This window comes from Pseudomonas sp. CG7 (assembly GCF_023701885.1).
GTDB lineage: Bacteria > Pseudomonadota > Gammaproteobacteria > Pseudomonadales > Pseudomonadaceae > Aquipseudomonas > Aquipseudomonas zanjanensis.
In genome coordinates this window covers 1-54938 of the sequence record NZ_JABAEE010000046.1, presented here as the reverse complement: position 1 = coordinate 54938, position 54938 = coordinate 1, and the positions used below count along the sequence as shown (strand labels likewise).

Genomic DNA, 54938 nt, shown 5'->3' with positions numbered 1-54938 from the left:
ACCCTTGTGGGAGCGAGCTTGCTCGCGATAGCAATGTGTCAGCGACAGATGCGTGTCTGACCTGACGCCATCGCGAGTAAGCTCGCTCCCACAGGATCAGAGTCGCTCCCACCGGTTCTGCCATATGGTTATGCGTTTTTAGTATTTAAATTACTTTTCTTATACCTTTAAAGTCATTCCCCTGCGTACCTGCCGACCAATCGGCGCGCCGCACGACACAAACCAACACGGTAACGCCGTGAGTTTTGATCGATTGCGCGCCCATTCAAGCGCGCCGTGCGTGGGAGTGATGTATGCCAGTCGTCTCTTTTTCTCCAGATTCAAATGCCGCGAACATCGCGCCGCAGTCGTTCGACATCCGTCCATTCCCCGATGCCGTAGGCGCCGAGATCGTTGGCCTGGACTTGTCCAGCCCCATCAACGACCAGGATTTCGCCCGCATCCACCGCGCCCACTTGGACTATCACGTCGTGGTGTTTCGCGACCAACGCATCACACCCGAACAGCACATTGCTTTCAGCCGTCGTTTTGGCGCGCTGCAGATCCATGTGCTCAAGCAATTCCTGCTGGCCGGGCATCCGGAAATCCTCATCGTTTCCAACATCATCGAAAACGGCCAATCCATCGGCCTGGGGGATGCCGGCAAGTTCTGGCATTCAGACCTTTCCTATAAAGAACTGCCCAGCCTCGGCTCGATGCTTCATGCCCAGGAGCTGCCAAGCGAAGGCGGCGATACGCTGTTCGCTGACATGCACAAGGCCTGGGACGGGTTGCCGGAAGCGCTGCGTAAAGCGGTGGAGGGCCGTTCGGCGGCGCACTCCTACACGGCGCGCTACAGCGAGACCAAATTCGAAGGCAACTGGCGCCCGACGCTCACGCCTGAGCAACTGGCCCAGGTCGCCGAAGTCGTGCATCCCATCGTCCGCACCCATCCGGAAACCGGGCGCAAGGCGCTGTTCGTCAGCGAAGGCTTCACCACCCGCATCGTCGGCCTGCCGGAAGATGAAAGCAAAGCCATCCTGACGGATCTGTATGCCCACAGCGTGCTGCCGCAGAACATCTATCGCCATCAATGGCAGCCCCACGACTTGGTGTTCTGGGACCACCGCTCGCTGATTCACCTGGCCGCCGGTTGCCCGAGTCATCTGCGCCGCAAGCTGTACCGCACCACCATCCCGGGCGACGCCCCTTTCTGATCGGCTGCGCCTCGCGCAAAAAGCCCGGAGAATCGCCATGTCCACACGCATTGCTTTTGCCCCGCTGGCCGCCGCCATCGGCCTGGGGTTCAGTTTGCTGGCCGGCAGCCTCGTCGCGCCCGCCAGCGCCCACGCCGAGGGGGAGATTCGCATCGCCGAACAGTTCGGCATCGTTTACCTGTTGCTGAACGTGGTCCGCGACCAGCAATTTATCGAGAAGCATGGCAAGGAGGAGGGCATCGACATCAAGGTCGACTGGACCCAGCTATCAGGCGGCGCGGCGGTCAACGATGCGTTGCTGTCGGGTTCCATCGACATTGCCGGGGCTGGCGTCGGACCGCTGCTGACGGTCTGGGACCGCACCCGTGGCAAGCAGAACGTCAAGGCTGTGGCCTCCCTGGGCAACTTTCCCTATTACCTGTTGAGCAACAACCCGAACGTCAAGACCATCGCCGACTTCACCGAGAAGGACCGCATCGCGGTCCCCGCGGTGGGGGTGTCGGTGCAGTCGCGGTTCCTGCAATTCGCCGCCGCCAAGCAGTGGGGCGACAAGGACTTCAATCGCCTCGACAAGTACACCCTGGCCGTCCCGCACCCGGACGCCACGGCCGCGTTGATTGCCGGCGGCACCGAGTTGACCGGGCATTTTTCCAACCCGCCGTTCCAGGACCAGGCCCTGCAAAATCCCAACGTCCACGTCGTACTCAATTCCTATGACGTGCTCGGGCCGAATTCACCCACGGTGCTGTTCGCCACCGAGAAATTCCGCGATCAAAACCCGAAGACCTACAAGGCCTTCGTCGAGGCGCTGACTGAAGCGGCCGAGTTCGCCCAGAAGGACAAAGGCGCGGCGGCGGACATCTACCTGCGGGTGACCAAGGCCAAGATCGACCGGGCGACCTTGCTGAAGATCATCGACAACCCGCAGATCGAATTCACCGACACCCCGAAAAACACCTACCCGCTGGCGGAGTTCCTCTACCGCGTCGGCGCCATCAAGCACAAACCAGCGTCGTGGGAAGATTATTTCTTCCAGGACGCCAAGCCATTGCAGGGGAGCTGATCGTCATGAACGCGCCATTGCAAGGCCACGCGGCCAGCAACGCCACCTCCGCTGACACTGCGCTGCTGTCAGTGGACAACGTCAGCCTGGAATACCGCACCCCGCAGCGTGTGGTGCGGGCCACCCATCAAGTGAGTTTCGAGGTCGATCCGGCGGACCGCTTTGTATTGCTCGGCCCGTCCGGGTGCGGCAAGTCCACGCTGCTCAAGGCCATTGGTGGGTTTATCGCACCGTGCGAAGGCGAAATTCGCCTGCAAGGCCAAACCGTCAACGCGCCAGGCCCGGATCGCATCGTGGTGTTCCAGGAGTTCGACCAATTGCCGCCGTGGAAAACCGTCAAGCAGAACGTGATGATCGCGCTGTTGGCGTCGGGCACGCTCAAGCGTCGCGAGGCCGAGGAGCGGGCGCTGCATTACCTCGACAAGGTCGGCCTGGCGGCGTTTGCCGATGCCTACCCCCACACCTTGTCCGGTGGCATGAAGGCCCGCGTCGCCATTGCCCGGGCGCTGGCGATGCAACCAAAAATCCTCTTGATGGACGAACCTTTCGCCGCACTCGATGCCCTGACCCGGCGCAAGATGCAGGAGGAATTGCTGCTGCTCTGGGAGGAGGTGCGTTTCACGTTGCTGTTTGTCACCCACTCCATTGAAGAGGCATTGGTGGTGGGCAATCGTATTTTGCTGTTGTCGCCGCACCCGGGACGGGTGAGGGCGGAAATCCACAGCCATCAATACGACCTGCACAGCCTCGGCGGCGTGGGTTTCCAGCACACGGCGCGACGGATTCATTCGTTGCTGTTCGAGCAAGGCCAGTTGCCGGACGCCGAGCGTGAGCTGGATTTCACCGACATCCGTATCGCCTACTGACCCTGTAGGAGCTGTCGAGTGCAACGAGGCTGCGATCTTTTGATCTTTCGTCCGAGACTCAAGCGTCAGGGGGAAGATCGCAGCCTCGCTTCGCTCGGCAGCTCCTACGGGGCGGTGCCAGGATCTGAAAAGAGAGTGTTTATGAGCCAATTATCGCCTGTGCGCGAAGAATACGAAGTCGACCTGCAACCCCTGACCCACGTGCCGCTGGAGCGGGAGTTGCCCCTGGGCCAGCGCCTCTGGCAACAGGGTTGGCTGCGTAAAGCGCTGATCCTGATTGTGCTGGCGGTTCTGTGGGAAGGAGTAGCCCGCTATCAAAATAACGACCTGCTGCTGCCGAGCTTTTTGCAGACCACCAGCGCTTTGTACGACGGAATGCTGAGTGGCGAGCTGTTGGGCAAAGTGTGGATTTCCCTGGTGGTGCTGCTCAAGGGTTATTTGCTGGGCATCCTCCTGGCGTTTGGCCTGACTACCCTGGCGGTGTCGACCCAGTTGGGCCGCGACCTGCTCAGGACCTTGACCTCGATGTTCAACCCGCTGCCCGCCATTGCCTTGTTGCCGTTGGCGCTGCTGTGGTTCGGCCTGGGGCAGAACAGCCTGATTTTCGTGCTGGTGCATTCGGTGCTGTGGGCGCTGGCGTTGAACATGTATGCGGGGTTTCTTGGCGTGTCGGAAACGCTGCGCATGGCTGGGCGCAACTACGGGCTCAAGGGCCTGCGCTTTGTCTTGTTCATCCTGATCCCGGCGGCGCTGCCGTCGATCCTCGCCGGGCTGAAAATCGGCTGGGCGTTCGCCTGGCGCACCCTGATCGCCGCCGAGCTGGTATTTGGCGCCACCAGCGGCAAGGGCGGTTTGGGCTGGTACATCTTCCAGAACCGCAACGAGTTGTATACCGACAAGGTGTTTGCCGGGTTGGCGGTGGTGATCCTCATCGGGTTGCTGGTGGAGAACCTGGTGTTCGACAGTTTGGAGCGGGTGACGGTGAAGCGTTGGGGGATGCAGCGGTGAGCCAGTGATACACCCTTGTGGCGAGGGAGCTTGCTCCCGCTCGGCTGCGCAGCAGTCGCAAAATCCGGCGATGCGGTGTGCCTGAAGGAATGCCGGGGGCCTGCTTCGCAGGCCAGCGGGAGCAAGCTCCCTCGCCACGGGGGTTGGGTTGCCTGGGCTGACGCCTTCGCGAGCAAGCTCGCTCCCACAGTTGATCGGTGTTGATCTCGATATTGAGTTCGACACAAAACCCTGTGGGAGCGAGCTTGCTCGCGATGGCAATCCTCAATTCACCACAGGTATGTCAGCCCGCCGCTTGAACCTCCAGCCGATCCATCGCCCGCTCCACCAACAAATGCACCCCCTCGGCCATCCGACTGATCGCCAGGATCACGCTGCGGCGCGAACCGTCGACATCATCAGCCAGGTCGGCGGCGATGGCGCTGATGGACAGCAGGTCTTCGGAAGCATTGGCCAGCAGGGTTTCGGTGTCGATATCAGGGGCGACCATGAAGAGTTGGGCGGTTTGGGTTTTGCCCGAGGTTTCATCGGTCGGTTTGGGGTTGAGGTAGTAATCGAGGGCGCGTTGGGCTGCTTCGTCGAGTGTGCTGGAGCTGGGTGAAGTGGGCTTCGTTTCTGCTGTTGTCATTGGGGAACTCCTAAACGACCAGTAAGGAGCCTTTGCTACGCAGCGAATCCAACTGAGATCGCTGAATGGCATGGGCTGTTTCGCCCTAAACAGATATTTCGGACTTGCACGTCCGTGTCACCCTTTTTTCAGTGACAAACCCAGACTAGCGGTGAGCCTAAAGGCGGACAAGTTCACCAACATCGCCGCAACTCGAAGGAAATCTCCTAGGACGTTGCTGTACGCAAGCAGCACACCGCTCCGCTGGGCTGCACCCTGTAGGAGCTGACGAGTGCAACGAGGCTGCGATCTTTTGATCTTTCGCTTGGGACTCAAGTGTCTAGGGAAAGATCGCAGCCTCGTTGCACTCGACAGCTCCTACACAGCTCCTACACAGCTCCTACGCTCCAGAGGGCGATGTGACATTTCGCTAAATCCCCACGCCACAATTAGCCCAGTAAAGCCCCTCCCATTTCCTTTAGACTGGCCGCCCTCAAGCAAGCCTTTAGGACATGGAATGCCAACCCCTCACCGCACCCTTCGCAAAGCCCTGGTCGTTTGGTTGTACGCGGCGGCCCTGATGCACCTGCTCGCCGGCGTCACGCTGACCTGGGCTGGTCACTCTGGCTTGCTCGATCACTATCTGAACACCATCGAACAAGCGTTCTGGGGCACCAATGCCGTGCCCGCGACGGCCCACGCGCAACAAGTCTGGTGGCTGGCCTTGTTCGGCGCCACGTTGCAAAGCTACGCGCTGTACATGCTCGCCCTCGTCCACATCGGCAATCGATTGAAGCGCGCCATGCCCTGGGGTTGGCTGATCGCCGGCATCCTGCTGTGGGCACCCCAGGACATGTGGATTTCCGCCCAGGCACAGGTCTGGTCGCACCTGTGGTTCGACAGCTTCGCACTGCTCGTTTTATTGCCGCCGCTGTTCTGGCTCTATCGCCACGACCGCCATACCTCCCTGACTGACAACGCGCCGAGTGATTCCAACCATGGCTGATTTTTCATTGCTGGACTGGGCCATCACCCTGCTGATTGCCCAAGCGATCCTCGGTGCGCTGGATACCCTGTATCACCACGAACTCACCGTCGCCTTGCCCTATCGCCACAGTGCTCGGCTGGAGCTCTCTATCCACGCCCTGCGCTCGTGCTTTTACGGGCTCCTGTTCCTGGGCATGGCGCATCTGGCCTGCGAGGGAACGTGGGCGATTGTCATCGCGCTGCTGTTCGCCCTGGAGATTTGCCTGACGCTGTGGGACTTCGTGGTCGAGGACCGCAGCCGCAAGCTGCCGGCCATCGAGCGCATCATGCACACGGTGCTGGCGGTCAACGGCGGGGCCTTCTTCGCGTTGTACGGCGTGCAATTGGCCCAGTGGGCGAGTTTGCCCACGGGCCTGAGCGCGATCGACCTCGGTTGGCGCGGCTGGCTGCTGACCTTGTTCGCCATCGGCGTCACGGCCTCGGGGATTCGCGACGGCTTGGCGGCCTTGCGTATGCAACGCGCGGGCAAGCCCGCCAACCCGTTTGCCGGCGGCGCCTACAAGCGCGTGCTGGTCACGGGGGGCACCGGGTTTATCGGCGAGACCCTGGTCAATCAATTGCTCGACGCCGGGCACACGGTCAGCGTGCTGGCTCGCGATCCGTTGAAGGCGGCCTATCTGTTTGACGGCCGCGCCCGCTGCCTGCGTTCGCTGGGCAAGCTGGGCCATGACGAAATGTTCGATGTGGTGATCAACCTGGCGGGTGCCCCGGTGGCTGGGCCGCGTTGGAGTCCCAAGCGCGAGGCGCAACGCATTGCCAGCCGGGTCAACACCACCGAAGCCTTGATGGCCTGGTTGAAAAACGCCCGGCACAAACCGGCATTGTGGATACAGGCCTCAGCCGTGGGTTTTTACGGCGTGCGTGACGCCAGCGAAAGTCTCGATGAAAGCGCCGCCCAGGGCGATGGCTTCATGGCTGAACTCTGTGTGCGTTGGGAAGCTTCAGCCCGGCCTGCCACTGAGTTGGGCGTGCGGCAGGTGGTGATGCGCCTGGGCGTGGTGTTCGGTCCGGGCGGTGCGTTGCTGCCGTTGCTGATTCCGTTTCGCCTGGGGTTCGGCGGGCGCATGGGCGACGGCAAACAGATCATGAGCTGGGTGCACCGCGACGATGTCATCCAAGTGATCGCCCGAGCCTTCGATGATGAAAGCCTGTGCGGCACCTACAACCTGGTGGCACCCGAGGCGGTCAGCCAGGCGTTGTTTGCCGAAAGTGTCGGCAAGGTGCTCAAGCGGCCAGTGTGGTTTCACATTCCCGCTGCGCCGGTGCGCGCCTTGGCAGGTGAGATGGCCCAGTTGTTTTTCGACGGCCAGCGGGTGGTGCCCAATCGTCTCGTCGAGGCCGGCTATACGTTCCGTTACCAGACGCTCGACGCCGCCCTGCGCGACTTGGCCTGAGGAGCGCCCATGAGTAAGCCCCGGATGTACCTGCTAGCCGGCAACGGCAGCGCGGCCGATTGGTGGGACGACGCGTTGCCGCATTTTCAACACCACGACGTGGTGTCGCTGGAGCTGCCTGGTTTTGGCAGCAATCCTCAGGCTCCCTGTGAAGACCTGGCGGCCTACGCGCAGGCATTGCTGGCGGCAACGGACAAGGGCAGCGCGATCATGGCGGTCGGAGTCAACGCCTTGCTGGTGCTGCACGCCTTGCAACGGCAACCGGGGCACTTTTGCCGCAGCGTGTTGCTGGCGCCGGTGGGCGCGTTTTTGTGGCAGCGGCGACTGCCGGCATTGATGTCGCCACTGCCGATTCGCAAGACCATTCATTGGCTGCTGGCGAACAAGCCGACGCTGTTTGCCCACAAGTTCTCCAGCCAGGCCTGGACGCCTGCGCAGTACCAACGCATGGGCGCCGGCTACGCTCGTTGCCGAGCCTTTGTGCCGCACTGGGATCTGGTGCGTGCCGACACCGCGTTGCCATTGCTGGAGTGGATTACCGACCCGGTCGAACTGGTGTGGGGCGATCAGGACAAGGTATTGGGCATCGCGCAGGCGGCGGCCTGGTCGGCCATTCTGGCCCGTGCCGACCTGACCATCAGCCTGAAGCCCGGTTGGGGCCACTACCCATGGATCGACTCGCCCGCTGAATTCACGGCATGGCTGGAGTCTGGCGAGCGTGGTTTTGTCGCGCATACCAAAGGCGGCCGCTTGCGTCTCGCGGCGCTGGCGGGGCAGCCGGTGCCGGCGGCGCTGTCGCTCAACCATTGCGATGATCCGCGCCTGCAGGGTTTTTTGGACGGCCAGCCGGACGCTACCTGGGCGGTGCGCTCCTCCAGTTACGGTGAAGACCAGGCCGATGCGGCCAATGCGGGCTTGAGCACCACGTACCTGCGCGAACCGACGCACAACGTGCCAGCGCGGATTGCCGAGTTGAGTGCGGCGGGTGTCGAGGAAGTGGTGGTGCAGCGCTTCATCACGCCACGGCTGTCCGGGATCGCGTTCGTGCGTCACCTGTCCGTTGAACTGGAATGGGTCGAGGGGCACCTGGAGTCGTTGGCCGATGGCCAAGTGAGCCCCGAGCGGGCGGTTATTTCCCGTCTCGGCGCGGCATGGAACAGCGGCACGTTCAAGCCATCCCTCGGCCTGACCGCCGAGGCGCTATGGCGCTTTCTCCAAGACGTATTGCGGGTCTTTCACTACGTGCCCGGCGACGTCGAATGGGCCTGGGACGGCACCCAACTGTGGTTGCTGCAATACCGGCCGATCAGCGACTACGGCTGGCGCCGCCACCTGACCGCCGCCAACATCGCCGAGATCCTGCCGCCCCGACCCAGTGTGTTGGTGGAGTACGCCCAGCGCCGCGCGGCGGCGAGCATTCCGGCGATCATGGCGCGTTGGGATTCGCGGGTGCTGCAGGACAACGAGCCCTTCACGGCAGTGTTTGGCGGCGCTTCGTACATCAACAATGACCTGTTTCTCGCCCGGCTGGCCGACTGGGGCATCAGCGCCAGCAGCTACGCCGGCGAAGTCGGTGGGGCCACCCCTCACCTGCCTTGGCGGCCACTGCGCCTGCTGCGTTCGCTGCCGTTGTTCCTGCGCATGCAACGCATCGCCCGGGGGCATTTGCTGACGCTGGAAAACGGCTTGCGACGTTTTGACCGAGAGCTGCGCGAACTGACCGAACAAGGCGCCGACGGCCAGCAACTGGCCGACTGGTTTACCCGTTTCTACGTGTTCGTGGTGCAAGGCAACCTGTGCATCGCCAGCGCCTTGGCCAGCAGTGGCGGTGACTGGCTGGGACGGCCACCGACCGCCTATGACAACCTTGAACACAGCCCCCATCGGCTGCCGTGGGAGACCGACCCAGCGACGCCACGCCCGGCACCGACCGAGCTGCCGTTGCAGGCCTTCCCACAATGGCCGTTGGCGATTCGCCTGGCCCATGGCGCCGGCCTGCCGGGGCTGCGCGGTTATTACTTGCAAGTGCGCGAATGGTATCGCGACAACCTGATGCGGATTTTCTTTCGCTTGCATCACGCCATGCCGGCGGTGGACCGGGCGTATTGGTTCACCCCGCACCCGGACATTCGTAGCCGTGACGGCAGCTTCTGGCAGGACGGCCGTGAAGGCACCGAGCAGGCGAGTGGTTTCTTGATTTCCCCGGGGCAGGCTCAAGGTATTTTGGGCGAGGATATCCTGTTGGAGGACACCCTGGACCCTGGTCGCCACGCCCACTATCAAAGCGCCCGTGCGGTGATCGCGCGCATGGGTGGCCGCCTGTCCCACGGCTCGACGCTGCTGCGTGAATTGCGCAAGCCTTCGGCGGTATTGCCTCAGGTGGATGTGGCTTGGTTGGGGCGCGAGGTGGTGTATTGCGATGGGGTGTTGAGGTTGGTGGAGTAGGCAGCGCGATGATCCGTCGATCACAGAACCTGTGGCGAGGGAGCTTGCTCCCGCTGGGTTGCGCAGCAACCCCAAGCAATTTGAATGCGATCTGCCTGATACACCGAGGCGTTAGGGTTTGGGACTGCTGCGCAGTCCAGCGGGAGCAAGCTCCCTCGCCACAAGGAGTGCGTTCAACTCTGGAGCTGTTCTCAATCCCCAGAAACGAAAAAACCGGCCGAAGCCGGTGTTTTCACCCCAACGGCCAGAGAACTTAATCTCTGCGTACGGGGTTGAGCAGTGAGCGAATCCTAAGTTGAAGAAATCGCGAGGTCAACACCACCGTTGCCACAGAGAATTCCCCCTTCTTCACCGCTACTCCCTTGACGCCCCCCACCGCTGTCGTAGACTCCGCCCATCCGTCAGGGAGTAACGGTCATGCGACGTTTGAGCAGTTGGGTTGTGGGATTGGCCTTCATCACGTGCGAGGTTCAGGCGCAGACGCCGGCTTCCGACGATCCGTTGCTGGAGAGCAACGTCTCGACCAGTGCGTCGGCCAGCGAGGCGCGTGGCGTGCTTCGAGCACGGGACCAGGCAGTGTTGGCCAGCGAGTTGGCCGGGCGGATTGTCGAGTTGCCGTTCAGCGAGGGCGAGTCGTTCAAGAAGGGTGACACCCTGGCGCGTTTCGATTGTTCGGCCTATCAGGCCCAGCTCAATGCGGCCCAGGCGGCCAGCCGTGGTGCCGGTGAAGAACTGGCCCATAACCGGCAGTTGGCGGCGTTGAAATCCGTTGGGCGTTTCGAGGTGTCGCGGGCCGAGGCGCGGCTCAGCGAGGCCCAGGCGCAATCCCAGGTGTACCAGGTGCAGGTCAAGCGTTGCAGCGTGATCGCGCCGTTCGATGGACAGGTGGTGGCGCGCAAGGTCCAGCGTTATGAAAGCGTCGCGGCCGGCGCGCCATTGCTGGATGTGGTCGATAACCGCACCCTGGAGATTCACCTGCTGGTGCCTTCACGCTGGATGGACCGGCTCAAGCCCGGCCAACCCTTTACCTTCGTCCCCGATGAAACCGGCAAGCCGTTGCAAGCGACGGTCAAGCGCCTGGGCGCGCGCATCGACGAGGGCAGCCAGACGCTGCTGCTGGTGGCGAACGTGCCGGATGCCAGCGGCCTGCTGTCCGGCATGAGCGGCACGGCGCGTTTCTCGGAGTCGAAGTGAACGCGCCAGTGACGGGCAGTACCGAGCAGGTGTTCGCCCGCTTCCTCGATCTGGAGCGCCAGACGAGGGCTGCGCGTACACCGGAGCAGCTGAGTTACAGCCTGGTCAACGACGGCCAGGCGCTGTTCGGCTTTCGCCACGCCGCGTTGTTGATCGCCGGCAAGGTCCAGGCCGTGACCGGCGTCACTACCGTGGAGCCGAATGCGCCGTTCGTGGCGTTTGTCGAGCAGGCGGTGGCGCAGTTGTTCAAACAGGGCCTGTTGAACCAGGCCCGGGTGATCGCCGCCGATGGGGTGAGCGAATCCATCCGGGCAGACTGGCGCAGCCTGTCGGCCGGGCAAGTGTTCTGGCTGCCGTTGATCGATCATCAGGGCCAGGTGTTCGGCGGTTTGTGGTTGGCCCGCGACCTGCCATGGACGCCGCCGGAGCAAGTGCTGCTGTCGCAACTGGGCGACACCTACAGCCATGCGTGGTTGGCGTTGCAACCGCGCAAGCCATGGCGCCTGCGCTGGACACGGAAGCGCCAGGTGGCGCTGGTGGCGCTGTTGCTGCTGGGCTTGCTGATCCCGGTGCGCCAGTCCGTTTTGGCCCCGGCCGAAGTGGTACCGCTGGGCGGGCAAGTGGTGGCGGCGCCGTTGGATGGGGTGATCGCCGAGTTCCTGGTCAAGCCCAACCAGAGCGTCAAGAACGGCGACCTGTTGTTGCGTTTCGAAAGTACCAGTCTCAAGGCCCAGGCCGATGTGGCCGAGCGGGCGTTGGGCGTGGCCGAGGCCGAACTCAAGGCCAATTCCCAGCGCTCGTTTGCCGACGCTGAATCCAGTTCCAAGATTGACCTGCTGGCTGCCCGCGTCGAGCAGAAGCGCGCCGAGCGCAACTACGCACTTGAACTGCTCAAGCGCAGCGAAGTGCGCGCCGAGCGGGATGGCATCGCGGTGTTTGCCGACGCTGAGCGCTGGCTCGGCAAGCCCGTGCAGACCGGTGAGCGGCTGATGGAAATCGCCGATCCAAACCAGGCCGAGTTACGCATTGAATTGGCGGTGGGTGACGCGATTGCCCTTGAGCCCGGTGCGCAAGTTGCGTTGTTTCTCGACAGCGACCCGTTGCAGCGGCACCTGGCCCGGCTCGAGCGTTCGGCCTATGAAGCGCAGCCTACCGCCGCCGGCCAACTGGCGTATCGATTGGATGCGCGTTTCGATGCCACGGCGCCGCGCATTGGCCTGCGAGGCACGGCGAAGGTCTTCGGCGACCGTGCCCCGCTGGCGGTGTACCTGCTGCGGCGGCCGCTGGCCGGCCTGCGCCAGAGCGTAGGCCTGTAGCATGGACTTGCCGAGCCTGCGGCCGGACCCGCAACTGTCCCCGGCGGCCTCAGACCCGGACGGTTCTCCGCAGTGGACCTTGGCCGATCCGGTGCGCGGGCGCTATTTCAAACTGGGCGCGGCGGCGATGCGCATGTTGCGGCACTGGTCCCTGGGCGATCCGGAACAGGTACTGCAGGCCGCGAACCGCGAGCCGGGCCTACCGCTCAACGGGGAATCGCTGGAGCAGTTGCTGGGCTTCTTGCGTGGTCATGACCTGATCAGCGCGATGGACCCGCAACAGCGTGACAGTTATCTGTTCAAGACCGCCGCGCAACGCCAGAGCGTGTGGCAGATCCTGCTGCACCAATACCTGTTTTTTCGCATTCCGCTGTGGCGCCCGGACGCCTTTCTCAATCGGGCCTGGCCCTGGTTGGCGCGGTTCGGCCCCGGGAGCCTGCGCTATGGCCTGCCGCTGACCCTGGGTCTTGGCATCTTCCTGGTGTCGCGGGACTGGCAGCGATTCGTCGCGACGTTTCCACACCTGTTCAGCCTGGGCGGTGCGCTGGCGTTCGGGGCGGCGTTGCTCTTCGCCAAGCTGTGCCACGAGTTCGGCCACGCCTTCATGGCCAAGCGCGCCGGTTGCCGGGTGCAGAGCATGGGCGTGGCGTTCATGGTGCTGTTGCCGATGTTCTATACCGACGTCAGCGACGCCTGGCGGATCAGGGATCGCCGCGCACGGTTGCTGATCGGTGCCGGTGGGGTGCTGGCCGAATTGCTGCTGGCGTGCATCGCGCTGCTGGCCTGGTCGCTGTTGCCCGACGGGCCGGCACGTACCGCGGCGTTCATGTTGGCCAGCGCCACCTGGATCACCACGTTGATCATCAACCTGAACCCCTTCATGCGCTTCGACGGGTATTTCCTGCTCAGTGATTTCTGGGCGGTGGATAACCTTCAGGGGCGGGCGTTTGCCCTGTGTCGCTGGCGCCTGCGCGAAGCCTTGTTCGGGTATGGCGCGGCGGCGCCGGAACCCTGGTCGCCGAAGATGCGTCGGCGTTTGCTGGTGTGGGGTTATGGCTCGTGGCTGTGGCGGGCATTGTTGTTTTTCGGGATTGCCTTGGCGGTCTATCACCTGTTCTTCAAGGTGCTGGGCATTTTTCTAATGATGGTGGAATTGGTGTGGTTCATTTTCATGCCCATCGTGAATGAGTGGCGGCAATGGTGGAGTCGTCGTGAGCAAGCCCACGGCGGGCGGATGCTCCTGAGTGGCCTGGTGTTGCTGGCACTCCTGCTGGTGTTGCTGCTCCCCTGGCGCAGCGCGGTGGAAGTGCCGGCCATGCTCGAGGCCGGGCGCGCCAGTGCCTTGCATGCGCCGGTGGCGGCGCGGGTCAAACAGGTGAATGTGCACGACGGCCAGACCGTGGCCCAGGGCGATGTGCTGATTGAGTTGGAGTCGCCGGACATGGCGTCGCGCCTGGCCATCGTGCGCCGGGAAATCGAGATCCAGCAGTTGCAGATGCGCCGTCAGGCCGGGCGCAGCGAAACCGCCGCCGATGCCGGCATCGTCGAACAGCAACTGGCCGAAGCGGTGGCCGAGTACCGCGGCCTGGTGGCCCAGCGCGAACGGCTGTTGTTGCGTGCGCCCCATGCCGGTCAGGTGCGCGATGTGTTGCCGCAACTGTCGATAGGGCGCTGGTTGTCACCCACACAGGCACTGGCGCGGGTGGTGCAGACCGATTCGCGGTTGCGCGGCTACCTCACCGAAGCCGAGCTTTGGCGGGTCGGGCCGGGTGCCACGGGCCGGTTCATCGCTGACGATCCGATGCACACATCGATGGCCGTGCGGTTGAATGAAATCGACACCAACGGCGTGGCCTGGGTCGAACAGCAAGCGTTGACGTCCGACCATCACGGGCCGATTGCGGTGCGCCGCGACTCGCAACAACGGGCCGAGCCGGTCCAGGCCCAGTACGGCGTGCGCCTGAGTACGGTGGACGCCACGTCCGCTCCGGTGCAGCCGCTGCGTGGCGTGGCGGTGTTGCAGGGCGAGGGCGAGTCGGTGTTGGGAGCGGCCTGGCGGCGGTTGGCGGCGTTGGGTGTCAGGGAAAGCGGGTTCTAGGCCTAGGGGGCAAGCATGGATTCGGTGGCGGCAGAGGGGTTGGTGGTGCGTCCATCGCGGATCAGCGATGGTCCGTTCCTGCAGGGCCTGTACCAGGCGGCGCGGCCGGACCTGCAATGGATCGACGGCGAACATGAACAGGTACAGCAGGTGATTGCCCAGCAGTTCCAGGTGCAGGAGCAAGGGTTGGGCGAGAACTTCCCCAACGCCATGCATTACGTCGTGGAAAAACTCGGCACTGCGATTGGCGCCTTGAGTACGGATTTCGGCCCCAATGAGATTCGCGTGCTGTACCTGGCCTTCATCCCCCAGGCCCGTGGCCAGGGCTATGGCCGGGCGGTGTTGCAAGGGGTGCAGAAAGCCGCGCAACAGATCCGCTGCCCGGTGGCGACCGTGGTCTGGGCCAGCAACCCCCACGCCCGTCGGCACTACCTGGCGCTGGGCTTCGAAGTGCAAGAGCGCAACCCGGCGGCGGAGCGGTTGGTCTGGTATCCGAAAGGCAACTGAATGACGCCGTACCCCTGTGGGAGCCAGCTTGCTCGCGAAGGCGATCTTCCATCCATCCGGAACCCGTGGCGAGGGAGCTTGCTCCCGCTGGCCTGCGAAGCAGGCCCTCTGTCTTTCTCCAGTCGGACAGTTTTGTCAGGTTTTGCGACTGCTTCGCAGCCGAGCGGGAGCAAGCTCCCTCGCCACAGGTTCCGGGTCGTCTGGGCTGACGCCATCGCGAGCAAGCTCGCTACCACAGTTTGAAATGAGTCCAGTCAGTTAAACGCGATGTAGAAATACCCCAGCGTCGGATCCCGCCCCATGGGCGGTATCCGTGATACGAACACCCCCTCGATCTTGCCCAGTTCCGGCACTTCCAGAGCGCAGAGTCCGTCGACGAATTCAGTACCTTCCAGGCTGTTGAATTCCACGCTGAACGGCATCCGCGCGGTGTTCGGCATCTTTGCCCGTGGGCTTTCTTCAAGGGTTTCGAAGCGCACCGGCAGGCAGCTGCCGTCGGGGAGGGTCAGGCTGCCGGTCTGGCCCAGCAGCGGTTGGAAATGGCGGCTATGAACCTGTTGCAGCATGTCGACACTCCAAAAGGCCGGAGGACCGCAGCCCTCCGGCGGCTCATCAGTTACGGGACGGGAAGTAGCCTTGAAGGGCGATGCTGAAGTTGATGGCCAGGAACGGGTTCATGACCGTCATCGGCGTGTTGCCGCCGGTGGGGGCGACCGTGCCGTTGACCGTGGTGGTCACGCCTTGCAGCGGCACTGGCGAAGCGCCTATCTGGTCGGAATAGATCGCCGCCGAGCCCGGCCCGGTGCCCGAGGTGCCGATGAACGAGTTGGTTGCCGTGGGCGTATTCACCGGGTTGCTGGCCGGGTTGGCCAACTGCAGGGTAGTGGAAGCGGTAATGCCGGGGAGGGCATGGGTGTGGTTGGGCAGGTTGTTGAGCGTTGCCGTGACGTTTTCGGTGCCGGATATCTCTCCGATGACCCGCGGGGTCAGGCCCAGGCCACTGCCTTGGCCCATGGGCAGGCGACCTTGCAGGTTGGGTAGCATGAAGGTGGTCTGGCCGTTGCCTCCGTAGGTCACGCCGATCAGGGCGAACAAGGTCTGGTACTGGGAAAGGGCAAGCGTCTGCCCGTTGCACAGCGCCCAATCCCTGGGTGCAAAGTTAAAGGCGAACGACTGGATAGTGCCGATGAATACTTCCATAGATTCCTCATCCTTCAGGTGATTGGTTCTTGCAGTGCCCGGACGTGAAGGACAAGAGTGCGATCAGCCCGACTCCTTGTTTCCCTGGCCTGGTCACGCACGGCTGAGCGTAGACCGGGATGTTTGATTTTGCCGAGCGAAGCGGGCGGAAAAATGTCGCGACACGGCTTAATCGATTCAGGTTCCCGAGCGTCGCTACCGTCCATCTTCTTTTATGGCTTGGGATGAATCTGATATCAAAGTACTACTAGGCGAAGATTGTTTCCTCGGCTACGCTTCGGCTACAAAAGGACTACAAACAAAGGTGAATGGATTGCCGCAGTTTCACTTCATTTCCGGTTTGCCGCGCTCAGGCTCGACCCTGCTCTCTGCCATTTTGTTGCAGAACCCGCGCTTTCATGCCGGCATGACCAGTCCCGTCGGCACGCTGTTCAACAGCGTCCTGCAGCAATGCAGCGCCGGCAGCGAGTTCGGCTCGGTGATCGACACCGACCTGCGCCGCCGCCTCTTGCGCGGCCTCTTCGATTCCTACTACGCCGACAAAGCCGACAAGCCGGTCATCTTCGACACCAACCGCCAATGGTGTGCCCGCCTGCCAGCCCTGCAGGACCTGTACCCCCAAGCCAAGACCATCGCCTGTGTGCGCAACGTCGCTTGGGTGCTCGACAGCCTGGAGCGGCTCTACCGTGCCAACCCGTTCGAGAACACCAAGCTGTTCAATGACGATGACGAGCGCAACACCGTCTACAGCCGCTGTGAAACCCTGGCCCAGCGCAACCGCCTGGTGGGGTTCGCCTGGACGGCGCTCAAAGAGGCCTATTACGGCGAGAACGCCGAGTCGCTGCTGATCGTCGACTACGACTTGTTGAGCCAGGCCCCGGAGCGGGTGATGCGCCTGGTGTACGAGTTCATCGGCGAGCCCTGGTTCGAACACGATTTCAATCACTTGACCTACGACGCACCGGCCTTCGACCAGGCCTTGGGCGTGGCCGGCCTGCATAAGGTCAAGCCCAAGGTCGCGCCGCAAGCCCGGCGGACCTTGTTGCCGCCGGACCTGTTTGAAAAGTATGCCGAGTTGTCGTTCTGGCGCGATGGGTCTGCAAGCGCCGCCAATGTCATTCGTATGAAAACCGACGCCGCCGTCAGCTGACTGCGGTTTTTTTCATTTGCGTTTCAGAAAGTTCGAGTCCAGGTGATCGTCATGTGGTGGAGCAAAGGCAAATCGCGGGTAACCGAGGGCACACAGGCCCTGGCATCGCCAATGATCATGTCCCTGGAACCGCGAATGCTGTTCGACGGCGCGGGGGCGGCCACCGTGGCCGATGCCGCGCAGCCGGACGCGCAGCCCACTGCCGAGGCGGCCAAGACGCCAACGGCGGACCAGGCGACCGATACCCATGCGCCCCAGGGCCAGGTCGATGCCACCCAGGCTGCCGTGCCGGGCAAATCCGTGGTGTTTGTCGATTCCCGGGTCAAGGATTCCGCCAGCCTGCTCGAAGGCGTGGCGCCCGGTACCCAGGTCGTACAGCTGGATGCCACGAAGGACGGCTTGCAGCAGATTGCCGATTACCTGGACACCCACCAGGGCGTCAGCTCGGTGCAGATCATCGCCCACGGCAACGCCGGTGATTTGTGGCTGGGCAACAGCTACCTGTCGGCGGATAACGTCCAGGCCCGTAGCGAAGTGCTGGCGCAGATCGGCCAGGACATGAACGCCGGTGGCGATATCCTGATCTATGGCTGCTACACCGCCGAAGGCGAGCGTGGTTTGAGCCTGGTGGATTCATTGGCGCAGTTGACCGGCCGCGATGTGGCGGCGTCCAACGACCGCACCGGCCTGGGTGGCGACTGGGACCTGGAAATCGCCACCGGCACCATCGAAAGCGCCAACGTGCTCTCGGCCAATGCCATGAGCGAGTACCAGTGGGGCCTGGCTACCTGGACCGCCACCAACAACCTCAATAGCGGCGTGGGCTCCCTGCGCGCCGCCCTGACGTCCGCGCAGAACGGCGACATTGTCACGTTCAATACCAGCATGACCGTCGCCCTGACCCAGGTGCTGGTGGTCAACAGGAACGTCACCATCGATGGTGACCTGAACAATGACAACGTCGCCGACGTGACCCTCGACGGCCAGAACCGCACCCAGATCATGCAAGTGACGTCCGGCACCACGGCCACCCTCGATGGCCTGGTGATCACCCGGGGCATGGTGGCAGGCAACGGTGGTAATGGCGGCGACGATGCGCTGGTGTCCCAGGGCGGCGGCATCTACAACGCCGGCACCTTGACCCTGCGCAACGTTACGGTCACCGCGAACGCCGCTTCAGGCGGCGGTGGCGGCGGCGGTGTGACGCCGCAGTACGCCGGTGGCGGCGGCGGTGGCGGTGGTGCGGTCGGTAGCGGTATCGGCGGCAAGGGCGGCGACACGCTCAACTCCACGGGCTCCAATGGCTCGGCCGGGCAGGGCGGCGCGGGCGGCGGTTTCTTCAACATTGGCGGGCGTGGCGGTTCCACCACGGGTGGCGCGGGTGGTGCGGCGTATCCGGGCTACAGCACCGGTTCGGCCGGCGGCACGGCCTCCAGCGGTGGCTTGTCCATCGGCGGTGGCGGCGGTGGTGACGGGTATGACAACTTCGGCGGCGACGGCGGCGGTGCGGTCGGTGGTATCTATAACGACACCGGCGCGACCCTGCGGATCATCGGCAACTCGACCATTTCCAACACCGTCGGCGCCGGCGGTGGCGGTGGTGGCGGCGGGGCGGGCGGTAGCTATCTCCAGGCAGGTGGTGCGGGCGGTGTCGGTGTCGGTGCCATCTGGAACAAGGGCTCGATCCTGATCACTGCCGCCAACTTCGCCGCCCTGGCCGGCAACGTCGGCGGCAGCGGCGTGGGTGGGACGAGTGCGGGCACCGCCGGTGTTTCGCCAGCGTCGGTGGCCAACGTCTACGGCGATGGCGGCACCATCAACCCCAACTATGTGCCGGACGAGACGCCGCCCACCGCGACCGTCGTGGTGGCCAATACCAACCTGAACTCCGGTGGCACGTCGACGGTGACCATCACCTTCTCCGACGCCGTGACCGGCCTCACCGCGGCGGACCTGACGGTGCAGAACGGCACCGTCGGCACCTTGACCAGTGGCGACGGCGGCATCACCTGGACCGGTACGTTGACCGCGGCCAGCAACATCGCCGACACCACCAACATCATCACCCTGAACAATACCGGCGTGGCCGACCTGGCCGGCAATGCCGGGGTGGGCACCACCGATTCGAACAATTACATCGTCAACGACACCGTGGCGCCTACGGCGTCCATCGTGGTGAGTGACACGGCCCTCAGGATTGGCGAGACCTCGACGGTCACCATCACGTTCTCCGAGGCCGTCTCCGGCTTCACCACGGCCGACCTGACCGTCGCCAACGGCTCGATCAGCGGCCTGAGCACCAGTGACGGCGGCATCACCTGGACGGCCACGCTGACACCGGATGCGACTGTCACCGATACCTCCAATCTCATTGTCCTGAACAACACGGGCGTGGCCGACCTCAATGGCAACGCCGGCGTGGGGACGACCAACTCCAACAACTACGCCATTGACACGCAACGCCCGACGGCCACCATCGTAGTGACCGATACCGCGCTGAGGATCGGTGAAACCTCCGTAGTCACGATCACCTTCAGCGAGGCCGTCACGGGTTTCACCCTGGCGGACATGACCGTGGCCAACGGCTCCTTGAGCGGTCTGAGCAGCGGTGACGGCGGTATCACCTGGACCTCGACGCTCACCCCGAGCGCCAGCATCAGCGATGCCACCAACCTGGTCATCCTGGCCAATACCGGTGTGGCGGACGCGGCCGGGAACGCCGGCAGCGGCACCACCAGTTCCAACAACTACGCCGTCGACACACAGCGCCCAACCGCCAGTATCGTCGTGAGCGACACCTCCCTGAGCGTCGGCGAAACCTCGCTGGTGACCATTACTTTCAACGAAGCGGTGACCGGCTTTACCACCGCCGACCTGACGGTCGCCAACGGCACGGTCACCGGCCTGAGCAGCGGCGACGGCGGCATTACCTGGACCGGGACGCTCACGCCAAGCGCCAGCACCAGCGACACCAGCAACCTCATCACCCTGGATAACACCGGCGTGAGCGACGCGGCGGGCAATGCTGGCAGCGGCACCACCGACTCCAACAACTACGCCGTCGACACCGCGCGTCCGACCGCCACCGTCGTGGTCGCCGACACGGCCATCGCCGTGGGCGAAACCTCGGTGGTGACCATCACCTTCAGCGAGGCGGTGACCGGTTTCACCCTGGCGGACCTGAGTGTCACCAACGGCAGCCTGAGCGGCCTGAGCACCAGCGACAACATTACCTACACCGCGACTTTTACGCCGAGCGCGGGCGTCAGCGATGCCTCCAACCTGATCACCCTCAATAACACGGGGGTGGTGGACGGCGCGGGCAATACCGGCAGCGGCACCACCGACTCCAACAACTACGCCGTCGATACCCAGCGTCCGACCGCTACCATCGTGGTGGCCGACACGGCGCTGAGCGTCGGCGAAACGTCGCTGGTGACCATTACCTTCAGCGAGGCGGTCACAGGTTTCGACAATTCGGACCTGAGCGTAGCCAACGGCACGCTGAGTGCGGTCAGCAGCAGCGATGGCGGCATCACCTGGACCGCGACGTTCACGCCCAGCCTCGGGGTCACCGACGTCTCCAACCTCATTGTCCTGAACAACACCGGGATCAACGATGGGGCGGGCAACACCGGCACCGGCACGACCAGTTCCAACAACTACGCCATCGACACCAACGTGCCGACGGCGACCGTGGTGGTGGCCGACTCGTCTCTGAGCATCGGTGAAACCACCGTGGTCACCGTGACCTTCAACTCGGCGGTCAGCGGGTTCGACAATGCGGACCTGACCGTCAGCAACGGCACCCTGAGCACCATGAGCAGCACCGACGGCGGCGTCACCTGGACGGCCACGTTCACGCCGAGCGCGAGCATTTCCGATACCAGCAACGTCATTACCCTGGACAACACTGGCTTGATCAACGGCGCGGGCAACGCTGGCGTGGGCACTACCGACTCGAACAACTACGCGGTCGACACGGTGCGTCCGACCGCGACCATCGTCGTGGCCGACACGGCCATTGCCGCCGGCGAGACTTCGCTGGTGACCATCACCTTCAGCGAGGCCGTGACGGCGTTCACCAGTGCCGACCTGACGGTCGCCAACGGCGTGATCTCAGGGTTGAGCAGCAGCGACGGCGGCATCACCTGGACCGCGACCTTTACGCCGACCGCTGGCGTCACGGACACCAGTAACGTCATCTCGCTCAACAGTGGCGGCATCGTCGACCTGGCCGGCAACGTCAACGTCGGCGGCACCGACTCCAACAATTATGCGCTGGACACTGAACGTCCCACCGCAACGATTGTGCTGGCCGACTCCAACCTCAGTGTCGGTGAGACCTCGTTGGTGACCATCACCTTTTCCGAGGCGGTCAGCGGTTTCGACAATTCGGACCTGAGCGTTGCCAACGGCACACTCAGCGCTGTCAGCAGCAGCGATGGCGGCTTGACCTGGACCGCGACGTTCACGCCGACCCTCGGCGTGCGGGACGCGACCAACCTGATCGTCCTGAATAACAGCGGCGTAAGCGACGCGGCGGGCAACACCGGCACGGGCACGACCAACTCGGCCAACTACGCCATCGACACCCAGGTGCCGACGGCGACCATCGTGGTGGCCGATACGTCCCTGAGCATCGGTGAAACCAGCCAGGTAACCATCACCTTCAACGAAGCAGTGAGCGGTTTCGACAACAGCGAGCTGACCATCAGCAACGGCACGCTGAGCAACGTGTCGTCCTCCGACGGCGGCATTACCTGGACGGCCACGTTCACGCCGAGCGCGAGCATTGCCGACACCAGCAACCTGATCACCCTGGACAATACAGGTGTCGTCAACGTCTCGGGCAACGCCGGCGTCGGCACTACCGATTCGAACAACTACGCCATCGACACCGTGCGTCCAACGGCAACCATCGTCGTTGCCGACACGGCCATCGCCGCAGGTGAAACTTCGCTGGTGACCATCACCTTCAATGAGGCCGTGACGGGCTTCACCGACGCCGACCTGAGCGTCGCCAACGGTACGCTCAGCGGGCTGAGCAGCAGCGACGGCGGCATCACCTGGACCGCGACCTTCACGCCTGCTGTTGGCATCACCGACACCAGCAATCTCATCACCCTCGCCAACAGCGGCGTCGCCGACCTGGCGGGCAACGCCGGCAGCGGCACCACCGATTCGAACAACTACAGCGTCGACAGCCAGCGTCCGACTGCCACCATTGTGCTGAGCGATTCGGTGTTGAAACCGGGCGAAACTGCCCAGGTGACCATCACCTTCAGCGAGGCGGTGACGGGTTTCAGCAACGCTGACCTGAGCGTGGCCAACGGCACCCTGAGCGCCGTCAGCAGCAGCGACGGCGGCCTGACCTGGACCGCGACGTTCACGCCGACCCTGGGCGTGACCGACGCCAGCAATGTGATCACCCTGGACAATACCGGTGTGAGCGATGCGGCCGGCAACATCGGGACAGGCACGACCGACTCGGCCAACTATGCGGTCGAGACACGCGTCCCGACGGCCACCATCGTGGTGGCCGACAGTGCGCTGCGGATAGGGGAAACCTCGCAGGTCACCATCACCTTCTCGGAAGCGGTCAGCGGTTTCGACAACAGCGACCTGACCATCAGCAACGGCACGCTGAGCAACGTTTCCTCTTCCGACGGCGGCGTCACCTGGACGGCCACCTTCACCCCGACCACCAGCATCACCGACACCAGCAACCTGATCAGCCTGGACACCAGCGGCGTGGTCAACGCCTCGGGCAACAGTGGTGTCGACGTGGTGAACTCCAACAACTACGCGATCGACACGGTTCGTCCAGGCGCGACCATCACCGTCGGCGATACCACCTTGGGCATTGGCCAGAGCACCACCGTGACCATCAGTTTCAGCGAGGCGGTGTCCGGATTCGACCTGTCGGACCTCAGCGTCGCCAATGGCGTGTTGTCCAACCTCGCCAGCAGTAACGGCGGCCTGACCTGGACGGCGACACTGACGCCGACTGCGGGCGTCAACGATGCCACCAACCTGATTCTGCTCGACGCCAGCACTGTGCAGGACCTGGCCGGCAACGCCGGGGTGGGCATCGCGATTTCCAGCAACTATGCACTCGACGCCACCCGGCCGACGGCGACCATCGTCGTCGCCGATCCGGACCTGACGGTGGGCGAGACGACCCAAGTGACCTTCACCTTCAGCGAAGCGGTGACGGATTTCGACCTGTCGGACCTCAGCGTCACCAACGGTGAACTGACCAACCTGACCACCAGCGACGGCGGCAAGACCTGGACGGCGACATTCACGCCAACGGTGAACCTCACCGACCCGAGCAACTTCATCGCCCTGGACACCAGCAACGTCAGGGACCTGACGGGCAACGCCGGGGCCAGCGTGGCGGTGTCCAACAACTATGCGATCGACACCGTGGTGCCCAACGACGTGAAGCCGCCACCGGAGTTCCTGACGTCCGACCCGGTCACGGTGATCCCGCCGTCCGAGGTGCCGCTGCAACCGATCGTCGTTCCCCCGCCGACCGGCAACCTGGGTTCGCCGCGGGGCTTCCCGCCGCGGTGCGAGCTACGGGACGTGGGTGGGGGCCTGCGGCCGATCGGGGATATTTTCATCAACCATGGCGCCCTGGCGCCGAGCTATATCGCCCAGGTGTTCAGCACTGACGCCGCCGGCGACGGTAGCGGCCAGGGGTTCCTGGGCTTTGGTGGGGGTGATGGCGGGGTGTTAGGCAGCAGCACGCTTTCGACCCTGTTCAACCAGGACTCTGGTTCCGAGGGCGAGTCGATGGAGGCCTTCGGCAGCCAGTCGATGCAGGGCGGCGATGTGGCCCAAGGGGTGCGTGGGGTGTTCGGGGCGCCCACCCTGGGTCAGCAACTGCAACAGCTCAAGGACACTGAACAACATCAGGTCGACAGCCTGGCAACCGCGTTACGACAGGTCGGCATCAGCCAAGTGCAGGCCTGAATTCTAAAAAATATTGGGGCAGCCAGGGGCAATCCAGGGAATGAATAGAAGTCAGAAGTTATTCGGTATGAGTGTGCTGGCGGTGGTGGTGAGTGGATGTGCGGTCACCAGCGATCCGATCGAGCGTAGCGTCAGCGAACAGCGCGCTCGAACCGACCTGCAGAACATGTACAAGGACCAGGAGCCGCTGAGCGGCCCCCTGACCCTGCACCAGGCCATGGCCCGGGCGGTGAAGTACAACCTCGAAGGTCGCTTGAAGATCATGGAGGAAGCCCTGGCCAAGCGTCAGCTGGATCTGGCCAGTTTCGACATGCTGCCGCGCATGGCCCTGGACGCCGGGTACGTGGGCCGTAACAACGTCAGTGCCTCCAGCAGCCAGAGCGTGGAAACCGGTACCCAGTCCCTGGAGCCGTCGACCTCCCAAGACCGTGACCGTGAAGTGGCGGACCTGACCATGGTCTGGAACGTGCTCGATTTCGGTGTCAGCTACATCAGTGCCAAGCAAGCCGGGGACCAGCGGCTGATCGTGCAGGAACGTCGGCGCAAGGTGATCAACACCATCGTCCAGGACGTGCGTTCGGCCTACTGGCGCGCCATGGCCGCCGAGCGCCTGCTCAAGCAGATCGACAGCCTGATGGTCCGGGTCGAGGCGGCACGTGACAACAGCCAGAGCATGAGTGAACAGCGCATCGGCGACCCGGTGCAAGCCCTGGGTTACCAGCGTTCGCTGATCCAGGCCACCCGCCAACTGGAAGAGCAACGCCGGGCGCTGTCCCTGGCCAAGACCGAACTGGCGACGCTGATCAACTTGCCCCTGGGCACCGAACTGACCCTGGCGACCCAGGATGAATACACCATCCCGGAACTCAAGGTCGACCTGGCTCGTCTCGAACAGGAAGCCCTGGCCAGTCGTCCGGAATTGCGCGAGCAGGATTACCAGACCCGCATCACCGCCGCCGAAACCCGCAAGGCCATGTTGCGCCTGCTGCCGGGGCTGGAGTTTTCCGCCGGCGGGCACTACGACAGCAACTCGTTTTTGGTGGAACAAGGCTGGGCCGACTATGGCGTGAAAGTCACCTGGAACCTGTTCAACGTGATCTCCGCCCCGGCGGCCATCGACGTGGCCAAGGCCGGTGAAGAAGTGGCGTCGGCACGGCGTCAGGCGATGTCAATCGCCGTGCTGGCGCAGCTGTACGTGGCCAATGCCAACTATCGTGAAGCCCTGCGCCAGTTCAAGACCAGCCAGCAACTGTCGGACATCGATGGGCAGATTGTCGGTCAATTGCGTAGCCGTCACCAGGCTGCCGGCATTGGCGAGTTGGACCTGATCCAGGGTGAACTGAACACCTTGCAGGCCGACCTGCGTCGGGACTTGGCTTATGCCGACCTGCGCAACGCCTACGGGCAGATCTTTGCCAGCGCCGGCCTCGATCCACTGCCGAACGAAGTGCAGTCGACCGAAGTCCAGTCGATTGCCACGGCGCTGGCCAACCGCGAAGCGGCCTGGGCCCAAGGTGATATCACGCTGCCGAAGCCTGCCACGGTGACTCAATAACCGGGCGCAACCATGATGACGCGCCCGGCGTTTTCCCGGCTGCCGGTGGCGGTGAACCTGCCGTTGCTGTTGCACGCACTGGCGGCCATTGACGACGCACGTTGGCAGGGGCACTTCAACAGTGCCTATCACAGCGGCGACTGGAGCGGCGTGGCGCTGATATCGGCGGCCGATGCCGTTACCGAACTGTCGCCCGGGCACGGTCAGCCCGTGCATCGCGCGCCTTGGACAGCGGACAGTCGCTGGCAAGAGGCATTGCATGACTGGCCCCTGGAGATCGTCTCGGCCCGGCTGCTGCGGTTGGGCCCCGGTGGGCGCATCCACGAGCATCGCGACTATGATCTGGGCGGGCCGGATGCTGATCTGCGCCTGCACGTGCCGCTGCTCAGCCCACCTGACGTGGATTTTTTCCTGGATGGACACATTATTCCGATGACGGCCGGCGAGTGCTGGTTTCTCGATCTGGCGCGGCCCCATCGCGTTATGAATCGAAGTGCTCATTCGCGGGTTCACCTGGTGCTCGATTGTCGCCCCGGGCCGTGGCTGGCCCAGCAGATTGCCGATGGGCTACCCACCACACCCGCCGCAGGCGTCGGGCCAAGCGACTTTGTCCGTTTTCAGCAGCGCGTGGAAACGGATCCTCATCTCGCGCGAACCTTGCAGAACTTGCATGAGCTGGACGCTTTCATTGACTCTGCCCTGGCACTGGGGGCCGAACAAGGGCTTCACTTCACCCGGGAGGAATTGCGGGCTGCGATGCGCACCGGTCGCCAGCAGTGGAGAAACCAGTGGAAGACCTGAATCTGCACGGCTGGTTGCCGATCCGCGTATGGCAAGAGGCCGGGCAGTGGCGGGTCGATTGGTGCTGGTTCGGCGACATGCGACTGTCACAGCCGTTCTTTGGAGATGCGGTGGAAGACGCCCTGCGCCTGCCCTTCAACCAGGCGTTCCGCCGCCAGACACCCTTGGAGGTGCTCGGTCAGTGGCAACGACAAAGCCCGGGCCTGGCGCCCAATGCGTTCATTTTCCATGCTTCCCGTTGCGGCTCGACATTGATCAGCCAGATGCTTGCCCAATTGGACCATCACATCGTCATTTCGGAACCACGGCCCCTGGATACGCTGCTGCGCAGTGATTTGCCGTTGCCCGAGCGGTGCGTGGCGCTCAAGGGCTTGATGTCGGCCTATGGGCAGCGCCGCCGAGGCGTGGAGCAACGGCTGGTGGTCAAGCTCGACGCCTGGAACATCGGTGAACTGCCGTTGTTGCGTGAGTGCTTTCCCGACACGCCCTGGTTGTTCGTGTACCGCGACCCCTTGGAAATCTCGGTCTCTCACCTGCGCCGTCCCGGCATGCACATGGTGCCGGGGATGATCGGTGCGACGGTCCTGGACGATGGATTGCCGTTCGCCGGCCAGGAAGATTTCATCCCGCGCCGGGTGGGACGGTTATTGGCGACGGGCTTGGACCACTGCCAGGCAGTGGCTGGGATGGCGGTCAACTACACTGACCTGCCTGAGGCGATGACGGGCAGACTGGCGGCGTTTTTCGGCCTCGATGAAGGGCAGTGCAAACAAATGTTCGCAGCGGTCGGGCAACATGCCAAGCAGCCGGCGCAGGTGTTTGTTGGCGACAGCGAGGACAAGCGCCGGGAGGCTTCGGCGCTGTTGCGTGAGCGGGTCCTGCGCTGGGCGCAGGGGCCTTACGAGGCGTTGAACTCACTCCCTCCGTAGCGGGATTCAAACCGCTTTTGTGGCGAGGGAGCTTGCTCCCGCTCGGTTGCGCAGCAACCGCAAAGTCGTGGGGCCGCTTCGCCCGAAGCGTCGGACCGGCCCAGCGGGAGCAAGCCTCCTCGCCACGGTGTGCTCAGCTCCAAGGGACTAGACTGCAGGAGTAGAGCCCAGCCATCCATTCATGCCCAGGAGTCCCGCATGGAAACCCCGATCCATACACTTCCCGCCCTGTTCAAACAACTCGGCCTGCCTGACGACGCCATCAGCATCGATCAATTCATTGCCAGCCATTCTCCCCTTAAACCCGATCTGCACCTGTCCGATGCCTTCTTCTGGAGCGAGGGTCAGCGGCAACTCCTGCGCGACGAAATCCTCGAGGATGCGGACTGGGCGGTGGTGGTGGATCAACTCGACGTGCTGTTGCGCAAGGGCCGCAGTGAGTGATGCCGATGCAGGGCTTGGGCAATAACTTGTGGGAGCGAGCTTGCTCGCGATGGCGGACCGTCAGCCAACACTGATGCAACAGACATATCGCTATCGCGAGCAAGCTCGCTCCCACAGGGTTAACTTGTTATTCGTTTTAAGCATTAACAAATAGCTTCTTATTCCTTAAGTAATATACCTCTCCTCCCTATACTCGTCCGGGAACAGACACGCAGGAGAGCACCCATGCGCAACGAATCGATTCGCTACCTGATTGTGCCGGGCTGGCAAGGATCGCCGGAAAATCATTGGCAAACCCACTGGCAGAACAGCCTGCCCAACAGCGCCCGGGTCGAGCAGGCCGACTGGGTGACGCCCCGGCGTGAGGACTGGGTCGCGGCGCTGGCCGAGGCCGTGGCCGCCGACAGCACGCCGGTGATCCTGATTGCCCATAGCCTGGGCTGCATCACCGTGGCCCATTGGGCCGCCACCGCACCGGTGCACTTCCTGCGGCAGGTGCGCGGGGCGTTGCTGGTGGCGCCGGCGGATGTCGAGCGGCCAGCCTGCGTCCCGGCGCTGCGCAATTTCGCGCCGATTCCCAATGATCTGCTGCCGTTCCCAAGCCAAGTGGTCAGCTCCGACAACGACGCCGCCGTGAGCGCCCCGCGCGCCTTGGAGCTGGCCCGCAACTGGGGCTCCGAGGCCGGGATTCTGTCAGGGGCGGGGCATATCAATGTGAAGTCTGGCCACCAGCGTTGGGAGCAGGGTTTCGCTTACCTCTACCGTCTGCAAAACCGCATGGAGCATCACGCCCTGCGTCGCGCCTGAATTTTTAGCGCCCCCCGTCTCCCGGCGGTCTGGGGCGGGAGCCTGCCATGAGTTTGCATGAAACCTTCGGTCAGCCCTTGCTGACCTTTCCCGATGCGGAAAAAAGCCCCCTGAGCATTCGCGCCAAGGCGCTGGTGTTCGTCGATCCCCGTTCACGGCAGTTGCGCCAGGAATTGGAGCAATTGGCGCCCCGGGCGATTTCAGTGCTGATACGCGGCGAAACCGGTAGCGGCAAGGAACTGCTGGCCCGGCATATCCATCGCGAAAGCGATCGCGGCGGATTGTTTGTGTCGGTCAACTGCGGCGCCATCAGCCCGACCTACGCCGACGCCGAACTGTTCGGCTATGCCGCCGGCAGCTACAGCGGTTCGGCCAGCAGCCGGGCCGGCTGGTTCGGTTCGGCCAACGGCGGCACCCTTTACCTGGATGAACTCGGCGATTTGCCGCTGCCGATCCAGATCAAGCTGCTGGCGGCCCTGGAAAACCATGAAGTCACCCGTGTCGGCGCCCATCAGCCCAGTCCGGTGGATGTTCGCCTGGTCGCGGCCACCAGCATCGACCTGGCGCAAGCGGTGGCGGCCGGGAAATTCCACGAACGGCTCTACCACTATCTGCGCGAAGGTCGGCTCGAACTGCCGGCGCTGCGCGAACGGGGGGGCGATATCCTGTCCCTGGCCGAATATTTCCTGGGCATCTACAGTCAGCGACTCGGCCTGGCCGTGCCGCTGATCAGTGAAGCCGCGCAGCAAGCTCTTGAGCGGCACAGTTGGCCGGGCAACACTCGCGAGCTGGAGAACGTCATTCACTTTGCATTGCTGGTGAGCACAGGGGATGAAATTTTGCCGGAGCATTTGAATCTGCCGTCCCAACCATCGGCCCTGGAGCTGATCGATCAGCAAGTGGCGCAGGTCATTGCCCTGGGTTCGGACGCCGAGCGTACAGCCCTCAAGGCGCTGCTCAATCAATTGAGCCAAACGCTCTAGACCGGATACCCACCTGTGGCGAGGGAGCTTGCTCCCGCTCGGTTGCGCAGCGACCGCAAAATCTTGGGTCCGCTGCGCGGCCCAGCGGGAGCAAGCTCCCTCGCCACAAAAGCATCGTCTTGTATATGAATAAAATGAATATGAACTTGAATAAAAGATATTGTTAAGGAATAAAAAATATCGGTATTGTCCGCATCACGCCAGCGATAGCACTTCACTGGCACACCCACATTTAGCCGTCGTCCATGACGACCGTGATTTTCGATAAGGACACTGCATGAAAAAGGTTCTGTTGTTCACCGCATTGGCGGCAGCCCTGGCCTCGGGCCTGGCCCAGGCCGCGGAGAAGCTGGTCGTGGCCGCCACGCCAGTACCCCACGCGGAAATCCTCGAGCTGATCAAGCCGGCCCTGGCTAAAGAAGGCGTGGATTTGCAGATCAAGGTTTTCACCGACTACGTCCAACCCAACGTACAAGTCGACCAGAAACGCCTGGACGCCAACTATTTCCAGACCTTGCCTTACCTCACGAGCTTCAACGAAGGCAAAGGCACTCACCTGGTGACGGTCATCGGCGTGCACGTCGAACCGTTTGGCGGCTACTCGAAAAAGGTCAAGAGCCTGGCTGAGCTGAAGGACGGCGCAACCATTGCCATCCCTAACGAAGGCAGCAACAGCGGCCGTGCGCTGATCCTGCTGCAGAAGGCTGGCCTGATCACACTCAAGGATCCGAAAAACGCCCTGGCGACGCCGAAGGACATTGCCGAGAACCCTAAGAACTTCAAGTTCAAGGAACTGGAATCGGCCATGCTGCCGCGTGTGTTGGATCAGGTCGACCTGGACATGATCAACACCAATTACGCCTTGGAAGCAGGTCTTAACCCGGCCAAGGACGCCTTGGTGATCGAAGGTTCGGATTCGCCATACGTGAACTTCCTGGTTGCCCGCCCGGACAACAAGGACAGCCCGGCCATCCAGAAACTGGCCAAGGCCCTGACCAGCCCTGAAGTGAAGGCGTTCATCGAGAAGAAATACAGCGGCGCGGAACTGCCGGCGTTCTGATTCGCGCGGTAAACCCTGTTACGGTTTCAAACGTCGACGGCTGATACAGCGTCGGCGTTTTTTATGCTCGAAAGATTGCTTGGGTCAGGAACAGGATGACCTGTGTCGAGGGAGCTTGCTCCCGCTCGGCTCTGTAGGAGCTGGCGAAGCCTGCGATCTTTTGATCTTTTGATCTTTTGATCTTTCGCTTGAGATTCAAGTGTCTTTGGAAGGATCGCAGCCTCGCTGCACTCGTCAGCTCCTACACAGCTCCTACAGGTCACAGATCAAAGGCGCAAATCAGGCCACCCTGGTCTTCAACGCCCGGCGCAACGCCACCAATAATTTCACTATTTCCTGCGGTTCCAGTCGCTGGGGCACTTTCACGTCAGCCATGTTTTTCTTCCTTGTAATGGTGAGGGAGTGTCGAAAGGATCCTCCCTGCGGCGCAAGGAAAATAGTCGTATTCGTCCTTTCCGGCAAATCCGAAGATAGTTTTTTGTGTGATATCAATATGCTTTAACGGTATTTAAATTCAAGTTCTTATGCCTTTAAAGTCAGCTCCTGCCGAGCAGCTATCCGCTGCCCATGGACCGTATCACCGTCGCTTACCGAGCGGCGTCCAGGATGCTCAATGAACTTCGATTACGCTTTTATCCTCAGCACCCTCCCAGCGTTTCTCAAGGCTGTGGGCGTGACGCTGCAGGTCGGCCTTATCGCCATCGCCACGTCGCTGCTGGTGGCGCTGGTCAACGCGACGATCCTCGTGTCGCGCACGCCTTACCTGCAACGCCTGGTGGGGCTGTATGTGGAGCTGGCCCGTAACACGCCGCTGCTCATCCAGTTGTTCTTCGTCTACTTCGCCTTGCCGGCGCTGGGCGTCAAGGTCTCGGGGTTTGCGGCCGCGATCATCACCATGACGTTCCTGGGCGGTGCCTACCTCACGGAAGTGCTGCGGGCGGGGGTGGACGCGGTGCCCCGGGCGCAATTGGAATCCGGTCGCTCCATCGGGCTGTCCCACGGGCAATTGCTGCGCTACGTAGTCCTGCCACAGGCCGGTATTCTCAGCCTGCCGTCGTTGTTCGCCAACTTCATTTTCCTGCTGAAGGAGACCACCGTGGTCTCGGCCGTGGCGGTGCCGGAGATTCTCTACACCACCAAAAGCTACATCGCGCTCTACTACAAGACCTACGAAATGCTCGCCGTGCTGACGTTGATTTGCGTGCTGCTGTTTTTGCCGCTGTCGCTGTTGCTCAGCCGCTTGGAAAGGAGGCTCCAGCATGGCCAGTTCGGGTCTTGAGTTGCTCTGGGTGTCGCTGCCGCAACTGGGCAAGGGCGCTGCGCAAACCTTGTCGATTTCCTTTCTGAGTATCGCCTTCAGCACCGTGGGCGGTGTGCTTTATGGGGTGTTGCGTACGCTGGGTGTGAAGTGGCTGGACGCCGTCCTGCGGGTCTACCTGGAGTTGTTCCGGGCGATCCCGGTGCTGGTCTGGTTGTACCTGCTGTTCTTCGGCTTGCCGATCTTTTTCGGTGTGAGCCTTCCAAGCTTTTGGTGCGCGGTCCTGGTGTTGTCGCTGTGGGGTGCCAGTGAGGTCGGTGAAGTGGTGCGCGGCGCCTTGCATTCGTTGCCGCGCGGCCAGCGCGAGGCGGGCTTGTCGATTGGGTTGAACGGTCCGCAACTCTACGGCCATGTGCTGCTTCCGCAAGCGCTGAGACGCATGACGCCGCCGACCATCAACGTCTACACGCGCATCATCAAGACCAGCTCCCTGGCCGTGCTGATCGGCGTGGTGGATGTGATCAAGGTCGGCCAGCAGATCATCGAACGCACCTACGAATCCGTGCTGATCTACGGCGCGCTGTTCCTGTTTTTCTTTTTCATCTGCTACCCGCTTTCGGCCGCCTCCCGCGTGCTGGAGCGGCGCTGGACGCAAGCATGAACGCATTGATCGAGTTCAAGGGTTTCAACAAGTTTTTCGGCGAACAGCAGGTGCTGGATGGCATCGACCTGCACGTGAAGCCAGGCGAGGTGATCGTCATTCTCGGCCCTAGTGGTTGCGGCAAAAGTACTTTGCTGCGTTGCCTCAACGGGCTGGAAGCGGCCCACAGCGGCAGCCTGGCATTCGCCGGTCGCGAGTTGCTGGACAAGGGCACCGACTGGCGCGAAGTGCGGCAGCAGATCGGCATGGTGTTCCAGAGCTATCACCTGTTCCCGCACATGAGCGTGCTCGATAACCTGCTGCTGGGCCCGGTCAAGGTGCAAACGCGCGATCGCCGCGAAGCACGCGACCAGGCCGAAGCCTTGCTGGCGCGGGTGGGCCTGCTGGACAAGCGTGATGCTTTCCCGCGCCAGCTCTCCGGCGGCCAGCAGCAACGTATCGCCATCGTGCGTTCGCTGTGCATGAACCCCAAGGTCATGTTGTTCGATGAGGTCACCGCCGCCCTCGATCCGGAAATGGTCAAGGAGGTCCTGGAAGTCATCCAGGGCTTGGCCCGCGAAGGCATGACGCTGTTGATCGTCACCCACGAAATGGCGTTCGCCCGCGCCGTGGCTGACCGCATCGTGTTCATGGACGCCGGGCGCATCCTTGAACAAACCCCACCCGAGACTTTCTTTACGAACCCGCAAACCGCACGCGCGCAGCAGTTCCTGGAGAAGTTCTCCTACGTCGCCGCACTCCCTGAAACGACTCAAAAAAAGGAACTGGAACTGTCATGAAAGCTGCCAAGTCTTCTCTGCTGCTACTGCCGCTGCTCGCCGCCTTACTGGCCGGCTGCAATAAAACCGAAGAACCGCCGAAGCCGAACGTCGCCAGCCAAGGCACCGCACCGGTCAGCTACCTGGACAAAATCAAGGCACGGGACAAATTGATCGTCGGCGTCTTTACCGACAAGCCACCGTTTCGCTTCGTCGATGAGGCAGGGCGGTATGTCGGCTTCGATACCGACATCGGCCGTCGATTCGCCAAGGATCTGCTCGGCGATGAGAACAAGGTGGAGTTCGTTGCGGTTGAACCGGCGAGCCGGATTCCGTTCCTGCAAAGCGACAAGGTCGACCTGATCCTCGCCAACATGACCGTGACCCCGGAGCGCAAGGAAGCGGTTGAATTCACCAACCCGAACCTGAAAGTCGCGGTGCAGGCGCTGGTGCCACAAGCCAGCGCGGTGAAAAACCTCGATGACCTGGCGACCCGCACCACCATCGTCACCACCGGCACTACGGCGGACATCTGGCTGACCAAGAATCACCCGGACTGGAAGTTGCTCAAGTTCGAGAAAAATTCCGAGTCCTTGCAGGCGTTGGCCAATGGTCGCGGCGATGCGTATGCCCAAGACAACCTGGTGCTGTTCAGTTGGGCCAAGCAGAACCCTGGCTATCGTGTGCTTGAGCAGACCCTGGGCGCCGAAGCACCGATTGCACCAGCGGTGAAGAAGGGCAATGTCGAGTTGCGCGATTGGGTCAATGCCGAGCTGGCGAAGCTGGGTGAAGAGAAGTATTTGCTCAAGCTGTACGACCAGTACGTGCGCAAGGAACTGAGCGATGACACCAAGCCTGAGAGCGTGATTGTCGAGGGTGGGAAGTGGCAGGGGTGATGGGCTGAAGAATGTGATCCAGCAGGTAACCCATAGTCCTGTGGCGAGGGAGCTTGCTCCCGCTGGCCTGCGAAGCAGGCCCCTGCATTCCTGCAGGCTGACCGTATTAGCCGCTTTTGCGACTGCTGCGCAGCCGAGCGGGAGCAAGCTCCCTCGCCACAGGGCACTGCCTAGTCCGGCCAATGCCAGGCCGGCTCATCCAGCGCCCGCTGTCCGACAATCCCGGTCTGTCCAAGGTCTTTCTCCAGCACGATGCAATTGCACTGTTCATCCTGCTCCAACGCGGCAATCAGACGCGAGGCATGGGACACCACCCAGACCTGGCAATTGGCCGAGGCGCGGATGATCAACCGCGCCAGGGCCGGCAACAGGTCGGGGTGCAGGCTGGTTTCCGGTTCGTTGAGCACCATCAGCGAGGGCGGTCTGGGGGTGAGCAGGGCGGCCACCAGCAACAGATAGCGCAAGGTCCCGTCCGACAGTTCGGCGGCGGACAGTGGTCGCAGCAGGCCGTGCTGCTGGAACGCGATGGCGAAACGTCCGCCTTGCAGCTTATCGATGTGCAGTCGGGCGCCGGGGAACGCGTCACCGATGGCGGCATGCAAGGCCTCGACGTCACCGATCTCAAGAATGGTCTGCAGCGAGGCGGCCAGATCCCGCCCATCGTGATGCAGCACCGGCGTGCGGGTGCCCAGTTGTGGTTGGCGCACCGGGGCGTCGGCGTCGCTGCGAAAGTGATCGTAGAAGCGCCAGCGACGAATGAACTCGCGCAGCTGCAGGACCTCCGGCGAAGCACGCAGGCTGCCGACCTGGGCGAACAGGCTGTCGAAGGTGGGCGTGGGCGGGGCCAGTACATCCCATGAATGGCCTTCGCGGGCACGGATCATCGGCCCGTTGCGGTCCACCAGCAGGCTGGCCGGCCGAAACACCGGGCCGGCCCAGATGCATTCGCGCTTGATTTCCGGGTCCAGGGAAAACGCTGAGCGACTGGGTGCAGGCAGGCCGAGGGCGATGGAATAGCTGAAGTCTTCGCCGGCGAAGCCCAGGCGCAGGCGCTTGGTGCCCTGGCGCACAACCGCCTGGACCGGCACCTCACCGTTACGCATGCGGCGGCTGATTTCCTCCGGCCCGGCCCAGAAGGTCGAGTCCAGTCCGCCTTCCCGGGCCAGGGCGTTGACCACCCCGCCCTGGGCCGTCTCGGCCAGCAGGCGCAGGGCACGGTACAGATTGGATTTGCCGCTGCCGTTGGGGCCGGTGATGAGGTTCAACCGGCCCAGCGGGATGACCAATTTATTGATGGATCGGTAGTTGGCCACCGCCAATGTCTTGAGCATGGGCAGACTCCTGCTGTGTGGGTTCGTAGGAGCTGTCGAGCGCAGCGAGGCTGCGATCTTTCCGAACCCAATTGAATCTCAAGCGAAAGAACAAAAGATCGAAGCCTCGCGTTGCTCGACAGCTCCTACGGGAGGCGATCAGTTTGCCTGATTTGCCGCAGCCGTTGTATTCGTGGAACCCTGTTCTAAGCTCACAGTCGTATCGTCACTGGTACGTCCGTACAACGCAAAGGAGTCTGCATGGCTGGTCCCGGAATCAAATTGATTGTTGGCTTGGGCGTGTGTGCGTTGTTGGCGGGGTGTGGTGACAAGAAGCCCGAAGAAAAGGCCCTGCCACGGGTTTTCGTGCAGCAGGCCGTGCCCAGCGAATACGCGGCCTCGGTGACCCTGACCGGCGATGTCCAGGCGCGGGTGAAGGCCGACCTGTCGTTTCGCGTGGGTGGCAAGATCATCGCGCGCAAGGTGGATGTCGGCGACCGAGTCTCGGCCCGGCAAGTGCTGGCCCGGCTCGATCCCCGGGACCTGCAGACCAACGTCGACTCCGCCCAAGCCCAGGTGGCCGCCGAGCAGGCGCGGGTCAAGCAGAGTGCGGCGGCGTTCGTGCGCCAACAGAAGCTCCTGCCCAAGGGCTACACCAGCCAGAGCGAATACGACGCGGCCCAGGCCCAACTGCGCAGCAGCCAGAGTGCGCTGACCGCCGCCCAGGCCCAACTGGCCAACGCTCGCGAACAACTGAGCTACACCGCGCTGATTGCCGAAGCGCCGGGCATCATCACCGCGCGCCAGGCGGAAGTCGGCCAGGTGGTGCAGGCCACGGAGCCGATCTTCAGTCTGGCCCGGGACGGTGAACGCGACGCGGTGTTCAACATCTACGAATCACTGTTGAGCGAACCGCCATCGGACCCTGCAATCACCATCAGCCTGTTGGATAACCCCACCATCAAGACCACCGGCACCGTGCGCGAGATCACCCCGGCGGTGTCTGCCCAGACCGGCACCGTGCAGGTCAAGGTGACCCTCGATGCGTTGCCCGAAGGCATGCGCTTGGGGTCGGTGGTCAGCGCCACGGCCAAGTCCGCCGGCAAGACCGCCTTCGAGTTGCCTTGGTCGGCCCTGCCCAAGAACCTCAGTGAGCCGGCCGTGTGGCTGGTGGACGGCGAGGGCAAGGCGCAGTTGCAGCCGGTGACGGTCGGCCGCTACCTGACCGGCAAGGTCATCATCAGCGCGGGCCTCAAGGGGGGAGAGAAAATCGTCACCGCCGGTGGGCAATTGCTGCACCCCGGCGTACGCGTCGAGATCGCTGAAAACACTTATGAAAAATCCACACCGGGAGCCCAGCCATGAAGCGTGTGTGGATGGTCGCGGCCGGCCTCTTGCTGGCCGCCTGCTCCCAGGAAGAAGCACCGCCCGAACCGGTACGCCCGGTATTGTCCGTTGAAGTCCGGGCCCTCGACCAGCAGGCCCTCGGGCGTTTCGCTGGGAATATCCAGGCCCGCTACGAGAGCAACGTCGGTTTCCGCGTGCCCGGACGCATTGCCAGCCGCAACGTCGATGTTGGCGCCGAAGTGAAGAAGGGCGACCTGCTCGCCACGCTCGATCCCACCGACCAGCAGAACCAGCTCCGCGCCGCCCAGGGCGATCTGGCGCGGATCGAGGCGCAGTACATCAATGCCCAGGCCAATGCCCGTCGCCAGCAGCAATTGTTCGACCGTGGTGTCGGCGCCCAGGCGCAACTGGACGTCGCCCAGACCGACCTGAAAACCACCGGGGCGTCCCTTGAACAGGCCCGGGCTTCGGTGGAACAGGCCCGCGACCAACTCAACTACAGCCAATTGCACACGGACCACGACGCCGTCGTCACCGCCTGGAACGCCGAAGCCGGGCAGGTGGTCACCGCCGGCCAGCAAGTGGTGACCCTGGCCCGCCCGGACATCAAGGAAGCGGTGATCGACCTGCCGGCCGGGCTGGTCGAACGCTTGCCCACGGACGTGGTATTCGAGGTCGCCGCGCAATTGGACCCGAGCATCCACACCACCGCCATCGTCCGCGAGATCGAGCCCCAGGCCCAGAGCGCGACACGCACCCGCCGCGCGCGCTTGACGCTGACCGACACACCGCCAGGTTTTCGCCTCGGCACGGCCATCAGCGTGACCCTGAGCTCGACCATCGAACCGCGCATCGAACTGCCGCTCAGCGCGTTGCAAGAGATCGACGGCAAGGCACGCATCTGGCTGATCGACCCGCAAACGCAGACCGTCTCTCCCCGTGAGGTACGGATTATCGTGCGTTCGGCCAACTCGGTGCTGGTGGCCAACGGCATCAAGGCCGGCGACCGCGTGGTCAGTGCCGGCGTGCACAGCCTCCAGCCAGGACAGAAAGTGAAACTCGACGAGGACGTACGATGAAAGGGCCTTTCAACTTATCCGAATGGGCCCTGCGGCATCAGTCGTTCGTCTGGTACCTGATGTTCGTGGCGCTGTTGATGGGCGTGTTTTCGTACATGAACCTGGGTCGCGAGGAAGACCCGTCGTTCACCATCAAGACCATGATCATCCAGACTCGCTGGCCGGGCGCGACCCAGGAAGAAACCCTCAGGCAGGTCACCGACCGCATCGAGAAGAAACTCGAAGAGCTCGACTCCCTCGACTACGTCAAGAGCTACACCCGCCCGGGAGAGTCGACGGTGTTCGTGTACCTGCGCGATACCACCGGGGCCAAGGAAATCCCCGAGATCTGGTACGAGGTACGCAAGAAGATCAACGACATTCGCGGCGATTTCCCCGAAGGTTTGCAAGGGCCTGGGTTCAATGATGAGTTCGGCGATGTCTACGGTTCGGTGTACGCCTTCACCGGCGACGGCCTGTCGATGCGCCAGTTGCGCGACTACGTGGAACAGGTGCGCGCCGAGATCCGCGAGGTACCGGGCCTGGGCAAGGTCGAGATGGTGGGCGAGCAGGACGAAGTGCTGTACCTGAACTTCTCCACGCGCAAACTCGCCGCCCTGGGCATCGACCAGCGCCAAGTGGTACAGAGCCTGCAATCGCAGAATGCCGTGACCCCGGCCGGGGTGATCGATGCGGGACCGGAGCGGATTTCCGTACGTACGTCCGGGCAGTTCCAATCGGAAAAAGACCTGGCAAACGTCAACCTGCGGCTCAATGACCGGTTCTATCGACTGGCCGACATCGCCGACATCCGTCGTGGCTACGTCGACCCCGCCACACCGATGTTCCGTTTCAACGGCACGCCGGCCATCGGCCTCGCCATTGCGATGAAGAAGGGTGGCAACATCCAGGATTTCGGCAAGGCGCTGCACGCGCGCATGACCGAATTGACCGCCGACCTGCCGGTGGGCGTTGGCGTACATACCGTGTCGGACCAGGCCGAAGTGGTGGAGGAGGCGGTCGGCGGCTTCACCAGTGCGCTGTTCGAGGCGGTGATTATTGTACTGGTCGTCAGCTTCATCAGCCTTGGCGTACGGGCCGGGCTGGTGGTGGCCTGTTCGATTCCGCTGGTGCTGGCGATGGTCTTCCTGTTCATGGAATACAGCGGCATCACCATGCAGCGGATTTCCCTCGGCGCGTTGATCATCGCCCTTGGCCTGCTGGTGGACGACGCGATGATCACCGTGGAGATGATGGTCACACGCCTGGAAAAAGGCGACAGCAAGGAGCAGGCCGCGACGTTCGCCTACACCTCGACGGCGTTCCCCATGCTCACCGGGACCCTGGTGACCGTGGCCGGTTTCGTGCCCATCGGCTTGAACGCCAGTTCCGCCGGTGAGTACACCTTCACCCTGTTCGCGGTCATCGCCGTGGCGATGCTGGTGTCATGGATCGTCGCGGTGCTGTTTGCCCCGGTGATCGGCGTGCATATCCTCAGCGCCAACGTCAAACCCCACAGCGCCGAGCCGGGGCGGATCGGCCGGGCATTCAACGGCGGCCTGTTGTGGGCGATGCGCAATCGCTGGTGGGCCATCGGTATCACCGTGCTGCTGTTCGTGCTGGCGGTGTTTTGCATGCGCTTTGTGCAGAACCAGTTCTTCCCGTCCTCGGACCGGCCAGAAATCCTGGTGGACCTCAACCTGCCGCAAAACGCTTCGATGGACGAGACCCGCAAAGCCGTCGATCGCCTGGAGGCGACCCTCAAGGGCGACCCGGACATTGAGCGCTGGAGTACCTACATCGGCGAAGGCGCGATTCGTTTCTACCTGCCGCTGGACCAGCAGTTGCAGAACCCGTACTACGCGCAACTGGTGATCGTCAGCAAAGGCCTGGAGTCGCGCACGGCGCTGACCGAACGCCTGCAAAAGCGTCTGCGTGAGGATTTCGTCGGGATTGGCAGCTACGTCCAGGCCTTGGAAATGGGCCCGCCGGTGGGGCGGCCGATCCAGTACCGGGTCAGCGGCAAGGACATCGACCTGGTGCGCAAGCATGCGATCGAACTGGCTACCGAACTGGACAAGAACTCGCACATTGGCGAAATCATCTACGACTGGAACGAGCCGGGCAAAGTGCTGCGCATCGATATCGCCCAGGACAAGGCGCGGCAATTGGGCTTGTCGTCCGATGACGTGGCCAGGCTGATGAACAGTATCGTCAGCGGCTCGCCGGTAACCCAGGTCAACGATGATATCTACCTGATCAACGTGGTCGGCCGTGCCGAGGATGCCGAGCGCGGTTCGCCGGAAACCCTGCAGAACCTGCAGATCGTCACCCCGAGTGGCACGTCGATTCCGTTGCTGGCGTTTGCCACGGTGCGCTATGAACTGGAGCAACCGCTGGTGTGGCGTCGTGACCGCAAGCCGACCATCACCATCAAGGCCGCGGTGCGCGACGAGATCCAGCCCACCGACCTGGTCAAGCAACTGCAACCGGACATCGACAAGTTCGCCGCCGGCCTGCCGGTGGGCTACAAGGTCGCCACGGGCGGTACGGTGGAGGAGAGCAGCAAGGCCCAAGGGCCGATCGCCAGCGTCGTGCCGCTGATGCTGTTTCTGATGGCGACCTTCCTGATGATCCAGTTGCACAGCGTGCAGAAGCTGTTTCTGGTGGCGAGCGTCGCGCCCCTCGGGTTGATCGGCGTGGTGCTGGCGCTGGTGCCGACGGGCACGCCCATGGGCTTCGTGGCGATCCTCGGGATCCTCGCGCTGATCGGCATCATTATCCGTAACTCGGTGATCCTGGTGACCCAGATCGATGAATACGAACGTGACGGCTACGAACCCTGGGACGCGGTGGTGGAGGCCACCGAACACCGCCGTCGGCCGATCCTGCTCACGGCCGCCGCGGCGAGCCTGGGGATGATCCCGATTGCCCGGGAAGTGTTCTGGGGGCCGATGGCCTACGCGATGATCGGCGGGATCATCATCGCCACGTTGCTGACGCTGCTGTTCCTGCCGGCGCTGTATGTGGCCTGGTACAAGATCCGCGAGCCGAAGCGTGATTGACGCGGCCGCCTTCGCTGCCCTTGTGGCGAGGGAGCTTGCTCCCGCTCGGTCCTGTAGGAGCTGTCGAGTGCAACGAGGCTGCGATCTTTCCACTACCAATTGAGTCCGGAGTGAAGATCAAGATCAAAAGATCGCAGGCTTCGCCAGCTCCTACACCGCCCAGCGGGAGCAAGCTCCCTCGCCACAGGGATACGTCGCAAACTTGAACTCTGGGTTGCTGGAACAGGCTTTGCACCTGCTCCAGCACCGCGTTGGCTGACATACCGCTATCGCGAGCAAGCTCGCTCCCACAGTGGTTCTCTGTTGCCCACAGAATATGTGTTCACTGGAGCTCCCTGTGGGAGCGAGCTTGCTCGCGATGGGTCCAGCCCAATCACCCCGTTTTTTTATTTGCGCAACAACCGCAACCCATTGAACACCACCAGCAAACTCACCCCCATGTCGGCAAACACCGCCATCCACATGGTGGCGAACCCGGCGAAGGTGACCCCGAGAAAGATCGCCTTGATCACCAAGGCCAAGGCAATGTTCTGTTTCAGAATGCTGGACGTCTGCCGCGACAGGCGAATGAAGGCCGGGATCTTGCGCAGGTCATCGTCCATCAAGGCGACATCGGCGGTCTCGATGGCCGTGTCGGTGCCGGCCGCCGCCATGGCGAAACCGATTTCCGAACGGGCCAGGGCCGGGGCGTCGTTGATGCCGTCGCCCACCATGCCGACGCGGTGACCCTGGGCGTACAGCGCTTCGATGGCTTGCAGCTTGTCTTCCGGCAACAGGTCGCCCCGCGCCTGATCCATGCCCACCTGTGCGGCAATCGCTTCGGCGGTGTGGGCGTTGTCGCCGGTGAGCATCAGGGTCTTGATGCCCAGTTCATGCAGTTGCCGGATGGCCTCGCGGCTGGAATCCTTCACGGTGTCGGCCACGGCAAACAGCGCCAAGGGGCCTGTAGCGTCGAGCAGCAGCACCACCGACTTGCCTTGTTTTTCCAGGGTGAAGAGTTTTTCTTCCAGTTCGGGAGAGCACAGGCCGAGGTCTTCCACCAGGCGGTGGTTGCCCAAGTGATAGGTCCGGCCGTCGATGTCGCCGCGCACGCCGCGCCCGGCCAGCGCGGCGAAGTTATCCACAGCCTGCTGCACCACTTGCTTATCCACCGCCGCGTTGGCAATCGCCCGGGACACCGGGTGGTCGGAGCGGGCGGCGAGGCTGGCGGCCAGGGCCGGGGCTGTGCTTTCCAGAGTAGGGTCCAAGGCCACATAGTCGGTTTGCACCGGTTTGCCGTGGGTGATCGTGCCGGTCTTGTCCAACGCGAGATAGTCGAGCTTGTAGCCGCCCTCCAGATAGACGCCACCCTTGACCAGGATGCCTTTGCGCGCGGCGGCGGCGAGGCCGCTGACGCTGGTCACGGGGGTGGAAAGCACCAGCGCGCACGGGCAGGCGACCACCAGCAGCACCAGGGCCCGGTAGATCCAGTCGAACCACAAGGCGCCCATGAACAGCGGAGGAATGACCGCTACCGCCAGGGCCCGGGCACACACCGCCGGGGTATAGAGCGTCGAAAAGCGGTCGACGAAGCGCTGGGTCGGCGCCCGGGAGCCCTGTGCCTGTTCCACGGCGTGGATGATTCGCGCCAGGGTCGATTGATCGGCCGCCGCCGTCACCCGATATTCCAGTTCGCCAGCCTGGTTGATGGTGCCGGCGAACACTTTGTCACCGGCGATTTTTTCCACCGGCAGGCTTTCACCGGTAATCGGTGCCTGGTCGACGGTCGAGCGGCCGGCGATCACCTCGCCGTCCAGGCCGACGCGTTCGCCGGGCCGCACCCGCACCCGCGCGCCGAGGGCAATGGCCTTGACCTCCTGGACCTGCCAGGTGCCATCGGCCTGCTGCACGGTGGCCTGTTCCGGGGCCATCTGCATCAGGCCGCTGATGGCGTTGCGCGCCCGATCCAGGGATTTGGCTTCGATCAGTTCGGCCACGGTGAACAGGAACATCACCATTGCCGCTTCCGGCCATTGGCCAATCAGCACGGCGCCGGTCACGGCGATGCTCATCAGCGCGTTGATGTTCAGGTTGCGGTTCTTCAGGGCGATCCAGCCCTTCTTGTAGGTACCCAGGCCACCGCTGAGGATCGACACCAACGCCACCAGCGCGACCACCCAGTTTGGCGCGGCATTGGTGAAGTGGATCACCTCGGCGCCCAGGGCCGTCACGCCGGACAGCGCCAACGGCCACCAGGGCTTGGCCGGGGCGGGCAGGTCGTGGCTTTGCGGTTTCTCGCCCGCAATCAGCGGGTCGGCCTGCATGCCTAAGGATTCGATGGCCTTGATGATCGGCGCGGCGCTGGGCAGATCGTGGGTCACGCCCAAGACGCGGTTGATCAGGTTGAACTCCAGTCGCTGCACGCCTTCGAGTTTGCCGAGCTTGTTCTGGATCAGCGTCTGTTCGGTAGGGCAGTCCATGGCTTCGATGCGGAAACTGCTCAGCCGCGCGCCGTCCGTCGGCGTTTTGCCGAGATCGACCACCGCCGGCGCTGCTTTCGAGGCGCAGCAGGAATGCCCGTGGTCATGGCCGTGGTCGGGTTTGTGGATGTGAAGGGAATCGCTCATCGGGTGACGTCCGTGAAAAGTGCCTGTTGCGCAGTAAAGACCCTGTAGCCACTATAGGGTCAAGCACCTATTGGGGAGATCGCACCATGAAGATCGGAGAACTGGCGAAAATCACCGACTGCCAAGTCGAAACCATCCGCTACTACGAGCGCGAAGGCCTGCTGCCGGAACCGGCCCGCAGCGACGGCAACTACCGCGTCTACACCCAGGCCCATGCCGAACGACTGACGTTCATCCGCAACTGCCGCACCCTGGACATGACCCTGGAGGAAATCCGCAGTCTCCTGGCCCTGCGCGACAGCCCCCAGGATCAATGTGAAAGCGTCAATGCGCTGATCGACGAACACATCCACCACGTCAAGGCCCGCATCGATGGCCTGCTGGCCTTGCAGGCGCAACTGATCGACCTGCGCCATCGCTGTGGTGAAGGGCCGGATCTGGATCAATGCGGGATCTTGCAGCGGTTGGAGGTGAGCGGGGCGGTGGCGCCGGAGGTGGAGCATTCACATGTGGGCAGGAGTCATGGGCATTGAACTGCTCTTGAGGCACATGGCGATCTAATGTGGGAGCGAGCTTGCTCGCGATAGCAACCTATCAGTCAACATTGATGTTGAATGTACTGGCCCTATCGCGAGCAAGCTCGCTCCCACAGGGGAATGGTGGTGTTTTCTAGACCGCCATCGGCGCGGTCATCGGCGCGTGGTGCTGGTAGCCTTCGAGGGAGAAGTCGCTCGGTTCCACCAACTCCAGCCACTCAGGTTGGTACACGCCAGTCTTGGCAAACTCTGGCACGCGCTCGGAAATCACCAGCTTGGGCATCGGGAACGGCTCGCGGGTGAGCTGTTCGTTGAGCATGTCCAAGTGGTTTTCGTAGACGTGGGCGTCGCCGATGAAATAGGTGAACCAGCGCGGCGTGTAGCCGGTCAGGCGGCCTATCAGGCTCAGCAGCGCGGCGCCTTCGGTGAGGTTGAACGGCGTGCCCAGGCCCAGGTCGTTGGAGCGGATGTAGAGGGTCAGGGAAATTTCCCTGGTCTCGACATTCGGGTGGAACTGGTAGAGCAGATGGCACGGCGGCAGGGCCATTTCATCAAGCTGTGCGCAGTTCCAGCCGTGGAACAGGATGCGCCGGCTGCCCGGGTCCTTGATGATGGTGTCGACGCACTGGCGAACCTGGTCGATGGCCTTGTACAGCACCACGTAGGCCTGGCCGTTTTCTTCGCCCTCGGCGATCTGCCGGTAACCCTGGGCCAGCGTCTGCTCGATGGCCGCCGGGTTGCTTACCGGAATCTGCTTATAGGCCGGCCACTTGCGCCACTGCACGCCGTAGATCTCGCCCAGGTCGTCTTCGCCCTGGCGGAACGGGTTGGCCAGCCACTGGGCGTTTTCGTTGGCGTTCTGGTCCCAGACCTTGCAGCCCAGGGCGCGAAACTCAGCGGCATTGTTCACGCCACGGAGAAAACCGCACATCTCGCCGATGGCCGATTTGAAGGCCATCTTGCGAGTGGTGATGGCGGGAAAGCCTTCCTTCAAGTCATAGCGCAGCATGGCGCCGGGGAAGCTGATGGTGTTCACACCGGTGCGGTTGGCTTGCTTGGTGCCGTTCTTGATGACGTGGGCCACCAGATCGAGATATTGCTTCATGGGTTACCTGTGTCCTTGAACCCGGGGCCTGCGCCCCGGGGTTCGAATTTTAAACCTTGGCCGCCGCAGCCGGCGCGCGATGATAAGCCAGCCAGATCAGCGCCAGGCCACCGATGATCATCGGCAGGCACAGCACCTGGCCCATGGTCAGCCAGTTCCACGCCAGATAGCCGAGCTGGGCATCCGGCACACGGACGAATTCGACGATGAAACGGAAGATGCCATAGAACAGCGCGAACATGCCCGACACCGCCATGGTGGGGCGCGGCTTGCGCGAGAACAGCCAGAGGATCAGGAACAGTGCCACACCCTCGAGGGCGAACTGGTACAGCTGGGACGGGTGGCGCGGCAACTGCGCCGGGTCGCTGAACGGCGGGAAGATCATCGCCCAGGGCACGTCGGTCGGCTTGCCCCACAACTCGGCGTTGATGAAGTTGCCGATGCGCCCGGCACCTAGGCCGATCGGCACCATCGGCGCGACGAAGTCCATCAGCTCGAAAAACGCCTTGTTGTTGCGCTTGCCGAACCACAACGCCGCCAGCATCACCCCAATGAACCCTCCGTGGAACGACATGCCGCCCTTCCACACTTCGAAGATCAGCGTCGGGTTGGCCAGGTAGGCACTCAGGTCGTAGAACAGCACGTAGCCCAGGCGTCCGCCGACGATCACGCCCATGGACAGCCAGAACACCAGGGCGGAGAGCTTTTCCTTGTTCCAGGTCGGGTCGAAGCGGTTGAGCCGGCGCGACGCCAGCCACCAGGCGCCGCCGATGCCGATCAGGTACATCAGGCCGTACCAGTGGATTTTCAGCGGGCCGATGGCCAGGGCTACCGGATCGATCTGCGGGTAAGGCAGCATTGATATTCCTCGTAAACGTCAAAAATACCCGCGCGCCGCTGCCACCACGGGATTAAGCCAGGATTGCGTCAGAGCAGAAAACTCACCCCCACGCAGAATAGCAAGGCGGCGAACAAGCGCTTGAGCAAGCGTGGCGACAGGCGATGGGCCAGCCGCGCACCAAAGCGGGCAAAGATCATGCTGGTCAAGGCGATGCCCAGCAGCGCCGGCAAATACACAAAACCGAGACTATGGGCCGGCAGCAACGGATCGTGCCAGCCCAGAATCATGAAACTTAATGCACTGACCAGGGCGATCGGCAAGCCGCAGGCCGATGACGTCGCCACCGCTTGTTGCATCGGCACGCTGCGCCAGGTCAGGAACGGTACGGTCAGCGAACCACCACCGATGCCGAAAATCGCCGAGGCCCAGCCGATCACCGTGCCGGCTACGGTCAGCCCAGCCTTGCCCGGTACGGTGCGGCTGGCCTTGGGCTTGAAGTCCAGGGCCAGTTGCACGGCAACGACCAAGGCGAACACGCCAATGATCTTTTGCAGGTGCGGGCCGGAAATCGCTTCGGCGGTGATCGCGCCGAAACCGGCACCGATCAGGATGCCGACGGTCATCCAGGCGAATACCGGCCAGCGCACCGCGCCTTTGCGCTGATGTTCGCGCACGGCATTGACCGAGGTAAAGATAATCGACGCCAGGGAGGTGCCGACGGCCAGGTGCGTCAACACCTGCGGGTCGAAGCCCTGCAGGGTGAAACTGAATACCAGCACCGGGACGATGATGATCCCGCCCCCTACACCAAACAACCCGGCCAGCACGCCGGCGCAGGCGCCGAGTAGCAGATAGAGCACAAATTCCACCAGACTCTCCCCGCCCATCCCCGAAATAAGAGCGGCATGGTAACGGATCGAGGGGCTTGGGCTCTACTGAAGGCGATGGATGCGTCAGTGATGTATGGGTAGAGTGGTGGGGATGCGACGAATAGCCTTTGTGGCGAGGGAGCTTGCTCCCGCTGGTGGGCGAAGCCCACCCAACAAGGCTTTTGGGGCTACTTCGTAGCCCAGCGGGAGCAAGCTCCCTCGCCACAAAGGTGGTGTTCGGCTTTATTCTTTTAACGGATTGGCATTGTTAACAGGACAACCTGATGTGCCTGATCGTATTTGCCTGGCGCCCTGGCCACGCCCAGCCGCTGGTCGTGGCGGCCAACCGCGACGAGTTCTACGCCCGGCCGACCTTGCCCCTGGCCCAATGGCCTGACGCGCCCCATGTCCATGCAGGGCGCGACCTTGAAGCCGGCGGTACTTGGCTCGGCATCGGCGCCGAGGGCCGTTTTGCCGCGCTGACCAACATCCGCGACCCAGGCCAATTGCCGGCCTTCAAGTCCCGCGGTGAGCTGGTGGCGCGGTTCCTCACCGGGAATCTGTCGATTGCCGACTACCTGAGCGAAGTCGTGCCCCGTGCTGGCGAATACGGTGGCTTCAACCTGCTGCTCGGCGATGGCGCCGAGCTCTGGCACTACAACGCCCGTGATACCCGGCCACAGCAATTGGCCAGGGGCGTGTATGGCCTGTCGAACGCTGGGCTGAACACGCCATGGCCCAAGTTGCTCAAGGCCCGGTTGGCGCTGGAGGAGGTGCTGGACGATCCGCAACCCCAGGCCTTGTTGGCGTTGCTGAACGATCCACAACCTGCGCCGGTGGCTGAACTGCCCGACACCGGCGTCGGGCTGGCGACCGAGGCATTGTTGTCGAGTGTGTTCATCGCCAGCCCGGCTTATGGGACGCGGGCGAGTACGGCGCTGATTGTCCATGCCGATGGGACGCGGCAGATGGTCGAGCGCAGCTTCGGGCCCCATGGGGGGCATTTGGGGGAAGTGGCGCTACACATTTGAATGAGAGTCACTTGTGGCGAGGGAGCTTGCTCCCGCTGGTGGGCGAAGCCCGCCCAAAAAAGCCTTGGGGCTACTTCGTAGCCCAGCGGGAGCATGCTCCCTCGCCACAAATGCTCGCTGAACTGTCTAGAGGGTCTTGTTCGAAGCTGGATTGATCCTCCGCGCCAACCCAAGGTTCTTCAGCGCCAGTTGCAAGGAGCTGTGGATCACTTGCGGGTTGTCGATGGTCATCACTTCCGCCAGCAGTTCCTGGGCCTTGCTGAGGTTGATCTGGCGCAGCATCCACTTCACTTTCGGCAGGTTGGTGGCGTTCATCGACAAACTGTCGAACCCCATCGCCATCAGCAGCACCGCGGCCGCCGGGTCGCCGGCCATTTCGCCGCAGATACTGACCGGCTTGCCTTCGGCATGGGCGTCACGCACCACGTTCTGCAAGGCTTGCAGCACCGCCGGGTGCAGATAGTCGTATAGGTCGGCGACCCGTGGGTTGTTACGGTCCACGGCCAGCAGGTATTGGGTCAGGTCGTTGGAACCCACCGACAGGAAGTCCACCTGCCGCGCCAGTTCCTTGGTCTGGTACACCGCGGCCGGAATTTCGATCATCACGCCGACCGGCGGCATCGGCACGTCGGTGCCTTCGTCGCGGACTTCGCCCCAGGCCCGGTGGATCAGGTGCAGGGCTTCTTCCAGTTCATGGGTGCCGGAGATCATCGGCAACAGGATGCGCAGGTTGTTCAGGCCTTCGCTGGCCTTGAGCATGGCGCGGGCCTGGACCAGGAAGATTTCCGGGTGGTCGAGCGTTACGCGGATGCCGCGCCAGCCGAGGAACGGGTTGTCTTCCTTGATCGGGAAGTAGGACAGGGACTTGTCGCCGCCGATGTCCAGGCTGCGCATGGTCACCGGTTGTGGGTGGAACGCGGCCAGTTGTTCGCGGTAGATCGCCAACTGTTCTTTTTCGCTGGGGAAGCGCTGGTTGATCATGAACGGCACTTCGGTGCGGTACAGCCCCACACCTTCGGCGCCACGCTTTTGCGCCCGGGCGACGTCGGCCAGCAGGCCGGTGTTGACCCACAATGGCATGCGGTGGCCATCGAGGGTAATGCACGGCAGGTCCCGCAGCGCATCCAGGCCCAGGGACAGTTGCTTTTCTTCCTCCACCACATCGGCGAACTGCTTGCGCAGCACGTCGCTGGGGTTGGTGTAGACCTCGCCGTGGTAGCCGTCGACGATCATCTGGATGCCGTCGACCTTGGAATACGGCAGGTCCACCAGGCCCATCACCGTCGGAATGCCCATCGCCCGGGCCAGGATCGCCACGTGGGAGTTGCCCGAACCCAGTACCGAGACCAGGCCCGCCAGCTTGCCTTCGGGCACTTCGCCGAGCATGGCCGGGGTCAGCTCTTCACTGACCAGGATGGTGTTGTCGGGGTAGACCAGGGTCTGCTGGCGCTCCTGCTGCAAGTACGCCAGCAAGCGACGGCCAAGGTCCTTGACGTCCGAGGCGCGCTCACGCAGGTAGGCGTCGTCCATCAATTCGAAACGGTTGACGTGGTCGGTCACCACCTGGCGCAGCGCACCCTGGGCCCATTGGCCGGTCTTGATGACGGTGGTCACTTCGCTGCCCAGGGAGGCATCGTCGAGCATCATCAGGTAGACGTCGAACAGTGCGCGTTCTTCGGGGCGCAACTGCGTCGCCAGCTTGGCCGACAGGGCCCGCATGTCGGCCCGCACGCCTTCGATGGGGGTCTTGAACAAGCCCAGCTCGGCATTGATGTCGGCGCCGGTTTTGTCCGGCACCACGTCGAGGGCGGCGGGCGGCAACATGACCACCGCCGTGCCCACTGCCGCGCCCGGTGACCCCGGCACACCGACGAACTTCGCTTCCTGGATACCCTTGCCCTGGCGCCCCAGGCCGCTGATCGAGCCAGTGGCCTCGGCGTGGGCGATAACCCCGGCCAGTTGCGCGCTCATGGTTACAAGGAAGGCTTCTTCACCTTCGTCGAACTGTCGGCGCTCTTTTTGCTGGATGACCAACACGCCGACGACGCGGCGGTGGTGGATGATCGGTGCGCCAAGGAACGACGCGTAGCGTTCTTCGCCCGTTTCGGCAAAGTAGCGGTAGCGCGGGTGATCCGCGGCGTTTTCGAGGTTCAGGGGTTCTTCGCGCGTGCCGACCAGACCGACCAGGCGTTCATTGGGCGCCATGCTCACCTTGCCGATGGAGCGCTTGTTCAAGCCCTCGGTGGCCATCAGCACGAAACGATTGGTCTCGGGGTCCAGCAGGTAGACCGAGCAGACCTGGCTGCCCATGGCCTCTTTGACGCGCAATACAATAATCCCCAACGCCGCCTTGAGATCCTTGGCGGAGTTAACTTCCTGGACGATCTTGCGCAGCGTATTGAGCATGGCTCGGGGTCGAACTCCGTCGTCAGTCGCGCGTCAGCAGGCGCGGGGCAAGCTCTTTGAGGGCGCGTCGGTACACCTCGCGCTTGAATGTCACCACCTGGCCCAACGGATACCAATAGCTGACCCAGCGCCAGCCATCGAACTCCGGTTTACCGGTCAAATCCATCCGCACCCGCTGCTCGTTGGAGATCAGGCGCAGGAGAAACCATTTCTGCTTCTGGCCGATGCACAGCGGTTGGCTGTGCGTCCTGACCAGGCGTTGCGGCAAACGATAGCGCAACCAGCCTCGGGTGCAGGCGAGTATTTCGACATCTTCGCGCTCAAGCCCCACTTCTTCATTCAACTCGCGGTACAAGGCCTCTTCCGGCGTCTCCTGGGGGTTGATCCCACCCTGGGGAAACTGCCAGGCATCTTGATTGATACGGCGTGCCCATAGCACCTGCCCAGCATCATTCGTAAGAATGATCCCCACATTGGGACGGAAACCATCGGGATCGATCACGGCAACAACCTCGCAAACGCATGTCGCCGCATTGTTCCACAAAGGTTGTGAAAGCAGCAACGAGCGTCCCTAGCTTATGTGCACTCTTGTGAAAAGTCCGTATTCTGGACGCCTTTCTTTAGATTTTTCAGCGAGTAACTGCGATGCGGCTGGCTTTATTCGACTTGGACAACACATTGCTGGGCGGCGACAGCGACCACGCGTGGGGCGATTACCTGTGCGAGCGCGGTTTTCTGGACGCTGTCACCTATAAGGCGCGCAACGCCGCGTTCTATCAGGATTACCTGGCCGGCAAGCTCGACAATGCCGAGTACCTGAACTTTTGCCTGGAAATCCTCGGCCGTACCGAAATGCACATCCTGGCCCAGTGGCACTTGGACTACATGCGCGACTGCATCGAGCCGATCGTGTTGCCCCAGGCCATCGAACTGCTGAAAAAGCACCGTGACGCCGGCGACAAGCTGGTCATCATCACCGCCTCCAACCGCTTCGTTACCGCGCCAATTGCCGAGCGCCTGGGGGTCGAAACCCTGAGTGCCACCGAGTGCGAGATGGTCGACGGGCGCTACAGCGGACGCAGCACCGACATCCCGTGTTTCCGCGAGGGCAAGGTGACCCGGCTGAACCGTTGGCTGGAAGAAACCGGGTACTCGCTCGACGATAGCTACTTTTATAGCGATTCGATGAACGATTTGCCGTTGCTGGAAGCGGTGACGCATCCGGTGGCGGTGGATCCGGATCCGAATCTTCGGGCTGAGGCCCAGAAGCGGGGTTGGCCCGTGATTTCGTTGCGCGGCTGATATAGCTATCGCGAGCAAGCTCGCTCCCACAGGGGGAACAACCCAAATCCAGTGTGGGAGCGAGCTTGCTCGCGATAAAAGCGACGCGGTCCAAAGCCTTAAACCGGCTTGGCCCCCATCAACCCCGCAATGGCGACAAAGCAGACGACGCTGAACAGTGCCAGGGCAAAGGTAAACTTCCCGCTACCGCCTGGCGCCCTGCGCAATGTGTTCAGCCGCACCAGCAGCCAGAACCCCGCCCGCGCCGCCAAGGTGTACAGCACGCTGGAAGCCAGTAGCCAGGTCTGTCCCAGTGGCCAGCCGATTTGATGAACCATCCACCAGCCGGTGAATGGCAGGCTAGCCAGCGCCAGGATCATGACCAGCCAGATGAACAGCCGCGGACGTTGCAGCGTGCGCGCCGCCGCCGTGGCGTCGCCGTTGTGGCGCGTGCGCCAGACCCAGATGGCCAGCCCCAGGGCACCCGCCAGCAGTAATACAGTGGCGATGCCGTGGGCGATCTTCAGCGCGGTCAATGTTTCCATGGGTTCGATTTCCTTAAGTCTTGCTCACAGCCTAGCCCGGCTTTATCAACCCAGGAACAACTGATAGGCCGGGTTATCGCTTTCATCCCAGTACGGGTAGCCGATCTCTTCCAGGGCGGCCGGGACCAGGTGGCGTTCATCGTGGGGCACTTGGAGCCCCGCGACCACACGGCCATCCGCCGCGCCATGGTTGCGGTAGTGGAACATCGAGATATTCCAGCGTCCACCCCGCTTGTTCAAGAAGTTGAACAGCGCCCCCGGACGTTCCGGGAATTCGAAGCGCAGCACCACTTCGTCGATGACTTGGGCCGCATGCCCGCCGACCATGTGGCGAATGTGCAACTTGGCCAGTTCGTTGTCGGTCAGGTCCAGCACCGGGAAGCCTTGTTCGGTGAGGCTGGCGATCAGCGCGCTGCGCGGGTCGTTTTCCGGGTGGGTCTGCCCGCCGACGAAGATGTGCGCTTCGCTGCCGGTGTTGTAGCGCTAGTTGAATTCGGTGATCTGGCGCTTGCCCACGGCGTCGCAGAACGCCTTGAAGCTGCCCGGCTTCTCGGGGATGGTCACGGCGATGATCGCTTCGCGGCCCTCGCCCAGCTCGGCGCGCTCGGCGACATGGCGCAAGCGGTCGAAGTTGACGTTGGCGCCGGAGTCGATCGCCACCAGGGTCTGGCCGCTGATGTTCCGTGACTCGACATATTTCTTGATCCCGGCCACGCCCAGTGCGCCGGCAGGTTCGGTGATCGAGCGGGTATCGTCGTAGATATCCTTGATGGCGGCGCAGATCTCGTCGGTGCTGACGGTGATGACTTCGTCCACGTGGTGCTTGCAGATATCAAAGGTGTGCTGGCCGATCTGTGCCACGGCAACGCCGTCGGCGAACAGCCCCACGGTCGGCAGCACCACGCGCTCGCCCGCGGCCATGGCCGCTTGCAGGCAGTTGGAGTCGTCCGGCTCGACGCCGATGATCTTGATGTCCGGGCGCAGGTATTTCCCGTAGGCCGCGATCCCGGCGATCAGCCCGCCACCGCCCACCGGGACGAAAATCGCAGCCAGGCGCCCAGGATGCTGGCGCAGGATTTCCATCGCCACGGTGCCCTGCCCGGCAATGGTGGGGGGATCGTCATACGGGTGGATGTAGACGTAGCCCTTTGCGTCGACCAGTTGCAGCGAATAGGCCAGGGCTTCGGGAAACGAGTCACCGTGCAAGACCACTTTGCCGCCACGGGAGCGCACGCCTTCGACCTTGATTTCCGGCGTGGTCTTGGGCATCACGATGGTGGCCTTGACCCCCAGCACCTTGGCCGCCAGGGCCAGGCCCTGGGCGTGGTTGCCCGCCGAAGCCGTGACCACGCCGCGTGCGCGTTCTTCGTCGCTGAGCTGGGTCAGCTTGTTGTAGGCCCCGCGAATCTTGAACGAGAACACTGGCTGCAAGTCTTCACGCTTGAGCAAGATGCTGTTGCCCAGCCGCGCGGAGAGCTGGCGAGCGGCCTGCAGCGGGGTTTCTACGGCAACGTCGTAAACGCGCGAGGGGAGGAGCTTTTTGACGTACTGTTCAAGCATCGGAAAGCATCACTGAGCGGGTTGGGCAGGGCCAAGGAGTCTAACCCGGCTTTTGGCCGGGCGACCACACGATTAAGGCACTTTGAGCGCAGAAACCCCGTGGCGAGGGAGCTTGCTCCCGCTGGGTCGCGCAGCGGCCCCTTCGATATGCGGTAGACATCAATCACGACTGCTTCGCAGCCGAGCGGGAGCAAGCTCCCTCGCCACACGGGCTCGGTGCCAATCAGGCAATGACCAGGGCCCTTTCGGCGCCTATAATGCCGGCCTTTCGTTCTCTCTCGGCACCTTCGGAGCCCGCATGACCCAGGATCAACTCAAACAGGCCGTGGCCCAGGCCGCCGTCGACCTCATCCTCCCGAAACTGGATGACAAGAGCGTCGTCGGGGTCGGCACCGGCTCCACGGCCAATTGCTTCATCGACGCGCTGGCGCAACACAAGGGTGCGTTCGATGGCGCAGTCGCCAGCTCCGAAGCGACCGCTGCGCGCCTCAAGGGCCACGGGATCCCGGTGTACGAACTCAATACCGTCAGCGACTTGGAGTTCTACATCGACGGCGCCGATGAAAGCGACGCGCACCTGAACCTGATCAAGGGCGGCGGCGCGGCCCTGACCCGCGAGAAGATCGTCGCGGCGGTGGCCAAGACCTTCATCTGCATTGCTGACGCCAGCAAACTGGTGCCGGTACTCGGCGGGTTCCCATTGCCGGTGGAAGTTATCCCCATGGCCCGTAGCCATGTGGCCCGCCAACTGGTGAAACTGGGCGGGGACCCGGTGTATCGCGAAGGCGTGCTGACCGATAACGGCAACATCATCCTGGATGTGCACAACCTGCAGATCACTAACCCGGTGGAACTGGAAAGCCAGATCAACGCCATCGTCGGCGTGGTCACCAACGGTTTGTTCGCTGCTCGCCCGGCGGATGTGCTGTTGCTGGGGACTGCTGATGGGGTGAAGACCCTGTGGGGTGAATAAGCCGGGCTGACTCAACACCGAACCCTGTGGGAGCGAGCTTGCTCGCGATAACGGTCTATCCGACACATCAATGTTGGCTGACCCACCGCCATCGCGAGCAAGCTCGCTTGTATGGTAGGACTTGAAGGGAGGAGGAGGGACAAGGCTCGATTCTGACTGTTCGCGCAGTACAGACCGT

42 protein-coding genes and 1 pseudogene are annotated in these 54938 nt (G+C 62.9%); 31 read left to right on the top strand and 12 right to left on the bottom strand.

The window, feature by feature from the left end; genetic code table 11:
- Positions 1 to 293 precede the first annotated feature (293 nt).
- From HGO40_RS18855 to HGO40_RS18840, 4 genes are all read left to right on the top strand, one after another.
- Complete coding sequence (locus tag HGO40_RS18855; RefSeq protein ID WP_250964244.1) at positions 294 to 1196, top strand: TauD/TfdA dioxygenase family protein; 903 nt, start codon at positions 294 to 296, stop codon at positions 1194 to 1196.
- Positions 1197 to 1233: 37 nt separating this feature from the next.
- Complete coding sequence (locus HGO40_RS18850; RefSeq protein ID WP_250964243.1) at positions 1234 to 2259, top strand: ABC transporter substrate-binding protein; 1026 nt, start codon at positions 1234 to 1236, stop codon at positions 2257 to 2259.
- A 5-nt stretch (positions 2260 to 2264) separates the two neighbouring features.
- Positions 2265 to 3125, top strand: a complete 861-nt coding sequence (locus HGO40_RS18845; protein ID WP_250964242.1) for an ABC transporter ATP-binding protein — start codon at positions 2265 to 2267, stop codon at positions 3123 to 3125.
- Positions 3126 to 3266: 141 nt separating this feature from the next.
- Positions 3267 to 4133 (top strand): ABC transporter permease, encoded by an 867-nt coding sequence (locus HGO40_RS18840; protein ID WP_250964241.1) that lies wholly within the window; start codon positions 3267 to 3269, stop codon positions 4131 to 4133.
- Positions 4134 to 4416: 283 nt separating this feature from the next.
- Here the strand turns inward: HGO40_RS18840 and HGO40_RS18835 are convergent, their stop codons facing one another.
- Entirely contained in the window at positions 4417 to 4761 is a 345-nt protein-coding gene (locus HGO40_RS18835; protein ID WP_250964240.1) for a DUF6124 family protein, read from the bottom strand.
- 496 nt (positions 4762 to 5257) lie between these two features.
- Between HGO40_RS18835 and HGO40_RS18830 the strand changes: the two genes are divergently transcribed.
- The 7 genes from HGO40_RS18830 (at position 5258) to HGO40_RS18800 (ending at position 14741) form a co-directional block, all read left to right on the top strand.
- Positions 5258 to 5746, top strand: a complete 489-nt coding sequence (locus HGO40_RS18830; protein WP_250964239.1) for a cell division protein — start codon at positions 5258 to 5260, stop codon at positions 5744 to 5746.
- Positions 5739 to 7181, top strand: coding sequence for a TIGR01777 family oxidoreductase (locus HGO40_RS18825; RefSeq protein WP_250964238.1), 1443 nt, complete (start codon positions 5739 to 5741; stop codon positions 7179 to 7181). The genes HGO40_RS18830 and HGO40_RS18825 overlap by 8 nt, the downstream gene beginning before the upstream one ends.
- A 9-nt stretch (positions 7182 to 7190) precedes the next feature.
- Complete coding sequence (locus tag HGO40_RS18820) at positions 7191 to 9626, top strand: alpha/beta hydrolase (protein ID WP_250964237.1); 2436 nt, start codon at positions 7191 to 7193, stop codon at positions 9624 to 9626.
- Positions 9627 to 10043: 417 nt separating this feature from the next.
- The gene (locus tag HGO40_RS18815) at positions 10044 to 10820 is read left to right on the top strand and encodes an efflux RND transporter periplasmic adaptor subunit (protein WP_250964236.1); all 777 of its coding nucleotides are present in this window, start codon (positions 10044 to 10046) and stop codon (positions 10818 to 10820) included.
- A complete protein-coding gene (locus tag HGO40_RS18810) occupies positions 10817 to 12136 on the top strand; it encodes an efflux RND transporter periplasmic adaptor subunit (protein WP_250964235.1) in 1320 nt (439 codons plus the stop codon). Before HGO40_RS18815 ends, HGO40_RS18810 begins: the two co-directional genes overlap by 4 nt.
- 1 nt (position 12137) lies before the next feature.
- Positions 12138 to 14234 carry a site-2 protease family protein gene (locus HGO40_RS18805; RefSeq protein ID WP_250964234.1) on the top strand — a complete coding sequence of 699 codons (2097 nt, stop codon included), beginning with the start codon at positions 12138 to 12140 and terminating at the stop codon, positions 14232 to 14234.
- 15 nt (positions 14235 to 14249) lie between these two features.
- Positions 14250 to 14741, top strand: a complete 492-nt coding sequence (locus tag HGO40_RS18800; RefSeq protein ID WP_186709457.1) for a GNAT family N-acetyltransferase — start codon at positions 14250 to 14252, stop codon at positions 14739 to 14741.
- Between the two features lie 254 nt (positions 14742 to 14995).
- On the opposite strand, the gene HGO40_RS18795 is transcribed toward HGO40_RS18800, so the two are convergent.
- Together HGO40_RS18795 and HGO40_RS18790 are read right to left on the bottom strand one after the other, a co-directional pair.
- Positions 14996 to 15307, bottom strand: coding sequence for a DUF6916 family protein (locus HGO40_RS18795; protein ID WP_250964233.1), 312 nt, complete (start codon positions 15305 to 15307; stop codon positions 14996 to 14998).
- A 46-nt stretch (positions 15308 to 15353) separates the two neighbouring features.
- Positions 15354 to 15941, bottom strand: a complete 588-nt coding sequence (locus HGO40_RS18790) for a phage tail protein (RefSeq protein WP_250964232.1) — start codon at positions 15939 to 15941, stop codon at positions 15354 to 15356.
- A 304-nt stretch (positions 15942 to 16245) separates the two neighbouring features.
- Between HGO40_RS18790 and HGO40_RS18785 the strand changes: the two genes are divergently transcribed.
- The 13 genes from HGO40_RS18785 to HGO40_RS18725 all read left to right on the top strand — a co-directional run bounded on the left by HGO40_RS18785 (position 16246) and on the right by HGO40_RS18725 (position 34227).
- Positions 16246 to 17091, top strand: a complete 846-nt coding sequence (locus HGO40_RS18785; RefSeq protein WP_250964231.1) for a sulfotransferase family protein — start codon at positions 16246 to 16248, stop codon at positions 17089 to 17091.
- A gap of 51 nt (positions 17092 to 17142) precedes the next feature.
- Positions 17143 to 24075 (top strand): Ig-like domain-containing protein, encoded by a 6933-nt coding sequence (locus tag HGO40_RS18780; RefSeq protein ID WP_250964230.1) that lies wholly within the window; start codon positions 17143 to 17145, stop codon positions 24073 to 24075.
- Between the two features lie 40 nt (positions 24076 to 24115).
- Entirely contained in the window at positions 24116 to 25630 is a 1515-nt protein-coding gene (locus HGO40_RS18775) for a TolC family protein (RefSeq protein WP_250964229.1), read from the top strand.
- Between the two features lie 15 nt (positions 25631 to 25645).
- Complete coding sequence (locus HGO40_RS18770) at positions 25646 to 26431, top strand: aspartyl/asparaginyl beta-hydroxylase domain-containing protein (RefSeq protein ID WP_250964245.1); 786 nt, start codon at positions 25646 to 25648, stop codon at positions 26429 to 26431.
- On the top strand, positions 26419 to 27360 hold the full coding sequence (locus HGO40_RS18765; RefSeq protein ID WP_250964228.1) for a sulfotransferase family protein: 942 nt from the start codon (positions 26419 to 26421) through the stop codon (positions 27358 to 27360). The genes HGO40_RS18770 and HGO40_RS18765 overlap by 13 nt, the downstream gene beginning before the upstream one ends.
- A 198-nt stretch (positions 27361 to 27558) precedes the next feature.
- Positions 27559 to 27804, top strand: coding sequence for a DUF2789 domain-containing protein (locus tag HGO40_RS18760; protein WP_250964227.1), 246 nt, complete (start codon positions 27559 to 27561; stop codon positions 27802 to 27804).
- Positions 27805 to 28029: 225 nt separating this feature from the next.
- Positions 28030 to 28611: an alpha/beta hydrolase gene (locus HGO40_RS18755; RefSeq protein ID WP_250964226.1), complete on the top strand. Its 582-nt coding sequence runs from the start codon at positions 28030 to 28032 to the stop codon at positions 28609 to 28611.
- A 47-nt stretch (positions 28612 to 28658) separates the two neighbouring features.
- A complete protein-coding gene (locus tag HGO40_RS18750; protein ID WP_250964225.1) occupies positions 28659 to 29594 on the top strand; it encodes a sigma 54-interacting transcriptional regulator in 936 nt (311 codons plus the stop codon).
- Between the two features lie 277 nt (positions 29595 to 29871).
- Positions 29872 to 30654 carry a MetQ/NlpA family ABC transporter substrate-binding protein gene (locus tag HGO40_RS18745; RefSeq protein WP_250964224.1) on the top strand — a complete coding sequence of 261 codons (783 nt, stop codon included), beginning with the start codon at positions 29872 to 29874 and terminating at the stop codon, positions 30652 to 30654.
- Between the two features lie 613 nt (positions 30655 to 31267).
- A complete protein-coding gene (locus HGO40_RS18740) occupies positions 31268 to 31933 on the top strand; it encodes an amino acid ABC transporter permease (RefSeq protein ID WP_250964223.1) in 666 nt (221 codons plus the stop codon).
- Positions 31914 to 32573, top strand: coding sequence for an amino acid ABC transporter permease (locus HGO40_RS18735; RefSeq protein ID WP_250964222.1), 660 nt, complete (start codon positions 31914 to 31916; stop codon positions 32571 to 32573). The genes HGO40_RS18740 and HGO40_RS18735 overlap by 20 nt, the downstream gene beginning before the upstream one ends.
- Positions 32570 to 33352, top strand: coding sequence for an amino acid ABC transporter ATP-binding protein (locus tag HGO40_RS18730; protein ID WP_250964221.1), 783 nt, complete (start codon positions 32570 to 32572; stop codon positions 33350 to 33352). Before HGO40_RS18735 ends, HGO40_RS18730 begins: the two co-directional genes overlap by 4 nt.
- The gene (locus HGO40_RS18725) at positions 33349 to 34227 is read left to right on the top strand and encodes a transporter substrate-binding domain-containing protein (RefSeq protein WP_250964220.1); all 879 of its coding nucleotides are present in this window, start codon (positions 33349 to 33351) and stop codon (positions 34225 to 34227) included. Before HGO40_RS18730 ends, HGO40_RS18725 begins: the two co-directional genes overlap by 4 nt.
- Positions 34228 to 34397: 170 nt before the next feature.
- On the opposite strand, the gene HGO40_RS18720 is transcribed toward HGO40_RS18725, so the two are convergent.
- Entirely contained in the window at positions 34398 to 35558 is a 1161-nt protein-coding gene (locus HGO40_RS18720) for an AAA family ATPase (protein WP_250964219.1), read from the bottom strand.
- A gap of 240 nt (positions 35559 to 35798) precedes the next feature.
- On the opposite strand from HGO40_RS18720, the gene HGO40_RS18715 reads away from it, so the two are divergent.
- From HGO40_RS18715 to HGO40_RS18705, 3 genes are read left to right on the top strand one after another with little or no spacing between them, the layout of a single operon-like run.
- On the top strand, positions 35799 to 36902 hold the full coding sequence (locus HGO40_RS18715; protein ID WP_250964218.1) for an efflux RND transporter periplasmic adaptor subunit: 1104 nt from the start codon (positions 35799 to 35801) through the stop codon (positions 36900 to 36902).
- Positions 36899 to 37963: an efflux RND transporter periplasmic adaptor subunit gene (locus HGO40_RS18710; RefSeq protein ID WP_250964217.1), complete on the top strand. Its 1065-nt coding sequence runs from the start codon at positions 36899 to 36901 to the stop codon at positions 37961 to 37963. Before HGO40_RS18715 ends, HGO40_RS18710 begins: the two co-directional genes overlap by 4 nt.
- Positions 37960 to 41007 (top strand): efflux RND transporter permease subunit, encoded by a 3048-nt coding sequence (locus HGO40_RS18705; RefSeq protein ID WP_250964216.1) that lies wholly within the window; start codon positions 37960 to 37962, stop codon positions 41005 to 41007. The genes HGO40_RS18710 and HGO40_RS18705 overlap by 4 nt, the downstream gene beginning before the upstream one ends.
- A 386-nt stretch (positions 41008 to 41393) precedes the next feature.
- On the opposite strand, the gene HGO40_RS18700 is transcribed toward HGO40_RS18705, so the two are convergent.
- Positions 41394 to 43613, bottom strand: a complete 2220-nt coding sequence (locus HGO40_RS18700; protein WP_250964215.1) for a heavy metal translocating P-type ATPase — start codon at positions 43611 to 43613, stop codon at positions 41394 to 41396.
- 86 nt (positions 43614 to 43699) lie between these two features.
- Here HGO40_RS18700 and cadR point away from each other — a divergent pair, with 86 nt between their 5' ends.
- On the top strand, positions 43700 to 44146 hold the full coding sequence (gene cadR / locus HGO40_RS18695) for a Cd(II)/Pb(II)-responsive transcriptional regulator (protein ID WP_186730349.1): 447 nt from the start codon (positions 43700 to 43702) through the stop codon (positions 44144 to 44146).
- Positions 44147 to 44282: 136 nt separating this feature from the next.
- On the opposite strand, the gene HGO40_RS18690 is transcribed toward cadR, so the two are convergent.
- From HGO40_RS18690 to HGO40_RS18680, 3 genes are all read right to left on the bottom strand, one after another.
- On the bottom strand, positions 44283 to 45254 hold the full coding sequence (locus HGO40_RS18690) for a thymidylate synthase (RefSeq protein ID WP_250964214.1): 972 nt from the start codon (positions 45252 to 45254) through the stop codon (positions 44283 to 44285).
- Between the two features lie 49 nt (positions 45255 to 45303).
- A complete protein-coding gene (lgt, locus tag HGO40_RS18685; protein ID WP_250964213.1) occupies positions 45304 to 46113 on the bottom strand; it encodes a prolipoprotein diacylglyceryl transferase in 810 nt (269 codons plus the stop codon).
- A 68-nt stretch (positions 46114 to 46181) separates the two neighbouring features.
- Entirely contained in the window at positions 46182 to 46964 is a 783-nt protein-coding gene (locus tag HGO40_RS18680; RefSeq protein ID WP_250964212.1) for a sulfite exporter TauE/SafE family protein, read from the bottom strand.
- Between the two features lie 284 nt (positions 46965 to 47248).
- Between HGO40_RS18680 and HGO40_RS18675 the strand changes: the two genes are divergently transcribed.
- On the top strand, positions 47249 to 47995 hold the full coding sequence (locus tag HGO40_RS18675) for an NRDE family protein (protein WP_250964211.1): 747 nt from the start codon (positions 47249 to 47251) through the stop codon (positions 47993 to 47995).
- Between the two features lie 126 nt (positions 47996 to 48121).
- Here the strand turns inward: HGO40_RS18675 and ptsP are convergent, their stop codons facing one another.
- Positions 48122 to 50401 carry a phosphoenolpyruvate--protein phosphotransferase gene (gene ptsP, locus HGO40_RS18670; protein WP_250964210.1) on the bottom strand — a complete coding sequence of 760 codons (2280 nt, stop codon included), beginning with the start codon at positions 50399 to 50401 and terminating at the stop codon, positions 48122 to 48124.
- 22 nt (positions 50402 to 50423) lie between these two features.
- Positions 50424 to 50903 (bottom strand): RNA pyrophosphohydrolase, encoded by a 480-nt coding sequence (locus tag HGO40_RS18665; protein WP_003186867.1) that lies wholly within the window; start codon positions 50901 to 50903, stop codon positions 50424 to 50426.
- Between the two features lie 143 nt (positions 50904 to 51046).
- Between HGO40_RS18665 and HGO40_RS18660 the strand changes: the two genes are divergently transcribed.
- Positions 51047 to 51703: a histidinol-phosphatase gene (locus HGO40_RS18660; RefSeq protein WP_250964209.1), complete on the top strand. Its 657-nt coding sequence runs from the start codon at positions 51047 to 51049 to the stop codon at positions 51701 to 51703.
- A gap of 98 nt (positions 51704 to 51801) precedes the next feature.
- Here the strand turns inward: HGO40_RS18660 and HGO40_RS18655 are convergent, their stop codons facing one another.
- Positions 51802 to 52227, bottom strand: coding sequence for a DUF2269 family protein (locus HGO40_RS18655; RefSeq protein WP_250964208.1), 426 nt, complete (start codon positions 52225 to 52227; stop codon positions 51802 to 51804).
- A 45-nt stretch (positions 52228 to 52272) separates the two neighbouring features.
- Positions 52273 to 53787 (bottom strand): annotated as a pseudogene (gene ilvA / locus HGO40_RS18650) (threonine ammonia-lyase, biosynthetic).
- Between the two features lie 298 nt (positions 53788 to 54085).
- Here ilvA and rpiA point away from each other — a divergent pair.
- Positions 54086 to 54760 (top strand): ribose-5-phosphate isomerase RpiA, encoded by a 675-nt coding sequence (gene rpiA / locus HGO40_RS18645; RefSeq protein WP_250964207.1) that lies wholly within the window; start codon positions 54086 to 54088, stop codon positions 54758 to 54760.
- The last annotated feature ends 178 nt before the right edge of the window (positions 54761 to 54938 follow it).

Excerpts from the sequence above, each read along its gene's own strand:
- HGO40_RS18855 (WP_250964244.1), top strand. The coding sequence starts at position 294 with ATGCCAGTCGTCTCTTTTTCTCCAGATTCAAATGCCGCGAACATCGCG.
- HGO40_RS18850 (WP_250964243.1), top strand. The coding sequence starts at position 1,234 with ATGTCCACACGCATTGCTTTTGCCCCGCTGGCCGCCGCCATCGGCCTG.
- HGO40_RS18845 (WP_250964242.1), top strand. The coding sequence starts at position 2,265 with ATGAACGCGCCATTGCAAGGCCACGCGGCCAGCAACGCCACCTCCGCT.
- HGO40_RS18840 (WP_250964241.1), top strand. The coding sequence starts at position 3,267 with ATGAGCCAATTATCGCCTGTGCGCGAAGAATACGAAGTCGACCTGCAA.
- HGO40_RS18835 (WP_250964240.1), bottom strand. The coding sequence starts at position 4,761 with ATGACAACAGCAGAAACGAAGCCCACTTCACCCAGCTCCAGCACACTC.
- HGO40_RS18830 (WP_250964239.1), top strand. The coding sequence starts at position 5,258 with ATGCCAACCCCTCACCGCACCCTTCGCAAAGCCCTGGTCGTTTGGTTG.
- HGO40_RS18825 (WP_250964238.1), top strand. The coding sequence starts at position 5,739 with ATGGCTGATTTTTCATTGCTGGACTGGGCCATCACCCTGCTGATTGCC.
- HGO40_RS18820 (WP_250964237.1), top strand. The coding sequence starts at position 7,191 with ATGAGTAAGCCCCGGATGTACCTGCTAGCCGGCAACGGCAGCGCGGCC.
- HGO40_RS18815 (WP_250964236.1), top strand. The coding sequence starts at position 10,044 with ATGCGACGTTTGAGCAGTTGGGTTGTGGGATTGGCCTTCATCACGTGC.
- HGO40_RS18805 (WP_250964234.1), top strand. The coding sequence starts at position 12,138 with ATGGACTTGCCGAGCCTGCGGCCGGACCCGCAACTGTCCCCGGCGGCC.
- HGO40_RS18800 (WP_186709457.1), top strand. The coding sequence starts at position 14,250 with ATGGATTCGGTGGCGGCAGAGGGGTTGGTGGTGCGTCCATCGCGGATC.
- HGO40_RS18795 (WP_250964233.1), bottom strand. The coding sequence starts at position 15,307 with ATGCTGCAACAGGTTCATAGCCGCCATTTCCAACCGCTGCTGGGCCAG.
- HGO40_RS18790 (WP_250964232.1), bottom strand. The coding sequence starts at position 15,941 with ATGGAAGTATTCATCGGCACTATCCAGTCGTTCGCCTTTAACTTTGCA.
- HGO40_RS18780 (WP_250964230.1), top strand. The coding sequence starts at position 17,143 with ATGTGGTGGAGCAAAGGCAAATCGCGGGTAACCGAGGGCACACAGGCC.
- HGO40_RS18775 (WP_250964229.1), top strand. The coding sequence starts at position 24,116 with ATGAATAGAAGTCAGAAGTTATTCGGTATGAGTGTGCTGGCGGTGGTG.
- HGO40_RS18770 (WP_250964245.1), top strand. The coding sequence starts at position 25,646 with ATGACGCGCCCGGCGTTTTCCCGGCTGCCGGTGGCGGTGAACCTGCCG.
- HGO40_RS18760 (WP_250964227.1), top strand. The coding sequence starts at position 27,559 with ATGGAAACCCCGATCCATACACTTCCCGCCCTGTTCAAACAACTCGGC.
- HGO40_RS18755 (WP_250964226.1), top strand. The coding sequence starts at position 28,030 with ATGCGCAACGAATCGATTCGCTACCTGATTGTGCCGGGCTGGCAAGGA.
- HGO40_RS18750 (WP_250964225.1), top strand. The coding sequence starts at position 28,659 with ATGAGTTTGCATGAAACCTTCGGTCAGCCCTTGCTGACCTTTCCCGAT.
- HGO40_RS18745 (WP_250964224.1), top strand. The coding sequence starts at position 29,872 with ATGAAAAAGGTTCTGTTGTTCACCGCATTGGCGGCAGCCCTGGCCTCG.
- HGO40_RS18740 (WP_250964223.1), top strand. The coding sequence starts at position 31,268 with ATGAACTTCGATTACGCTTTTATCCTCAGCACCCTCCCAGCGTTTCTC.
- HGO40_RS18735 (WP_250964222.1), top strand. The coding sequence starts at position 31,914 with ATGGCCAGTTCGGGTCTTGAGTTGCTCTGGGTGTCGCTGCCGCAACTG.
- HGO40_RS18730 (WP_250964221.1), top strand. The coding sequence starts at position 32,570 with ATGAACGCATTGATCGAGTTCAAGGGTTTCAACAAGTTTTTCGGCGAA.
- HGO40_RS18725 (WP_250964220.1), top strand. The coding sequence starts at position 33,349 with ATGAAAGCTGCCAAGTCTTCTCTGCTGCTACTGCCGCTGCTCGCCGCC.
- HGO40_RS18720 (WP_250964219.1), bottom strand. The coding sequence starts at position 35,558 with ATGCTCAAGACATTGGCGGTGGCCAACTACCGATCCATCAATAAATTG.
- HGO40_RS18715 (WP_250964218.1), top strand. The coding sequence starts at position 35,799 with ATGGCTGGTCCCGGAATCAAATTGATTGTTGGCTTGGGCGTGTGTGCG.
- HGO40_RS18710 (WP_250964217.1), top strand. The coding sequence starts at position 36,899 with ATGAAGCGTGTGTGGATGGTCGCGGCCGGCCTCTTGCTGGCCGCCTGC.
- HGO40_RS18705 (WP_250964216.1), top strand. The coding sequence starts at position 37,960 with ATGAAAGGGCCTTTCAACTTATCCGAATGGGCCCTGCGGCATCAGTCG.
- HGO40_RS18700 (WP_250964215.1), bottom strand. The coding sequence starts at position 43,613 with ATGAGCGATTCCCTTCACATCCACAAACCCGACCACGGCCATGACCAC.
- cadR (WP_186730349.1), top strand. The coding sequence starts at position 43,700 with ATGAAGATCGGAGAACTGGCGAAAATCACCGACTGCCAAGTCGAAACC.
- HGO40_RS18690 (WP_250964214.1), bottom strand. The coding sequence starts at position 45,254 with ATGAAGCAATATCTCGATCTGGTGGCCCACGTCATCAAGAACGGCACC.
- lgt (WP_250964213.1), bottom strand. The coding sequence starts at position 46,113 with ATGCTGCCTTACCCGCAGATCGATCCGGTAGCCCTGGCCATCGGCCCG.
- HGO40_RS18675 (WP_250964211.1), top strand. The coding sequence starts at position 47,249 with ATGTGCCTGATCGTATTTGCCTGGCGCCCTGGCCACGCCCAGCCGCTG.
- ptsP (WP_250964210.1), bottom strand. The coding sequence starts at position 50,401 with ATGCTCAATACGCTGCGCAAGATCGTCCAGGAAGTTAACTCCGCCAAG.
- HGO40_RS18660 (WP_250964209.1), top strand. The coding sequence starts at position 51,047 with ATGCGGCTGGCTTTATTCGACTTGGACAACACATTGCTGGGCGGCGAC.
- HGO40_RS18655 (WP_250964208.1), bottom strand. The coding sequence starts at position 52,227 with ATGGAAACATTGACCGCGCTGAAGATCGCCCACGGCATCGCCACTGTA.
- rpiA (WP_250964207.1), top strand. The coding sequence starts at position 54,086 with ATGACCCAGGATCAACTCAAACAGGCCGTGGCCCAGGCCGCCGTCGAC.